Origin of the sequence: Ancylobacter koreensis (assembly GCF_023016525.1) — a bacterium.
Lineage (GTDB): Bacteria > Pseudomonadota > Alphaproteobacteria > Rhizobiales > Xanthobacteraceae > Ancylobacter > Ancylobacter koreensis.
Map to the genome: position 1 here is coordinate 190,001 of NZ_JALKCG010000002.1, position 56,362 is coordinate 246,362.

At 69.3% G+C, this 56,362-nt stretch carries 45 protein-coding genes and 1 other RNA gene (2 of these 46 cut by a window edge); 19 read left to right on the forward strand and 27 right to left on the reverse strand.

The features are described 5' to 3' along the window. On the reverse strand, positions 1 to 510 hold the 5' portion of the coding sequence (gene galE / locus MWN33_RS08045) for a UDP-glucose 4-epimerase GalE (protein WP_247199974.1). 468 nt of this gene lie to the left of the window's left edge; only the first 510 of its 978 coding nucleotides appear in the window; the start codon lies at positions 508 to 510; its stop codon lies off the left edge, out of view. 374 nt (positions 511 to 884) lie between these two features. Here galE and MWN33_RS08050 point away from each other — a divergent pair, with 374 nt between their 5' ends. Beyond that, positions 885 to 1,685: a DUF72 domain-containing protein gene (locus MWN33_RS08050; protein ID WP_247199975.1), complete on the forward strand. Its 801-nt coding sequence runs from the start codon at positions 885 to 887 to the stop codon at positions 1,683 to 1,685. On the opposite strand, the gene MWN33_RS08055 is transcribed toward MWN33_RS08050, so the two are convergent. The 6 genes from MWN33_RS08055 to MWN33_RS08080 form a co-directional block, all read right to left on the reverse strand. Then, complete coding sequence (locus tag MWN33_RS08055; RefSeq protein ID WP_247199976.1) at positions 1,669 to 3,051, reverse strand: sensor histidine kinase; 1,383 nt, start codon at positions 3,049 to 3,051, stop codon at positions 1,669 to 1,671. The two genes, MWN33_RS08050 and MWN33_RS08055, sit on opposite strands and share 17 nt — an antisense overlap. Continuing rightward, positions 3,048 to 3,737: a response regulator transcription factor gene (locus MWN33_RS08060; protein ID WP_247199977.1), complete on the reverse strand. Its 690-nt coding sequence runs from the start codon at positions 3,735 to 3,737 to the stop codon at positions 3,048 to 3,050. Before MWN33_RS08060 ends, MWN33_RS08055 begins: the two co-directional genes overlap by 4 nt. A gap of 7 nt (positions 3,738 to 3,744) precedes the next feature. Further along, the gene (locus tag MWN33_RS08065; RefSeq protein WP_247199978.1) at positions 3,745 to 4,323 is read right to left on the reverse strand and encodes a cytochrome b/b6 domain-containing protein; all 579 of its coding nucleotides are present in this window, start codon (positions 4,321 to 4,323) and stop codon (positions 3,745 to 3,747) included. Continuing rightward, entirely contained in the window at positions 4,323 to 4,595 is a 273-nt protein-coding gene (locus MWN33_RS08070; protein WP_247199979.1) for a PepSY domain-containing protein, read from the reverse strand. Before MWN33_RS08070 ends, MWN33_RS08065 begins: the two co-directional genes overlap by 1 nt. Positions 4,596 to 4,759: 164 nt before the next feature. Continuing rightward, positions 4,760 to 7,132 carry a phosphoketolase family protein gene (locus tag MWN33_RS08075; RefSeq protein ID WP_247199980.1) on the reverse strand — a complete coding sequence of 791 codons (2,373 nt, stop codon included), beginning with the start codon at positions 7,130 to 7,132 and terminating at the stop codon, positions 4,760 to 4,762. A gap of 55 nt (positions 7,133 to 7,187) precedes the next feature. Continuing rightward, positions 7,188 to 8,171 (reverse strand): zinc-dependent alcohol dehydrogenase family protein, encoded by a 984-nt coding sequence (locus tag MWN33_RS08080; protein WP_247199981.1) that lies wholly within the window; start codon positions 8,169 to 8,171, stop codon positions 7,188 to 7,190. Between the two features lie 173 nt (positions 8,172 to 8,344). On the opposite strand from MWN33_RS08080, the gene MWN33_RS08085 reads away from it, so the two are divergent. Genes MWN33_RS08085 through MWN33_RS08095 form a run of 3 tightly spaced genes read left to right on the forward strand, consistent with a single transcriptional unit; the run spans position 8,345 to position 13,274 of the window. Next, positions 8,345 to 9,403, forward strand: coding sequence for an HlyD family secretion protein (locus MWN33_RS08085; protein WP_425531974.1), 1,059 nt, complete (start codon positions 8,345 to 8,347; stop codon positions 9,401 to 9,403). Then, a complete protein-coding gene (rbbA, locus tag MWN33_RS08090; protein ID WP_247199983.1) occupies positions 9,400 to 12,108 on the forward strand; it encodes a ribosome-associated ATPase/putative transporter RbbA in 2,709 nt (902 codons plus the stop codon). The genes MWN33_RS08085 and rbbA overlap by 4 nt, the downstream gene beginning before the upstream one ends. A gap of 2 nt (positions 12,109 to 12,110) precedes the next feature. Beyond that, positions 12,111 to 13,274 (forward strand): ABC transporter permease, encoded by a 1,164-nt coding sequence (locus tag MWN33_RS08095; protein ID WP_247199984.1) that lies wholly within the window; start codon positions 12,111 to 12,113, stop codon positions 13,272 to 13,274. Here MWN33_RS08095 and MWN33_RS08100 read toward each other — a convergent pair whose 3' ends face one another. Beyond that, positions 13,275 to 13,820: a flavin reductase family protein gene (locus MWN33_RS08100; RefSeq protein ID WP_247199985.1), complete on the reverse strand. Its 546-nt coding sequence runs from the start codon at positions 13,818 to 13,820 to the stop codon at positions 13,275 to 13,277. A 219-nt stretch (positions 13,821 to 14,039) separates the two neighbouring features. On the opposite strand from MWN33_RS08100, the gene MWN33_RS08105 reads away from it, so the two are divergent. Together MWN33_RS08105 and MWN33_RS08110 are read left to right on the forward strand one after the other, a co-directional pair. Further along, complete coding sequence (locus MWN33_RS08105; RefSeq protein ID WP_247199986.1) at positions 14,040 to 14,852, forward strand: CbbQ/NirQ/NorQ/GpvN family protein; 813 nt, start codon at positions 14,040 to 14,042, stop codon at positions 14,850 to 14,852. After that, a complete protein-coding gene (locus tag MWN33_RS08110) occupies positions 14,849 to 17,140 on the forward strand; it encodes a nitric oxide reductase activation protein NorD (RefSeq protein WP_247199987.1) in 2,292 nt (763 codons plus the stop codon). Before MWN33_RS08105 ends, MWN33_RS08110 begins: the two co-directional genes overlap by 4 nt. Here the strand turns inward: MWN33_RS08110 and MWN33_RS08115 are convergent. Further along, positions 17,116 to 17,484 (reverse strand): winged helix-turn-helix transcriptional regulator, encoded by a 369-nt coding sequence (locus MWN33_RS08115; RefSeq protein WP_247200331.1) that lies wholly within the window; start codon positions 17,482 to 17,484, stop codon positions 17,116 to 17,118. The genes MWN33_RS08110 and MWN33_RS08115 overlap by 25 nt on opposite strands. A gap of 153 nt (positions 17,485 to 17,637) precedes the next feature. Between MWN33_RS08115 and MWN33_RS08120 the strand changes: the two genes are divergently transcribed. Beyond that, positions 17,638 to 18,372 carry an SDR family NAD(P)-dependent oxidoreductase gene (locus MWN33_RS08120; protein WP_247199988.1) on the forward strand — a complete coding sequence of 245 codons (735 nt, stop codon included), beginning with the start codon at positions 17,638 to 17,640 and terminating at the stop codon, positions 18,370 to 18,372. 274 nt (positions 18,373 to 18,646) lie between these two features. Here MWN33_RS08120 and MWN33_RS08125 read toward each other — a convergent pair whose 3' ends face one another. The 6 genes from MWN33_RS08125 to MWN33_RS08150 form a co-directional block, all read right to left on the reverse strand. Further along, positions 18,647 to 19,684 (reverse strand): aliphatic amidase, encoded by a 1,038-nt coding sequence (locus MWN33_RS08125; protein ID WP_247199989.1) that lies wholly within the window; start codon positions 19,682 to 19,684, stop codon positions 18,647 to 18,649. Positions 19,685 to 20,091: 407 nt separating this feature from the next. After that, a complete protein-coding gene (locus tag MWN33_RS08130) occupies positions 20,092 to 20,694 on the reverse strand; it encodes an ANTAR domain-containing response regulator (protein ID WP_247199990.1) in 603 nt (200 codons plus the stop codon). Positions 20,695 to 20,703: 9 nt separating this feature from the next. Then, entirely contained in the window at positions 20,704 to 21,882 is a 1,179-nt protein-coding gene (locus MWN33_RS08135) for a transporter substrate-binding domain-containing protein (RefSeq protein ID WP_247199991.1), read from the reverse strand. Between the two features lie 81 nt (positions 21,883 to 21,963). After that, positions 21,964 to 22,530: a TetR/AcrR family transcriptional regulator gene (locus MWN33_RS08140; protein ID WP_247199992.1), complete on the reverse strand. Its 567-nt coding sequence runs from the start codon at positions 22,528 to 22,530 to the stop codon at positions 21,964 to 21,966. A 119-nt stretch (positions 22,531 to 22,649) separates the two neighbouring features. Then, the gene (locus MWN33_RS08145; RefSeq protein WP_247199993.1) at positions 22,650 to 23,480 is read right to left on the reverse strand and encodes an aldo/keto reductase; all 831 of its coding nucleotides are present in this window, start codon (positions 23,478 to 23,480) and stop codon (positions 22,650 to 22,652) included. 30 nt (positions 23,481 to 23,510) lie between these two features. Beyond that, positions 23,511 to 24,692 (reverse strand): MFS transporter, encoded by a 1,182-nt coding sequence (locus MWN33_RS08150; protein ID WP_247200332.1) that lies wholly within the window; start codon positions 24,690 to 24,692, stop codon positions 23,511 to 23,513. A 194-nt stretch (positions 24,693 to 24,886) separates the two neighbouring features. On the opposite strand from MWN33_RS08150, the gene MWN33_RS08155 reads away from it, so the two are divergent. Beyond that, on the forward strand, positions 24,887 to 25,810 hold the full coding sequence (locus MWN33_RS08155; protein WP_247199994.1) for a LysR family transcriptional regulator: 924 nt from the start codon (positions 24,887 to 24,889) through the stop codon (positions 25,808 to 25,810). On the opposite strand, the gene MWN33_RS08160 is transcribed toward MWN33_RS08155, so the two are convergent. Genes MWN33_RS08160 through bcsA form a run of 4 tightly spaced genes read right to left on the reverse strand, consistent with a single transcriptional unit; the run spans position 25,807 to position 34,266 of the window. Next, entirely contained in the window at positions 25,807 to 28,101 is a 2,295-nt protein-coding gene (locus MWN33_RS08160) for a YML083C domain-containing protein (RefSeq protein ID WP_247199995.1), read from the reverse strand. The two genes, MWN33_RS08155 and MWN33_RS08160, sit on opposite strands and share 4 nt — an antisense overlap. Next, positions 28,092 to 29,144, reverse strand: coding sequence for a family 8 glycosyl hydrolase (locus tag MWN33_RS08165; protein WP_247199996.1), 1,053 nt, complete (start codon positions 29,142 to 29,144; stop codon positions 28,092 to 28,094). Before MWN33_RS08165 ends, MWN33_RS08160 begins: the two co-directional genes overlap by 10 nt. Further along, positions 29,141 to 32,053: a cellulose biosynthesis cyclic di-GMP-binding regulatory protein BcsB gene (locus MWN33_RS08170; protein WP_281493688.1), complete on the reverse strand. Its 2,913-nt coding sequence runs from the start codon at positions 32,051 to 32,053 to the stop codon at positions 29,141 to 29,143. Before MWN33_RS08170 ends, MWN33_RS08165 begins: the two co-directional genes overlap by 4 nt. Positions 32,054 to 32,058: 5 nt before the next feature. After that, positions 32,059 to 34,266: a UDP-forming cellulose synthase catalytic subunit gene (gene bcsA / locus MWN33_RS08175; protein ID WP_247199997.1), complete on the reverse strand. Its 2,208-nt coding sequence runs from the start codon at positions 34,264 to 34,266 to the stop codon at positions 32,059 to 32,061. A gap of 310 nt (positions 34,267 to 34,576) precedes the next feature. Between bcsA and bcsN the strand changes: the two genes are divergently transcribed. Beyond that, the gene (gene bcsN / locus MWN33_RS08180; protein WP_247199998.1) at positions 34,577 to 35,701 is read left to right on the forward strand and encodes a cellulose biosynthesis protein BcsN; all 1,125 of its coding nucleotides are present in this window, start codon (positions 34,577 to 34,579) and stop codon (positions 35,699 to 35,701) included. A 75-nt stretch (positions 35,702 to 35,776) separates the two neighbouring features. On the opposite strand, the gene MWN33_RS08185 is transcribed toward bcsN, so the two are convergent. From MWN33_RS08185 to MWN33_RS08195, 3 genes are all read right to left on the reverse strand, one after another. Continuing rightward, on the reverse strand, positions 35,777 to 36,928 hold the full coding sequence (locus MWN33_RS08185; protein ID WP_247199999.1) for an acyltransferase family protein: 1,152 nt from the start codon (positions 36,926 to 36,928) through the stop codon (positions 35,777 to 35,779). Positions 36,929 to 37,037: 109 nt separating this feature from the next. Further along, a complete protein-coding gene (locus MWN33_RS08190; RefSeq protein ID WP_281493689.1) occupies positions 37,038 to 37,775 on the reverse strand; it encodes a hypothetical protein in 738 nt (245 codons plus the stop codon). A gap of 104 nt (positions 37,776 to 37,879) precedes the next feature. Next, positions 37,880 to 38,047 (reverse strand): hypothetical protein, encoded by a 168-nt coding sequence (locus MWN33_RS08195; protein WP_247200001.1) that lies wholly within the window; start codon positions 38,045 to 38,047, stop codon positions 37,880 to 37,882. A gap of 264 nt (positions 38,048 to 38,311) precedes the next feature. Between MWN33_RS08195 and MWN33_RS08200 the strand changes: the two genes are divergently transcribed. Next, on the forward strand, positions 38,312 to 38,833 hold the full coding sequence (locus MWN33_RS08200; RefSeq protein ID WP_425531975.1) for a L,D-transpeptidase: 522 nt from the start codon (positions 38,312 to 38,314) through the stop codon (positions 38,831 to 38,833). 120 nt (positions 38,834 to 38,953) lie between these two features. On the opposite strand, the gene pyk is transcribed toward MWN33_RS08200, so the two are convergent. Continuing rightward, positions 38,954 to 40,501 (reverse strand): pyruvate kinase, encoded by a 1,548-nt coding sequence (gene pyk / locus MWN33_RS08205; protein ID WP_247200002.1) that lies wholly within the window; start codon positions 40,499 to 40,501, stop codon positions 38,954 to 38,956. Positions 40,502 to 40,929: 428 nt separating this feature from the next. On the opposite strand from pyk, the gene pyc reads away from it, so the two are divergent. The 5 genes from pyc to MWN33_RS19040 all read left to right on the forward strand — a co-directional run bounded on the left by pyc (position 40,930) and on the right by MWN33_RS19040 (position 49,212). Beyond that, positions 40,930 to 44,397 (forward strand): pyruvate carboxylase, encoded by a 3,468-nt coding sequence (gene pyc, locus MWN33_RS08210; protein WP_247200003.1) that lies wholly within the window; start codon positions 40,930 to 40,932, stop codon positions 44,395 to 44,397. Between the two features lie 87 nt (positions 44,398 to 44,484). Further along, the gene (locus MWN33_RS08215; protein WP_247200004.1) at positions 44,485 to 45,636 is read left to right on the forward strand and encodes a Re/Si-specific NAD(P)(+) transhydrogenase subunit alpha; all 1,152 of its coding nucleotides are present in this window, start codon (positions 44,485 to 44,487) and stop codon (positions 45,634 to 45,636) included. A 130-nt stretch (positions 45,637 to 45,766) separates the two neighbouring features. Then, a complete protein-coding gene (locus MWN33_RS08220) occupies positions 45,767 to 46,246 on the forward strand; it encodes a proton-translocating transhydrogenase family protein (protein WP_247200005.1) in 480 nt (159 codons plus the stop codon). Between the two features lie 10 nt (positions 46,247 to 46,256). After that, a complete protein-coding gene (locus MWN33_RS08225) occupies positions 46,257 to 47,660 on the forward strand; it encodes an NAD(P)(+) transhydrogenase (Re/Si-specific) subunit beta (protein ID WP_247200006.1) in 1,404 nt (467 codons plus the stop codon). A gap of 121 nt (positions 47,661 to 47,781) precedes the next feature. After that, positions 47,782 to 49,212, forward strand: a complete 1,431-nt coding sequence (locus MWN33_RS19040; RefSeq protein WP_281493690.1) for an extensin-like domain-containing protein — start codon at positions 47,782 to 47,784, stop codon at positions 49,210 to 49,212. Positions 49,213 to 49,222: 10 nt separating this feature from the next. Here the strand turns inward: MWN33_RS19040 and dapB are convergent, their stop codons facing one another. The 4 genes from dapB to MWN33_RS08250 all read right to left on the reverse strand — a co-directional run bounded on the left by dapB (position 49,223) and on the right by MWN33_RS08250 (position 52,167). Beyond that, complete coding sequence (gene dapB / locus MWN33_RS08235; protein ID WP_247200007.1) at positions 49,223 to 50,032, reverse strand: 4-hydroxy-tetrahydrodipicolinate reductase; 810 nt, start codon at positions 50,030 to 50,032, stop codon at positions 49,223 to 49,225. 94 nt (positions 50,033 to 50,126) lie between these two features. Next, positions 50,127 to 50,520: RNase P RNA component class A (gene rnpB, locus MWN33_RS08240), an RNA gene on the reverse strand. A gap of 111 nt (positions 50,521 to 50,631) precedes the next feature. Continuing rightward, positions 50,632 to 51,147 carry a lytic transglycosylase domain-containing protein gene (locus MWN33_RS08245; protein ID WP_247200008.1) on the reverse strand — a complete coding sequence of 172 codons (516 nt, stop codon included), beginning with the start codon at positions 51,145 to 51,147 and terminating at the stop codon, positions 50,632 to 50,634. 240 nt (positions 51,148 to 51,387) lie between these two features. After that, positions 51,388 to 52,167 carry an N-acetylmuramoyl-L-alanine amidase gene (locus tag MWN33_RS08250; protein WP_247200009.1) on the reverse strand — a complete coding sequence of 260 codons (780 nt, stop codon included), beginning with the start codon at positions 52,165 to 52,167 and terminating at the stop codon, positions 51,388 to 51,390. Between the two features lie 293 nt (positions 52,168 to 52,460). Between MWN33_RS08250 and MWN33_RS08255 the strand changes: the two genes are divergently transcribed. The 4 genes in view from MWN33_RS08255 to MWN33_RS08270 are tightly spaced (at most 15 nt apart) and all read left to right on the forward strand, a layout consistent with a single transcriptional unit that may run on beyond the window. Next, the gene (locus MWN33_RS08255; protein WP_247200010.1) at positions 52,461 to 52,940 is read left to right on the forward strand and encodes a division/cell wall cluster transcriptional repressor MraZ; all 480 of its coding nucleotides are present in this window, start codon (positions 52,461 to 52,463) and stop codon (positions 52,938 to 52,940) included. Further along, on the forward strand, positions 52,937 to 53,974 hold the full coding sequence (gene rsmH, locus MWN33_RS08260; protein ID WP_247200011.1) for a 16S rRNA (cytosine(1402)-N(4))-methyltransferase RsmH: 1,038 nt from the start codon (positions 52,937 to 52,939) through the stop codon (positions 53,972 to 53,974). The genes MWN33_RS08255 and rsmH overlap by 4 nt, the downstream gene beginning before the upstream one ends. Positions 53,975 to 53,983: 9 nt before the next feature. Further along, positions 53,984 to 54,586: a cell division protein FtsL gene (gene ftsL, locus MWN33_RS08265; RefSeq protein WP_247200012.1), complete on the forward strand. Its 603-nt coding sequence runs from the start codon at positions 53,984 to 53,986 to the stop codon at positions 54,584 to 54,586. A 15-nt stretch (positions 54,587 to 54,601) separates the two neighbouring features. Then, positions 54,602 to 56,362 carry the 5' portion of a peptidoglycan D,D-transpeptidase FtsI family protein gene (locus MWN33_RS08270; RefSeq protein WP_247200013.1) on the forward strand. Its footprint extends 102 nt past the window's final position, so the window shows 1,761 of its 1,863 coding nt (coding positions 1-1,761); its start codon is at positions 54,602 to 54,604; the stop codon falls past the right edge of the window.

Below are 56,362 nucleotides of genomic sequence, written 5' to 3' on the forward strand. Positions count from 1 at the left end.
GAAATAGCGGAAGATCACGCTGGAAAGCCCATGGGAGCGCTCGAACTGCTCCAGCATCTCCTCGATGGTGCGCTTGGAGGCGCCATAGGCATTGGTCGGGCTGGTCGGGGTGTCCTCGTCGAGGCTCACGCCGTCGCGGTCCCCATAGACCGAGCAGGTGGATGAGAAGATGAAGCGCCGACAGCCGGAATCGAGCGCAGCCTCGATGAGGTTGAGCGCGCCGACCACATTGGCGCGCCAGTATTTTCCGGGATCGCGCACCGATTCGCCGACTTCGCTGAAGGCGGCGAAGTGCATCACCGCCTGCGGCTGCCAGCGGGCGAAGACCTCGTCGAGCCGCGCGCGGTCGGCGAGGTCGCCAAACTCGAACGGGCCGTAGAGCACCGCATCCTGCCGGCCGGTGACGAGATTGTCGAGGGTGACGGGGACATAGCCGGCGCGCATGAGCGCCTTGCAGGCATGCGAGCCCACATAGCCCGCACCCCCCGTCACAAGTATATGCCCGCTCACTGTCCGTTCCCGCCTTCTCTCGCGACCGACATTCGTCCGTCGGTGCGCCCGTCTGCCAGCGCTTCGATAGCGAAAGTCCGGGGGGCAACGCCAGAGGCTTGCCTCTGCCTTCCCGCAGATGCGGGTAAATGAGACGCCTTCGCCAGTCAAATTCGTGCGGCCGTCGGCGCGTGCAGCGTTCCATATGCCGGCAGCGGGGTGAGGGGGCTTGACGAGGGGCTCTGGGCGAGGGGCTTTGGGCGAGGTCTGCACGCGCGTGCCGTTTCGTGCCATCAATGCCTCCCGCACGCGGACCGGATCGGGGCCGCGCACGAGCCCGTACCGCCAAGCGACCGGCAACGGCCCAACCGCGCCAACCGGGCCAGGAGAGCGCCATGACGAAAAGCGGACCCATCCGGATAGGCGTCGGCGGCTGGACCTTCGAGCCGTGGCGCGGGACCTTCTACCCGCAAGGCCTCGCCCAGAAGCGCGAGCTGGAACATGCCAGCCGCCAGCTCACCGCCATCGAGATCAACGGCACCTATTACGGCTCGCAGAAGCCCGAGAGCTTCGCGAAATGGCATGCGGAGACGCCGGAGGGCTTTGTCTTCACGCTGAAGGGGCCGCGCTTCACCACCAACCGCCGTATCCTCAGGGAGGCGGGCGAATCCATCGAGCGCTTCTTCACTTCGGGCGTCACCGAGCTGAAGGAGAAGCTCGGGCCGGTGAACTGGCAGTTCATGGCGACCAAGAAGTTCGACCCGGACGATTTCGAGGGCTTCCTCAAGCTGCTGCCGAAGCGCGTCGACGGACGTGACATTCGCCACGCCGTGGAAGTGCGCCATGACAGCTTCAAGGCGAAGGCGTTCGTCGAGCTGGCGCGCGCGCATGGCGTCGCCATCGTCTTCGCCGGCGACAGCGAGTTTCCCTCCATCGCCGATGTGACGGCGCCCTTCGTCTATGCCCGCATCATGGGCACGCGGGAGGACGAGCCGCTCGGCTATTCCGGCCAGGCGCTGGACGGATGGGCGGAGGCCGCGAAGGCGTGGGCGCAGGGCAGGACGCCGCCGGCGCTGGAGAAGCTGCTCGTCGCGCCGCCGGCGGAGGTCGCGCCGCGTGAGGTGTTCCTCTTCGTCATCAGCGGCCACAAGGTCCGCAACCCCGCCGCCGCCACGGCGCTCATCGAGCGGGTGTGACGGGCGCGCGGACGACCGTGCCCGTGAAGACCAGCCGCGCCTGCGTGCCCCTCGGCACGGCGCGGGCGATCTCGAAGCTGGCGCCGTGCAGCGCGGCGATGCGGCGGACGATCTCCAGCCCGATGCCGAGCCCGCCGGCGCGCTTGTAGTGCCCGGGAGCATCGGGGCTGTGGGTCGGATCGAAGCCGATGCCGTCGTCGCGCACGCCCAGTGCCGCCCCGGCACCGGGCGCCGTCTGCGTCTCCACCACGATGGCGACGCCCGGCCCGCCATGGCGCACGGCATTTTCGATCAGGTTGCGCACCGCGTCGCGGAGCAGCGCGGCATTGCCGGCGACGACCGGGTCGCCGGAGCCCTCGAAGGCGATGCTGGCGCCCTGCGCATAGACGAAGGGCGCCATGGCGGCCACGATCTCGCGCCCCAGCTCGTTGAGCGACAGGCGCGCGAAGCCGCTGCGGTCGACAGCCTCCAGCCGCGCCAGCGCTATGAGCTGCTCGACGAAATGGGTCAGCTCGTCGATCTCGGCGATGGTGCGCCGCGCGGCGGGATGCTCGATGCGCTCCAGCTCCAGCCGGATCACCGCCAGCGGCGTGCGAATTTCGTGCGCAATGGCGGAGGTGAACAGCTTCTGCGCGTTCATCAGTTCGCGGGTGCGGGCATAGGAGCGGTTCACTGCGCCGGCGAGCTGGGCGATCTCGCGCGGCATGCCGGCCTCCTCCAGCCGCGCGTCGGGGCTGAGCGAGTCGAGCCGCTCCGCCGCCTGCGCCGCCGCCGCCACCGGGCGCAGCGCTGCGCGGATCGAGAACAGCGTGGCGCCGAGCACGAAGACCAGCGTGAGGCTCATCGGCCACAGCATGTGGTCGAGCACCTCATGACCGAGCACGGTCCAGACCGCGTGCTGGCTGTCGCGCGTGATGACGATCTCGAAGAAGACCAGCCGCTCGCCGCGTTCCACCGCGCGCCCGCCCGCGAAGGCGAGGGGATAGCCGGGCGAGAGGATGCGCAGCCAGAAGGAGGGCGGGTCGACTTCCAGCGGCAGGAACTGGCGGGCGCAGGCCTCGTCGCACTGCCCGAACAGCACAGCGCCTCCGGCGGTGCGCACCCGCGCCATATAGCCGGTGCCGGGCGTGGCGTAGCGCGCGGCGAGTTCGGGCGGCAGCTGGTAGGTGAGGCGGCCATTCGCCAGCGACAGTCCGCCGGCCAGCACGTTCGTCTCGCTCTCCAGCACCAGCTGGGCGAGATAGTCCGGATCGCTGCCATATTCGACCAGAACGGCGATCAACTGGCCGAGCATCGCCAGCAGCGCGAACAGCATGACGCGGAGGGCGACGATGCGGCCGAGCGGGCGGGTGGCGCGCGCCGTCATGGGCCCGGTTCCGTCCCGGTCTCGCGCAGCAGGTAGCCGACCCCGCGCACCGTCTCGATGGCGGTGCGCGTGTCGAAAGGCGCCAGCCGGCGGCGCAGGCGCGAGAGAACCACCTCGATGGCGTTGGGCGTCATCTCGCCGTCGAATTCGGACAGCTTCTCCTCCAGCCCGCGCTTGGGCACGACCCGCCCGGCATGGCGCAGCAGGATTTCCAGCGCCGCCCGTTCGCGCGGGGCGAGGGCGATGGCCTCGTCGCCGCAGCGCGCTTCCTGCGTCGCCGGATCGAAGCACAGCAGACCGGCTTCCAGCACCGGATCGGCGCAGAGCGGGGCGCGGCGCAGCAGGGCGCGGGCGCGGGCGAGCAGTTCGCCATTGTTGAACGGCTTGGCGAGGTAGTCGTCGGCGCCGGCATCGAGCCCGGCGATGCGCTCGTCCACCGCGCCGCGCGCGGTCAGCACCAGCACCGGGGTGCTGTCGCGGGCACGGCGCAGCCCGCGCAGCAGCTCCAGCCCGTCACCGTCGGGAAGGCCGAGATCGAGCAGCACGAGGTCGTAGCGCGTGGCGGCCAGCGCGTCCTGCGCCTCGGCGAGGCTCGACACCGCGTCGAGCCGCCAGCCGGCGGCGCGCACGGTGTCGCCCGTCAGTTCGCGCAGCCGCGCGCTGTCCTCGACCAGAAGCAGCCTCACCACGCCCTCACGACCGGCTCCCCAGCGGCCTTTTGCGGCCGGTCACCATCGCCCAGACCAGATTCTCGCGGTGGCGCCAGCTCTCGAAGAGGGCGGCGGCCGCATGCAGCAGGGCGAGCACGAGTATGCCATTGGCGAGCGCGCCGTGAAGCTCCTCCAGCCAGTCTTCGCCCCAGAAGGCGTCGAGCGTCGACATCCAGCCGGTGAGGCAGGTCAGCGCCATCAGAGCCATGAGAGACAGCATCATCGCCGCGCCGGCCGGGTTGTGGCCGAGCATGCGCGGCTCGCGCCCGCGTGCGAGCGCCCTGACATAGGAGGCCAGGCCCGCCGGTGTCGGCACGAAATCGGAAAAGCGGGCGTGCCGCGTGCCGACGAAGCCCCAGATGAGCCGGATGACGAGGACGGCGGCGACGGTGTAGCCGACATAGCGATGCGCGCGCTTGCCTTCCTCCAGTATGAACAGGTTCAGGACGCAGCCGGCGACGACGGTCCAGTGGAACAGGCGCACGACCGGATCCCACACCCGGACGCTGGCGCCGGCGGCCGGAGAGCGGTGCTCCCCGGTCTGAAGGGCGCGCGGCGCCATCAGTCGATCTCGGCCTTCACGACCGCGCCGGTGACCGGGTTGAAATAGACCTCGGCCTTCTTGTTGTCCTTGGTGTAGCCGTAGATCTCGTAGCAGGAGCCGGTGACCTTGAAGGTCTTGATCTTCTGGTAGCCCATCTCGGCGACCTTGGCCTGCATGGCCTGCTCGCTCATCCACTTGTCCTTCGGCTCGCTGGTGCAGGCCGGGCTGGCGAAGGCCGCGACCGGGGCAAGCACGGAGGCGGCGACGAGGCCGGCGACGAACGTCTTCATCTCGATGTCCTTGTTGTACGATCCGCCGTCAGCGGGGATCGACAGGGACATTAGGGAGCGAAGCTGTCCGTCGCCTTTCAGTCATCGAAGGTCGCGGCTCCCTTGCGCGGGAGGTCGCAGGATTACTTACGAGAGCGCTTCTTCTCGGCCATATTCCCGCAACGTTACTTGCTGCCCGACCATTTCCATTCCCGCACTTCCGGCAGGTCGACGCCGTGCGCGCGGATGTAGCGGGAATGTTCGTTCAGCTTGTCGCGCAGAGCCTGCCGGGCGTGCACCTTGCTGGCGAGCGCCGGAACGCGGTCGAGCACGTCGATGACGAGGTGGAAACGGTCCAGCCGGTTGCGCACCACCATGTCGAAGGGCGTAGTGGTCGAGCCTTCCTCGACATAGCCGCGCACATGCATGTTGTCGTGGTTGGTTCGGCGATAGGCGAGGCGATGGATGAGCCAGGGATAGCCGTGATAGGCGAAGATCACCGGCTTGTCCCTGGTGAACAGCGCGTCGAAATCCGTGTCGGACAGGCCGTGCGGGTGCTCGGAATGCGGCTGCAGCGTCATCAGGTCGACGACGTTGATCACCCGCACCTTCAATTCGGGGAAGAAGTCGCGCAGCAGGTCGGCGGCGGCCAGCGTCTCCAGCGTCGGAACGTCGCCGGCACAGGCCAGCACCACGTCGGGCTCGCCGTCTCCATCGGTGCTCGCCCATTCCCAGATGCCGATGCCCTGCGCGCAGTGGCGGATGGCGGCGTCGATGTCGAGCCATTGCGGGGCCGGCTGCTTGCCGGCAACGATCACGTTCACCCGGTTCCATGAGCGCAGGCAATGGTCCGTGACACAGAGCAGCGTGTTGGCGTCCGGCGGCAGGTAGACCCGCACGATGTCCGCCTTCTTGTTCACCACATGGTCGATGAAGCCGGGGTCCTGATGGCTGAAGCCGTTATGGTCCTGCCGCCAGACATGCGAGGTGAGCAGGTAGTTGAGCGAGGAGATCGGCCGGCGCCATTCCACCTCCCTGGAGGACTTCAGCCATTTGGCGTGCTGGTTGAACATCGAATCGACGATGTGGATGAACGCCTCGTAGCAGGAGAACAGCCCGTGCCGGCCGGTGAGCAGATAGCCCTCCAGCCAGCCCTGGCACATGTGCTCGGACAGCATCTCCATCACCCGCCCGTCGCGGGCGAGATGGTCGTCATAGGAGAACCTCTCGGCGTCCCACGCCCGGTCCGTTACCTCGAACAGCGCCTGCAGGCGGTTCGAGGCGGTCTCGTCGGGGCCGAAGACGCGGAAATTGCGGCTGGCGTCGTTCTCCTTCATCACGTCGCGCAGGAAGGTGCCCATGACGAAGGTGGATTCCAGCTCCACCCCGCCGGGCTGAGGAACCGCGACGGCGTAATCGGCGAAGTCGGGCAGGCGCAGCGGGCGGCGCAGCACGCCGCCATTGGCGTGCGGGTTCGCGCTCATGCGTCGGTCGCCCTCGGGCGACAGGGCGAGCAGGTCCGCGCGCAGCCGGCCGGCTTCGTCGAACAGCTCCTCGGGACGGTAGCTCTTCAGCCAGTCTTCCAGCAGCGTCAGGTGCTCGGGCTTCGACATGTCGGAGAACGGCACCTGATGCGAGCGCCAGAAGCCCTCCGCCTTCTTGCCGTCCACCGTCTTCGGCCCGGTCCAGCCCTTCGGGCTGCGCAGGATGATCATCGGCCAGCGCGGGCGCTCCTCCATGCCCTCGCGCGCGGCCTTCTGGTTGGCGCGGATCGCCGCATAGGCCTCGTCGAGCGCCGCCGCCATGGCCTGGTGCATCGGCTCGGGCTCCTCGCCCTCGACGAAGATCGGCGCGTAGCCATAGCCCTCGAACAGGGCTTTCAACTCCTCGTGCGGGATGCGCGCCAGAACGGTCGGGTTGGCGATCTTGTAGCCGTTGAGGTGGAGGATCGGCAGCACCGCGCCGTCGTTGGCGGGGTTGAGGAACTTGTTGCCGTGCCAGGAGGTGGCGAGCGGCCCGGTCTCGGCCTCCCCGTCGCCGACCACGCAGGCGACGATCAGCTCGGGATTGTCGAGCACGGCGCCATAGGCGTGGCTAAGCGAATAGCCGAGTTCGCCGCCCTCATGGATCGAGCCCGGCGTCTCGGGCGCCGCGTGGCTGGGAATGCCGCCGGGAAAGGAGAACTGCCGGAACAGCTTGGCGAGGCCCTCCTCGTCCTGCGAGACGTCGGGATAGAGTTCGCTATAGGTGCCTTCCAGATAGGTCGAAGCCACCACGCCCGGCGCGCCATGGCCGGGACCGGCGATGAACAGCACGCTGGCGTCGGTCTGGCGGATCAGCCGGTTGAGATGGACATAGATGAAGTTCAGCCCCGGCGTGGTGCCCCAGTGGCCGAGCAGGCGCGGCTTGACATGCGCGAGGGTCAGCTTCTCGCGCAGCAGCGGGTTGTCGAGCAGGTAGATCTGGCCCACCGAGAGGAAGTTGGCCGCCCGCCACCACGCATTCATGCGCTCGGCCAGATCGGGGGCCAGCTTTTCCGTCGCCTGCTGCGTGGTCATGCACCGTTCTCCCGGTCTCGTGTCCTAGGGTCAGTTAGGGCGGTTGCGCGCCGTGTCACGGCACAAGCACCGCGGCGCCCTGGAACCGGCCGGCGCGCAGATCGGCGAGCGCCTCGTTGGCCTGTTCCAGCCTGTAGGTCGTGGTGGTGGCCTCGATGCCCGCGCGCGGCGCGATGTCGAGGAATTCCAGCGCATCGGCGCGGGTGAGGTTGGCAACCGAGAGCACCTGCCGCTCCTCCCACAGGATGGAATAGGGGAATTGCGGGATGTCGCTCATGTGAATGCCGCCGCACACCACGCGCCCGCCTTTGCGCACCGCCCGCAGCGCCGTCGGCACCAGGTCGCCGACTGGGGCGAAGATCAGCGCCGCGTCGAGGGCCTCGGGCGGCGTCTCGCCGGAGGCGCCGGCCCAGCGGGCGCCGAGCGAGAGGGCAAGGCGCTGCGCGCCGGCGTCGCCTTCGCGGGTGAAGGCGTAGAATTCGCGGCCCTGCCAGCGGCAGATCTGGGCGATGAGATGGGCGGCGGCGCCGAAGCCGTAAATGCCCACGCGCCCGGCCTCGCCCGCCAGCTTGAGGGTTCGCCAGCCGATTAGCCCGGCGCACATCATCGGCGCGGCGGCGACCGGATCGGGAAAGGCGTCCAGCGGGAAGCAGTAGGCGGCGTCGGCCACCACATGGCTGGCGAAGCCGCCGTCGCGCGAATAGCCGGTGAATTGCGGCGCGTCGCACAGGTTCTCCCGGTGCATGGCGCAGTAGGGGCACACGCCGCAGGTATGGCCGAGCCAGGGAATGCCGACCCGCGCGCCGACGGCGGGGGCGACGACGCCCGCCCCGCGCCCGTCGACGATGCCGACGATCTCGTGGCCGGGCACGATGGGCAGCGGGCCCGGCGGCAATTCGCCGTCGACCACGTGCAGGTCGGTGCGGCAGACCGCGCAGGCCTCGACCCGAACGCGGATCTCGCCGGGGCCCGGCACGGGCAGCGGGCGCTCCTCGAGCCGGAGCGCCTCGCCATAGGCATGCAGGACCATGGCCTTCATCGAAAACCTCGCGGCGTCGGGACGGCGCCATCCAACACGTCATTTGCCGCCCGGGTGTTGATCATGGTCAAGACAGGCGCCTTCGATGGGGCTAACGTCCGCCGGCTTGGCGATAGCGGCCTCTCGCGCGATGCTGCGCACGGCGCGGTCCAGTCTATGGAGGTCAGATGGCAATGCGGCGACGCAGGCCGATCGGTCTTTTCGTGGGAGCGCTGCTGTGCTTCGGCCTTGCCAGCGCGCCCGCTTCCGGCCCGGTGCGGGCGCAGGAAAGCGCCCCGGCGGCCTCGTCCGGCTTCGGCGCGCGCCTGCAGGCGCTGATCGCCCGGCTGACCGGGCGCGGCCTGCCGGCGGGCCTGTTTTCCACCAACGGGCGGATCGAGGCCGAGCAGGTGCTGGTCGCCGCCAAGCTGGCGGGCCGCGTGCTCGCCGTGCTCGTCGTGGAGGGCCAGACGGTCGAGACCGGGCAGGTGGTCGCCCGCATGGATACCTCCGAGCTGGAGGCCCAGCTCGCCGGCGCGCAGGCGCAGGTGCGCCGCGCCGAGAAGGCCATCGCCGAGGCCGAGGCCGCCATCGCCCAGCGCGAGAGCGAGCATACCCTTGCCGAGCAGGAACACGAACGCGCCTCCAAGCTGAAGGAGAGCGGCTACGGCACCGCGCAGGCGCTCGACCTGCGCCAGAGCCAGCTCAATGTCGCGGTAGCCGCGCTCAAGGCCGCCAACGCCTCGCTGGACGAGGCCCATGCGGCCGCCGACGCCGCCCGCGCCGAGGTGGCGCGCGTGCAGTCGCAGATCGACGATTCCACCCTCAAGGCGCCGCGTCGCGGACGGGTCGAGTACAAGCTCGTGCAGTCCGGCGAGGTGGTGGCGGCGGGCGCGCCCATCGTCACCCTGCTGGACCTCTCCGACGTCTACATGACCGTCTTCGTGCCCGCGCGCGTCGCCGGCCGTCTCGCCATGGGCGACGAGGCGCGCATCATCCTCGATCCGGCGCCCGACTATGTGGTGCCGGCGACGGTGAGCTTCGTCGCCACCGGCGCGCAGTTCACCCCGAAATCGGTGGAGACCGCCGACGAGCGCGAGAAACTGATGTTCCGCGTCAAGCTGCGCATCGCGCCCGAGCTGCTGCGCCAATACGAGGACCGGGTGAAGACGGGCGTGCGCGGCGTCGCCTATGTGCGCACCGATCCCGCCGCCGCCTGGCCGGAGGCGCTCACCGCCAAGCTGCCGCAATGAGCGGGCCCGCCATCGCGCTTTCCGGCCTCGTCCACCGCTACGGCAAGACGCTCGCGCTCGACGGCGTGGAGCTATCGGTGCCGGCGGGCTGCATGGCGGGGCTTATCGGGCCGGACGGGGTGGGCAAGTCGACCCTGCTCGCGCTCGCCGCCGGCGTCACCCGCATCCAGCAGGGCAAGGTCGTCGTGCTCGGCGGCGACATGGCGGACCGGCACTGGCGCCGGCAGGCGGGCGGGCGAATCGCCTACATGCCGCAGGGGCTGGGGCGCAACCTTTACCCCACGCTCTCCATCGCCGAGAATCTCGACTTCTTCGCCCGCCTGTTCGGGCAGGGCGCGGGCGAGCGGGCCGAGCGCATCGAGGAACTGCTGGCCGCCACCGGACTGTCGCCCTTCGCGGCGCGCCCGGCCGGCAAGCTGTCGGGCGGCATGAAGCAGAAGCTCGGCATCTGCGCCGCGCTGATCCACGACCCCGATCTTGTCATCCTCGACGAGCCGACCACCGGCATCGACCCGCTCTCGCGCCGGCAGTTCTGGGAGCTGATGGAGCGCCTGCGTGCCCGCCGCCCCGCGATGAGCGTCATCGTCGCCACCGCCTATATGGAAGAGGCCGAGCGCTTCGACTGGCTGGCGGCGATGAGCGGGGGCCGCGTGCTCGCTACCGGCAGCCCGTCCGACATATTGCGGCAGGCCGGGGAGCCGACGCTGGAGCGCGCCTTCGTCGCCCTGCTGCCCGAGGCCGAGCGCGGGAAAAGCGCGCCGCTGCCGGAACTCACCCCGGTGGTGCATGAAGGCGAGCCGGCCATAGAGGCGACCGGGCTCACCCGCCGCTTCGGCGATTTCGTCGCCGTCGACCATGTGAATTTCCGCATCGCGCGCGGCGAGATCTTCGGCTTCCTCGGCTCCAACGGCTCGGGCAAGTCGACGACCATGAAGATGCTCACCGGCCTCCTGCCGGCGAGCGAGGGCGAGGCGAAGCTCTTCGGCGCGGCGCTGGCCGGCAACGACATGCAGACGCGCAAGCGCGTCGGCTACATGTCGCAGTCCTTCTCTCTCTATGCCGAACTCACCGTCCGCCAGAACCTCGTGCTGCACGCGCGCCTGTTCGACATCGCCGATGTGGACGGCCGGGTGGCCGAGATGGAGGCGCGCTTCGACCTCGCCGAGGTCGCCGATGTGCGCCCCGAAAGCCTGCCGCTCGGCATCCGCCAGCGCCTCCAGCTTGCGGTGGCGGTGATCCACAGGCCGGAAATTCTGATCCTTGATGAGCCGACCTCCGGCGTCGACCCGGTGGCGCGCGACGGCTTCTGGCGTACGCTGATCGAACTCTCGCGGCAGGACGGGGTGACGATCTTCCTCTCCACCCATTTCATGAACGAGGCGGAGCGCTGCGACCGTATCTCGCTCATGCATGCGGGGCGCGTGCTCGCCATCGGCACCCCGGCCGAGCTGAAGCGCGCGCGCGGCATGGACACGCTGGAGGACGTGTTCATCGCGGTGCTGGAAGAAGCAGGTATGGGCCGCGAGGCGGGCGAGGTCGAACTGAAGGAGCGCCCGGCCGTGAGCGCCGCCATCCGCCGCTTCGACGCCGGCCGGCTCTGGGCCACGGCGCGGCGCGAGGCGCTCGAGATCATGCGCGATCCCGCCCGCCTCGCCTTTGCGCTGATCGGGCCGATCCTGCTGCTGTTCACCTTCGGCTACGGCATTTCCTTCGATGTCGAGAAGTTGCCCTACGCCGCCTTCGACCAGGACCAGAGCGCGCAGAGCCGCCAGCTTCTGGAGAGCTTCGAGGGCTCGCGCTATTTCGAGACCCACGCGCCGATCACCTCGCCGGATGAGCTCGACACGCGGCTGAAGAACGGCGAGCTGAAGCTTGCCATCGAGATTCCCCCGAATTTCGGGCGCGACCTGATGCGGGACCTGACCCCGGAGGTCGGCGTGTGGCTGGACGGCTCCATGCCGTTCCGCGCCGAGACCACGCGCGGCTATGTGCAAGGCATCGCCCAGAGCTATCTCGCCGACGCCGAGCTACGCACCACCGGCCGGGCGAGCCCGCTCTACCCGTTCACCGTCGAGACCCGCTACCGCTACAATCAGGCGTTCAAGAGCGTGAACGCCATGGTGCCGAGCGTCATCATGCTGATGCTGGTGCTGATCCCGGCGATCATGACCGCGCTCGGCGTGGTGAAGGAGAAGGAGACCGGCTCCATCACCAATTTCCAGTCGACGCCGGTGACGAAGCTGGAATTCCTGCTCGGCAAGCAGCTTCCCTATATCGCCATCGCCTTCGTCAGCTTCCTCACCATGGTGGTGGCCGCGCGCCTCGTCTTCGACGTGCCGGTGAAGGGCTCCTTCGCCACGCTCGCCTTCGGCTCGCTGGTCTATGTGACGGCCACCACCGCCTTCGGCCTGCTGGTGTCGAGCTTCGTGCAGAGCCAGGTCGCCGCCATCTTCGCCACCGCCATCATCGCCATCATCCCGGCGGTGAACTTCTCCGGGCTGCTGGTGCCGGTGTCCTCGCTGTCGGGCGGGGCGCGGCTGATGGGGCTGGCCTTCCCGGCGGCGTGGTACGAGCAGGTCAGCGTCGGCGCCTTCACCAAGGGGCTGGGCCTTGCCGAGCTGTGGACCGACATCGCCATGGTGTTCGTCCTCGCGCTGGTCTTCATCGGCCTCGCCATGCTGGCGCTGCGCAAGCAGGGGAGGTGAGCATGCCCGCGCGCCTCTTTCCCGGCCTTCTGCCCCGCCTTGCCCGCGTCTTCCGCCTCGGCATCAAGGAGCTCTACAGCCTCAAGGCCGACCCGGTGCTGGCGGGGCTGATCCTCTATACCTTCACCATCGCGGTCTACACGGTGTCGGTCGGCGCCAAGTTCGAGGTGGAGAACGCCGCCGTGGCCGTGGTCGACGAGGACCACAGCGCCCTGTCGCGCCGGCTGCGCGACGCGCTGCTCAAGCCCTTCTTCAAGGAACCGATGCTGATCGGCGCCGACGAGATCGACGAGGCCATGGATGCCGGCCGCTACGTGTTCGTGGTCGAGATTCCCCCGAAATTCGAGCACGACCTCATTGCCGGGCGCACCCCTGCGCTTCAGCTCGACATCGACGCCACCGCCATGTCGCAGGCGGGCAACGGCGCCTCCTACATACTGGCGATCGTGCAGCAGGAGGTGATGGCGGGGCTTTCCGAGAGTTCCGCCGCCAGCACATCGGCGGGTTCGGCGCCGGTGAACGTCGTGGTGCGCCCGCGCTTCAACCCGAACCTGTCCTCCGCCTGGTTCACCTCGGTGATGCAGGTGATCAACAACGTCACCATGCTCTCCGTCATCCTCGCCGGCGCCGCGCTGATCCGCGAGCGCGAGCACGGCACCATCGAGCATCTGCTCGTCATGCCGGTCACGCCCAACGAGATCATGCTGGCGAAGATCTGGGCCAATGGCCTCGTCATCGTGGTGGCGGCGACGCTCTCGCTGCTCGTCGTGGTGGAGCGAGTGCTGAACGTGCCGGTGCAGGGCTCGGTGGCGCTCTTCGTCGCCTCCATGCTGGTCTACCAGTTCTCGGTGACGGCGCTCGGCATTCTGGTGGCCACCGTCTCCACCTCGATGGCGCAGTTCGGTCTCATCGTGATGCCGGTGCTGATCGTGATGAACCTGCTCTCGGGCTCGACCACGCCGATGGAGAGCATGCCGGTCTGGCTGCAGAACGTCATGCAGGTCTCGCCCTCCACGCATTTCGTGGCGCTGTCGCAGGCGGTGCTTTATCGCGGCGCCGGGCTCTCGGTGATCTGGCCCAATCTTCTGGCGCTGGCCGGCATCGGCGCCGCCTTCTTCGCGCTGGCGGCGCTGCGCTTCCGCAAGGCCCTGCAGGCCTCGCAATGACTACGGCATGCGCGATTCCAGCGTGACGATCTCGCCGTCCACCGCGAAGCGGCCGTAGCCGCGGTGGTGGATGGTCTTCGGGGCGTCCTGCGCCGGGTCCGTCCATTTCCTGTCCGTCCACGCCGCGACCACCTCGAGGACGAACAGGTTGTAGGCCGGCACCAGCGCGGTATCGACGACGCGGCATTCGAGATTGGCGAAGCACTCCTTCACCAGCGGCGCGGCGACCGTGCCGGCAGGCGCCGGCGTCAGCCCGACGCAGGCGAACTTGTCGCCGTCGCGGCCCGAGCAGTTGCCGACGGCGACCACCTTCTCCGCCAGCTCTGCCGCCGGGACGGCGATGACGCATTCGCCCGTCGCCCTCAGGGCCCGGAAGCTGAAGTCGTTCTCGCTGACGATGCAGGCGATCCGCGGCGGCGTGAACTCCATCATCATGTGCCACGACATGGTCATCACGTTCGCCCGCCCGTCCTGCGCGGTGGTCAGCAGCACGACGGGCCCCGGCTCGATGAGCCGGTAGACGTCTTCGAGAGGGAGCTTGTGCATGGCGGGCTCTCCGGTTGCGGGGCCCATGCTAGCGCCGCCCGCGCGCGCCGCCTTCCGCAAACATCCTCTTGTGCGGCGCAGCGAAAGCCTCTCTAATGTACCCGCCGGGCGACAGAGCCGTCGCGCGGCGATGCGGCAGGGAGTGCCGACAGCCCTTCACGGGCCGTCCTTTCCTGCCCGTTGGGGAGGCGGCCCGCGTGACCTTTCGCGGAGACCCCCATGCCGAGCGCCCCCGATCTTTCCGCCTACCGTATCGCGGTCGAGCCCTATTACCGGCCGGTCGGCGACGAGATCGCCGTGTTCGAGGCGGCGTGGCGGCACCGCCTGCCGGTGATGCTCAAGGGCCCGACCGGCTGCGGCAAGACGCGCTTCGTCGAATACATGGCCTGGCGGCTCGGCCGACCGCTGATCACCGTCGCCGCGCATGAGGACATGACCGCCGCCGATCTCGCCGGGCGCTTCCTGCTCACCCCGGAGGGCACGGTGTGGCACGACGGGCCGCTGACACAGGCGGTGCGCCATGGTGCCATCTGCTATCTCGACGAAATCGTCGAGGCGCGGCAGGACACCACCGTGGTTATCCATCCGCTGACCGATGCGCGGCGCATGCTGCCGCTGGAGAAGCGCAACGAGCTGATCCCCGCGCATGCCGATTTCCAGCTCGTCATCTCCTACAACCCCGGCTACCAGAGCGCGGTGAAGGACCTGAAGGAGTCCACCAAGCAGCGCTTCGTCGCCATCGACTTCGACTATCCCGCCCCGGCGCTGGAAGCCGAGATCGTGATGCGCGAGGCGGGCGCCGACCTCGCGCTGGCCCGCACGTTGGTGGCGATTGCGGCGTGTTCGCGCAACCTGCGCGGACAGGGACTGGACGAGGGCGCCTCCACCCGCATGCTGATCCATACCGGGCGGCTGGCGGCGGGCGGCGTCTCGCTGGAGGCCGCCGTTCACGCCGGCATCGTGCTGCCGATCACCGACGATGCCGATGTGCGCCAGGCGCTCGGTTCCGCCATCTCCGCCTGCCTCGTATGAGCGAACTGCTCGACCGGGCCACCCCCGCGCTGGACCGGCTCGGCCGGCTGATGGAAGCGCGCGCGACGCTGGCCGCACGCTTCGAGGAGACGCGCGCGTCTCTCGCTCGCCGCCACGGGGCTCCCGCGCTGGAGCCGTGGGCCGCCGGCACGCTGGCGCTGGTCGACGTCAATGCCGGGGCCGGCGTGCTGCTCGCCTTCTGGCGCGCGAGCCTCGAACTGGCGCCGCGCCTCGATCCGGACGATCTGGCGGCTATGGCCCACGGCGCTGCCGCCCTGTGCCGGGAGGCGGGATCGGCCGCCACCGTCGCCGCGCTCGACGCTTTCGCCGGCCTCGAGCCGCGCCTCACGGGCGCGGAGGGGCGGGCGATGTGGTGGCGCGCCCTGGCGCGGCTCGGGCAAGTGACGCCTGATTGCGTGGAGCTGGTCGCGGCGCAGGCGCACCGGCTCGTCGTGCCCGGCCACGCCATGGAATTCGAGGGTTTCATCGAGGCCGGGCTACGCGCCACGGGCCGCGACCGCGCTCGCCGGCGCGCCTTCTTCGCGCTGGAGGACCCGCTGGCGCTCACTCTGCTCGCGCGCATCGGCGCCGGGCCGGGCTTCGACGAGATGGAAGCCGAGCTGCGCATGGTGCTTGCCGCGCTCTGGGACACGCGGCCGGAGCTTCAGCCGCTGCCGCCCGCCGGACCGGACATGCCACGCCGCGTCAACATCGCCGGGCCGGTGCTGCGGCTGCCCGCGGTGTTTCCCGGCATGGAGGGCGAGGGCGCACGCCGGCTCTACCTTGCAGCCACGCTCCATGCCGGCGCCCATCTCCATTTCGGCAATCCGCGCTTTCCGGTCCGCAAATTCCGGCCGGTCCAGATCGCGCTCGCCACGCTGGTGGAGGATGCGCGGATCGAGGCGCTGGCGATGCGCCGCTTTCCCGGTCTGCGCCGGCTGTGGGGCGCCTACCATGTGGCGACGCCGGAAGACGGGCCGACGGTCGCCGCCCTGCTGCGCCGGGTGGCGCGCGGCCTGTTCGACCCCGCCTATGCCGATCCCGACGCGCTGGTCGGCAAGGCGCAGACGTTGTTCCGCGCCGCACGGGACCGGATCGAGGATCCCGCCATGAGCCTCGATATCGGCACAAGGCTCGCCAACGATGTCGGCCAGCGGCGCATCCGCTTCGACGCGCTCGGCCACGTCGCCGAGCCCGCCTATCGCGACGACGGGCTGGGAATCTGGGACTTCTCGGAGATCGATCCGGAGGTCTCGGATGACGTGCAAATGATGGTCGAGGCGGCGCGCCCGACGCCGCAGGAGGCCGATGACGCCGCGCCGCAGGACGGCCCGCCGGGCGAGGCGCCGGAACCTGTCGGCCGCGCCCGCCCCGCGCGCGGCCCGGATGAGGGCGTCATCGTCGCGGCCTACCCGGAATGGGACGCGGGCGCCGGCATCGAGCGGGCGGACTGGACCAGCGTGCGCGAGATGCCGGCGGCGGCGGGCGAGGTTCGCCCGCTGCTGCGCGCGCTGGAGCGGGCGGCGGCGCTGCGCGGGCGCGTCGCGCGGCTGGTCAAGGCGGCGAAGGTCGGCCGCGCCGCGCGGCTGAAGCGGCAGGCCGAGGGCCACGATCTCGACATCGACGCCGTCATCGAGGCCGCAATCGCCACAAGGGCCGGCGAGATGCCGGACCTCAGGGTGTTCCGCTCCTCGGCGCGGCTCCAGAGGGACCTCGCCGTTCTGGTGCTGGTCGACGTCTCGCACTCGACCCGCGAGAGGCTGGCGGATGGGGCGAGCGTGCTCGACGTGGAGAGGCTCGCCGTGGCCATGCTGGCTGAGGCGCTGGAAAAGCTGGGCGACGATTTCGCGCTCCTCGCCTTCGCCTCCAGCGGGCGCGGCGACGTGCGGGTGACGCCGGTGAAGAGCTTCGCCGAGCCCTATGACGCCGCCGCGCTGGCGCGGCTCGCGGGGCTGCAAGCGGGCCTGTCGACCCGGCTGGGGGCGGCGCTGCGCCATGCCGGCGCGCAGATCGCCCGCGTGCGCGCCTTCCGCAAGCTGGTGCTGGTGCTGACCGACGGCGAGCCCTCCGACATCGACGTCGCGGCGGGTGACCTCGTGCAGGATGCGCGGCGCGTGGTGCTGCAACTGAGGGCGCAGGGCATCGACACCTTCGGCGTCACGCTGGACCCCGCCGGCGTCGGCTCGGCGCCGGCGATCTTCGGCAAGACCAATGCGATGCCGGTTCGGCGGGTGGAGGACCTGCCGGAGCGGCTCTCCGAGCTCTACTTCCGGCTGGCGCGGCGCTGATCCTCGGCTGCGCGCTGCGCGAAGACGCGTGTCACCTCGACGAGGTTCGCCTCCCCCCAGTTGCAGAGCGGCACCAGGGCCTGCGCGAGGCTCCGGCCCAGCGGGGTGAGGCTGTAGTCGACCCGCGGCGGGACTTCCTTGTAGTCGGTGCGTTTCACGAGGCCGTCGGCTTCGAGCTCCTTGAGCTGCTGGATCAGCATCTTGTCGCTCACGTCGCGTACCGCGCGGCGCAGTTCGCCATAGCGGGTGGGCCCGCCCTGAGCGAGGAAATACAGGATCAGCGGCTTCCATTTGCCGGCGACGACGCGCAGCGTCGCATCGAGCCCGCAGGTGAAGCCGGGCAGGACCGGCGTGCAGGTTCGGGCCGGGAGGTCGGTGTCGGCAGTTGGCGGCAGGTTCGGACGATCTGACATTTTCTGATACTTACCAAAAGGTGCATACTTGTCCATAGGTGTGTGCACCGCCAGCTCTGTGCAACCTCAACGAAGGAGCACATCATGAGCAGGCTACAGGGCAAGACGGCGGTGGTGACAGGCGGCGGCAGCGGCATCGGTCTCGGCGCCGCCCGGCGGTTCGTCGAAGAAGGCGCGTTTGTCTATCTCTTCGGGCGGCGGCAGGAGGCGCTCGACGCCGCGGTCGCGGAGCTGGGATCCTCGGCGCGGGCGATACGCGGCTCGGTCACCGATCTCGCCGACCTCGACCGGCTGTACGCGACGGTGAAGGCCGAGCGGGGCGGCATCGACATCGTCTTCGCCAACGCCGGGACCGGGTCTTTCGCGCCGCTCGGCGAGATCACTTTGGAGCACTACGAGCAGACCTTCGACGTCAATGTGAAGGGTGTGATCTTCACAGTGCAGAAGGCGCTGCCGCTGCTGAAGGACGGGGCGTCGATCATCCTCACCGGCTCGACCACGGGCGTGATGGGGACGCCGGCATTCAGCATCTACAGCGCGACCAAGGCGGCGGTACGCAATCTGGCGCGCAGCTGGGCGCTCGACCTGCGCAACACCGGCATCCGCGTCAACGTGCTCTCCCCGGGCCCGATCAAGACCGACCTCGCGATGGAGGTTGTGGGCGAGGAGGCGTTCGTTGCGTTGGGGGCGACGACGCCGGCCGGCCGCATCGGCGAACCGGCGGAGACGGGTGCGGTGGCCGCCTTCCTCGCCTCGTCGGACAGCAGCTTCATGACCGGAGGCGAGGTGTTCGTGGACGGCGGTTTCGCGCAGGTCTGACGCGATGATGCGGTAGGGCCTGGCGAGAAGGCTTTGCGAGAAGGCTTGGCGCGAAGGCTTGGCGCGAGGACTTCGGCAGTCGCCGAAGTCCTCGACGCGCAACGCCGGGTCTCGTCGTCGCGCGCCCACGCGGCCGAATACGCCGGCCGACGATCGGCCGATCGGAAACGCGCAGCCGGATCCATCGCTGGACCCGGCTGTGCATTCGGGGCGCGCTCCCGGCGCTTCGCTTCGCTGCGCTCCGGCCGGGAGGACGACGGAAGGTCGATGCCGCTCACCGATGCGTGGTCTCGGGGTTGGGGATGCCCTCGATGGGGCATTCCTCGGTGCCGACGGTCGAGCGGGTGAAGGATTCCACCATCTCGCGCGTGCCCTCCGGGTCGGCGATCCACTTGGCGTAGAAGTCGTAGGGGCAGGCGGCGACGCCCTTGTCACCCTCGCCGGAATTGATCAGGCCGGTATAGCCGCGGTGCACCAGCTTGAAGAGGTGGTTCTCCGACTGCATGTTCTTGCGGGCGTCGCGGATGAGCGAGGTGGAGAGCGCGGCGTACTGGATGCCGTACTCCTCCTCGCCGCATTCGCCGAGCGTGCGGCCGTCGAAGCCGATGATCGCCGAATGGCCGAAATAGGAATAGACGCCGTCGAAGCCGGCGGCGTTGGCGACCGCCACATAGGAGTTGTTGGCGAAGGCCATGGCCTTCGACATCAGGATCTGCTGCTCCTTGGCCGGGTACATGTAGCCCTGGCAGCGCACGATCAGCTCGGCGCCCTTCATCGCGCAGTCGCGCCAGATTTCGGGATAATTGCCGTCGTCGCAGATGATGAGCGAGATTTTCAGGCCCTTGGGGCCTTCCGAGACATAGGTGCAGTTGCCGGGATACCAGCCCTCGATCGGCACCCAGGGCATGATCTTGCGGTACTTCTGGACGATCTCGCCCTTGTCGTTCATCAGGATGAGCGTGTTGTAGGGCGCCTTGTTCGGGTGCTCCTCATGGCGCTCGCCGGTGAGCGAGAACACGCCCCACACCTTCGCCTTGCGGCAGGCCTCGGCGAAGATTTCCGTCTCGTCGCCCGGCACGGTCGAGGCCGTCTCGTACATCTCCTTGGAATCGTACATGATTCCGTGGGTCGAATATTCCGGGAAGATCACCAGGTCCATGCCCGGCAGGCCGGTCTTCATGCCGACGATCATGTCGGCGATCTTGCGGGCATTGTCGAGAACCTCGGCCTTGCTGTGCAGCCGGGGCATCTTGTAGTTCACGACGGCTACGCCGACCGTGTCCTTGCTGCTGGAAACGTCGCCGTGATGCATGGGTGAGTTCTCCTTGGGTGGGCGCGACGGTGCTTTCGCAAGCGGCCGCGCCATTGCGTTTCTGGGGAATGGGTCATGTCGGCGGCGGACAGGCTCGCCGGCCGGGGCTGCGCACGGAGCGGGCGGAACCGCGCTGTCCCGCCGGAGCGAAGGCACAAAAAAAGCCCGACAGGCTCTCGCGAGCCTTCCGGGCTACACCGCCGCACCCGATCAACGGCCTTGGTGACCGGGCAAATGACGCCTCGCGCGGCGATGTGCCCGCAAAGCGTCCATGCCCGGCATCTAATCATCGCGCCGGGACCAGTTCAAGCGCGGAGCGCCTCCGACATGGCCTGTGCACCCCCGGCAAATACCGGTGTTGCCGATGCGGCACGCCCCGTGACGCGCGGCCGCCGGCCGCCGCGCATCTAGCTGCGCGGGCGGAAATTCAGCAGCTCTGCCGCGTTGATGATGGAAACCGCCATGTCCTCCATCGGCACGCGCTTGGCCATCGCCTGCCGGCGGATGCTCTGATAGGCCTCCTCCTCGCTCAGCCCCTGGTTCTCCATCAGGATCGACTTGGCCTTCTGGATCTTCTGGATGCCGGAGAGCTTGCGCTCCAGCTTGGCGAAGCGCTTTCTCGCTTCCTCGCGCTCCAGCCATAGGCTGCGGGCGATGGTGAGGTTGGTGAGCAGGCCGAAGGGGCGGATCGGCCGCTCCACCACGGCGACCGCGCCCGATTCCAGCACGAGCTGCAGCGTCGAGGGATTCTCGTAGCCGACCACGGCGATCAGGGTCGGACGGCTGTGCGGGTCGCTTTTCAGCAGCCGGACGATCTCGGCCCGCGCGTCCTGCTCGATGGCGAGCAGCACGATGTCGGCGGCGGGCCAGTCGGCCGGCACCGGCCACGTGGTCTCGACGCTGCAGCCGATGCGGCGCAGATGTTCCGTGAGGCTGGTGCGCTCCTCGTCCGGCGGGTGGATGACGTGGACCCGCAGGCCGCGCAAATCCTTGAGGATCTGGATCGCCATCGCGCCGCCTCACCCCGCTCCGCCGGGCAGGCCGTCCGCCGACCAGTCGTCGAGGCTCTGCACCACGCAATAAGGATCGGGCTTCACCCGCGTGCCGGGGTTCCAGACGATCTGGAACTGCCCCTTGGCGTCGAGGCGCGCGACGCGCGGCCACAGGAAGGTGTGGTTGTTCTGGGCGTCGATGCGCACGCGGCCCTGCGGCGCGTCGAACTCGCTGTCGTGAAGCTGGCTCAGAAGCTGGTCGGGCGCGTCCGTGCCCGCCCTGGCCAGCGCGCGCATGGCGAGGTGCACCTGGAAATAGGCCGCCTCGGCGGCGGCGGTGACGGGCGCGGCCTCGCCGTTGCGGCGCCGGAAGGCGGCGACGAAGCGGCGGGCCGCGGGCGTCGCCAGCGTCTCGAAGAAGGGGGCGGCGGTGATGTGGCCGGCCGCCGCTTCGGGCGACATCAGCGCCACCTCGGCCTCGCCGGTGGTGAGGCTGGCGATGGGAAGCGTCGCGGCATCGAGCCCGGCGGCGCGGTGCGCCTCATAGAGGGTGGCGGTGTCCGAGCCGACGACGGTGGAAAAGATCACGTCGGGCGCCGCCTTGCGCACCCGCGCCATCACGCGCGCGAACTCCTCCGGGCCGGCGCCGAGCGGGACATACACCTCGTCGAGCACCTTGCCCCGCGACTGGATGACGAAATCGCTCATGATGCGGTTCGACTCGTAGGGGAACACGTAGTTCGAGCCGATCATGAAGAAGCGGTTGCCATAGGTGCCCAGCAGGTACTTGGCGAGCTGGATCGAATTCTGGTTCGGCGCCGCCCCGGTGTAGATGCAGTGGCGGGAATATTCGAAGCCCTCATAGAGGGTCGGGTAGAACAGCAGCCCCCGCCCGGCCTCGACCACCGGCAGAATTGCCTTGCGGGTGGAGGACATGTAGCAGCCGAAAATGAGCCGCACGCCGTCCTCGGCGAGCAGCTTCTCGGCGTAGCGGCGGAAGGATTTCGGATCGGAGGCGGGATCGTAGACCACCGCTTCGACCGGGCGGCCGAGCACGCCGCCGGCCTCGTTGATCTCGTCGATGGCGAGCAGCGTGCCGCCGAGCTGCGAGGTCTCGACCGCCGCCGTCACCCCGGTGGCGGAGAACAGCACCCCGATGCGCCAGGGCCGCGCGGACGAACTGCCCACCGAAGAATCGAACGTCATGCCCGCAACGCACTCCGGCACCCGAACCACATGCGGACCATGTGGACGGGCGGGCGCAAGGCGCGCAATACGGCGTTTGCCTCAGACGCCGGAGGAGCGGGAGAGTTGGCGGCACACGATATCGAGGATATCGGCCGACATCTCGGGATCGCCGGCGGCGACGCCGCGCGCCATGGTGAGGGCGCCGATCATTGAGGCCATGGTCGCCACCGCCTGACGGTGCCGCTCTTCCGGCGTTTCGCCTTTCATGTGCCGCTCCAGCGCGGCGATGAAGCTTTTCAGCCCCTGCGCATAGCCCTTCTGCAGGTCCGCAGACTGGCGCGCCACCTCAGGGCCGAGCGCGGAGAGGGCGCAGCCGCCGGCCGGGTCGTCGCGATGGGCGGTGGTGAGATAGCGGTCGAGAATCTCGGTGAGGTCGGCGGATTTCAGCCAGCGCTCCAGCCCCTCGGCGCAGGCGTCGCGGCAGGCCTCGTCCGCAAGGTCCGCCTTGGAGCGGAAATGGCCGTAGAAGGCGCCGTGGGTGAGGCCGCTCGCCTGCATGATCTCGGCGACGCCGACATCCCTGAAGCCGCGCTCGCGGAACAGCCGCGAGGCGGAGGACAGGATGGAGCGGCGGTGCTCGGCGACCTTGGTTTTCGTGACCCGCAATGAAGTGTCTCCTTCGTGGCCGCGCCGTTCCCGCGCGGCCGCGAAGTATACCTGATGATGATCAGAAATGAACCGGAGCGCCGGCGGGATGGCGCTCCGGCCGTGCACATCGTCGTGCGTCAGGCGGCGTCCCATTCCGGGGCGAGGCGGGCCGGGCTGACGATGCGCCCGTCGGGCCGCGCCAGCCCATGGATCGCCGCCATCTCCTGCGGCGACAGTTCGAAGTCGAAGATGGCGAGGTTCTCGGCGGCACGCTCCTCGCCGGCGGTCTTGGACAGCGCCACCAGCCCGTCCTGCTGGATCACCCAGCGCAGCACGGTCTGGGCGACGCTCTTCCCATGGGCGGCGGCGATGTCCTTCAGCACGGGATCGGTGAACACCTTGCCGTCCGCCATGGCGTAATAGGCCGTCACCGACAGGCCGGCGGCGCGGGCGGCGCCGATCACCGGGCTCTGGTCGAGATAGGGGTGGTACTCGACCTGATTGGTGACGAGCGGGGCTTCGCTCAGCGCGATGGCCTCCTTCATCTGCGCGACGTTGAAGTTCGACACGCCGATATGGCGCACCTTGCCGGCCTTCACGACCTCGTTGAGCGCGGCCACCGGTTCGGGCAGAGGCTGGCCGGCCGGCCAGTGCAGCAGCAGCAGGTCGACATAGTCGGTCTTAAGCTTGCTGAGGCTCTCGTCGACCGAGGCGATCAGGGCGTCGCGGCCATATTTGTCGACCCACACCTTGGTGGTGAGGAAGATGTCGGCGCGCTTGACGCCCGAGCGGGCGATGCCCTCGCCGACCTCGGCCTCGTTGCCGTAGATCTGCGCGGTGTCGATGTGGCGGAAGCCGAGCTTGAGCACATGGGGCACCATGCGCAGCGTGTCGGGGCCGGGCAGGCGGAAGGTGCCGTAGCCCAGCGCGGGAATTTTCGCGCCATTGGCGCTGACGAGGTTCTGCATGGAAATCTCCTGAAGAATGAGGCCGGCGGCTCAGGCGGTGCGCAGCGCCAGAGTCTCGCGGCGATCGAGCATCCCGCTCCAGATAGTCAGTCCGAGCGCGCCGGCAACGAGGAGGGCGCCGACCCAGGGCGTCGCGCCGAGCCCCAGCGGGGAGGCGACGACCAGCCCGCCGACCCAGGCGCCGATGGCGATGCCGAGGTTGAAGGCGGCGATGTTGAGCGCCGAGGCGACGTCGACCGCGCCGGGGCGCACCTTCTTCGCCAGCTCGACGACATAGATCTGCAGGCCCGGCACATTGGCGAAGGACAGGAAGCCGAGCGCGGCCAGCGTCGGCAGGGTGAGCCAGGGCGAAACGGCGGTGAAGGTGAACAGCGCCAGCACCAGCGCCTGCGCCAGGAAGATGAGGGTGAGCGCGCGCACCGGGTCGCGGTCGGCGACCTTGCCGCCGGCGATATTGCCGGCCGCGATGGCGAGCCCGTAGACCACGAGCAGCAGGCTGACGCTCGACGCGGCGAAGCCGGTGATGTGTTCGAGGATCGAGGCGAGATAGGTGAAGGCGACGAAGGTGCCGCCATAGCCGAGCGCGGTCATGCCATAGACGATGAGCAGGCGGCCCGAGCCGAGCACGCGAAGCTGGTCGAGAAGCCGGGCCGGGGCGGGGCGCGACAGGCTGGCGGGCAGCAGCGCGGCGATGGCGAGGAAGGCGACGACGCCAAGGCCCGACACCGCCCAGAAGGTCGCGCGCCAGCCGAAGCTCTGGCCGATGAAGGTGCCGAGCGGCACGCCGGTGACGATGGCGACCGTCAGCCCCATGAACATCAGCGCGATGGCCGAGGCCCGCCGGTCGGCCGGCACGAGGTCGGCGGCGATGGTTGCGCCGACCGAGAAGAACACGCCATGGGCGAAGGCGGAGAGCACCCGGGCGACGAGCAGCGTCTCGTAACTCGGGCTGAGCGCGGCGGCGGCATTGCCGGCGACGAACAGCGCCATCAGGCCCATCAGGAGAGGCTTGCGCGGGACCCGCCCGGTGAGCGCGGTGAGCACCGGCGCGCCGAAGGTGACGCCAAGCGCATAGACGCTGACGATGAGGCCGGCGAGCGGCAGGTCGATGTGAAGATCGGCCGCCACGGTCGGCAGCAGCCCGACGATGACGAACTCCGTGGTGCCGATGGCATAGGCGGCGATGGTGAGCGCGAAAAGCGCGAGCGGCATTCTGGCGAAGGACATGACGGGACTCCGCGCCTGCGGCCCGTACAGGGCGCGGCGACGAGGGTGTGACGGGTGCCGGCAGCCGGCAGGTTACGCCGAATATGAGGGGAGCCGGCTTGCGCGGGAAGCGCATATGTCGGACCAATAGATGTGAAGTCAGTTCACAGATGCGCCGGTGTGCGGGTGCGGAGGAGCGCATGGACAATCGCGCGGGCGAGATGCAGGTGCTGGTCGAGGCGGTGGATCGCGGCAGCTTTTCCGCCGCCGGGCGCCGGCTCGGCCTGTCGCCCTCGGCGGTCAGCAAGCTGGTGACGCGGCTGGAGGAGCGGCTCGGCGCGCGGCTTCTGGTGCGTTCCACCCGCGCCATCGTACTGACGCCGGAGGGCGAGGCTTATGCGGCGCGGGCCCGGCGCATCCTTGCCGAGATCGAGGAGGCGGAACGGCAGATCGCCGCCGGTGCGGCCGCCGTGCCGCGCGGCCGGCTGCGGGTGAGCGCCACGGTCGGTTTCGGCGAACTGTGCCTCGTGCCGCTGGTGCCGGAATTCCTCGCCCTCTATCCCGAGGTGCAGCTTGACCTGTCGCTTACCGACGAGGTGATCGATCTCGTGGCGGAACGGGCCGATATCGCGCTGCGCGCCGGGCCGCTGCGCGATTCGACGCTGAAGGCGCGCAAGGTGCTGGAGAGCCGGCGCGTCGTGGTGGCCTCGCCCGCCTATCTCGCCCGCCACGGTACGCCGCAGACGCCGCAGGAACTCACCGGCCACAACTGCCTGCGCTTCAACTTCCGCCGTTCCATGGACGACTGGCCCTTCGTCGACCCGGCGACGGGCGAGGCCTATGCGGTGGCGGTGTCGGGAAATCTGGAGGGGAACAGCGGCTCCATGGTGCGGCGCCTTGCGCTCGACGGGCTGGGCCTCGCCCGTATTGCCCGCTATGTCGCCGAGCCGGAGATCCGCGCCGGCCGTCTGGTGCCGGTGCTGGAGACGTATAACGGGCGCGACATCGAGATGCTGCACGCGGTCTTTCTCGGGCACGATCATCTCGTCGCCCGCATACGCGCCTTCGTCGACTTCCTGGTGGCGCGCATCGGCCACCGCCAGGAGCCGGCAGCGGCAGGCTAGCCGCTGCGCACCTTGCGGGTTTCCTGGTCGATGGCGTTGATGCCGTTGCGGCCTTCTGTGTTGCCCTGCAGTTCCAGCGCCCGGAAGATGCGCTCGGCCGAGCGCAGGTCGCGGATCTTGAAGTAGCACCAGGCGCGCATGACCATCAGGTCCTGCTGTTCGGGCGCGATGCGCGAGCGCTCGTCGAGGGCGATGAGCGCTTCGACGTAGCGCTTGTCCTTGTAGGCGGCGAGCGCGCGCTGGGCGAGCAGGTCACCGCTGAGCTGGACGGCACGGCGCGGATTCTGCGGCGCTTCCAGCGCGGCGGCCTGGGCGCGGTTGGTCATGCCCATGCGCAGATAGGCGAGCGACTTGCCGTAGGCGGCGTCCTCGGAGACGCGGCCGGTGCCGCGCGCCAGCCCCTCGTCGAAGGCCTTCACCGCTTCCATCGGACGGTCGAGGTCCATCAGGCGCCAGCCGCGCGCCACGGCGGCACTGGCCGCGCTGCTGGTGGTTTCGGGCTGCGTGTTGCCGGTGCGGGCGACGGAGCGGGCGGTCGGACGCCGGCGCGGGGTGGGCACCGCGTCGAGGTCGCCGGCCTGCGCATACTGGCCGGAATAGGAGGGCTGGGCCGGCAGGCCCGAGCCCGCAGGGAAGATGGTGGTGCCGGGCAGCCCGCCCGCCTGCTGCTGGTAGGCGAGGGCGGAGGAGGGCACGCCGCCGGCCTGCGGGACGGGCTGGAACTGCGTCTGGCCGTACTGGCTGGCACCCGGCAGCGGCACGAAGCCGGTGGCGGCGCCCTGCTGGTAGGCGCGGGCATTACCGGCCATCGGCGCGCCGAGCGGGGGCGGCTGCAGGCTCGGGGTCGGCGTGAGGCGGGCGGCGGCGGCGACCAGCGGGTCAATGCGCAGCCCGGCGAGACTGGTTTGGGCGTTGCGCGCCTCCAGCCGGGCCCGGACGGCCGGGTCGACCAGGGCGACGATGCGCTCGGAGCGCGGACCCCAGCTCTGCACCATCGCGTTGACGCGGGCGATGTCACGCAGGCGCCAGTAGGTGAGGGCGAGGCCGTAGGCGGAGGGCTCGTCATTCGGGTCCCAGTTCAGCGCGGTCTCGAACCAGGACTGGGCGGTGACGATCTGCCCGGTATTGTAGGCGTACCAGCCCAGCGCCTGCGCGCCCGGCACGTATTTGTCGCGCATCACCACCGGGCTGAAGCGCGAGAGCACGATCTCGTCGAGCACCGGGGGCGGATCGGCGGTCAGCAGAGCGATGACGACGTCGAGATAGGCCTTGTTGTTCTCGGGCGCCGCGTTGCGCCACTCATAGGCGATCGGCTCGGCTTCCAGCGAACGGCCGAGGAAGTTCAGCGCCAGCACATAGCCTTCCGCCGACTTCGGGCCGCCCTTGCGGTCGAGCGCCAGCTTGAACCATTCGAGCGCGCGCGAGGCCTCGTCATGGCGGAACAGGTACCAGCCGAGCAACAGCGGGTCGCCCGGCGTGGTCTCCTTGCGCGCCAGTTCCTCCATCCGCTTGATGTCGGAATCGGGCACCGAATATTCCGGGTTCTCGGCCGCGTGGCCCATGCGGCGGCGGATCAGGTCGTCGCGCAGCGCGGCGAATTCCGGGTTGCCGGCGTCGTCCTTGCGCTCCAGCTTGAGCAGCGTCTGGATCTGGTCGTCGGTCAGCAGCGGCATCGCCTTCTGCACGGTGGCGAGGCGCTCGCCGGCGTCGTTGCAGTTGTTCAGCACATAGGTGTAGGCGTCGACCGCGCGGGCGGTCTGGTCGGTCTTGGCGAACGCCTCGGCGACGCGCCAGAGAATGTCGATGTTCATGCAGGTGAGCATGCCGGGCGCATCGGTGGCGAGGCGCAGCACGGTGTTCCACTGCTCGGCGTCGGAGGCGTTGATCAGGCGGCGGCGGTTCTCGGCCTCGGTGAGGCGGGCGACCAGGTCCGGCGGCGGCTGCCACGACGGATCGGAGGCCTGGCGCATGGAGATGGCGCTGCGCACGTCGCCATACTTGCCCTCGGCATAGAGCTTCCACATGCGCTGGAGCTCGACGTCGGTCTGCGGGCCGAACAGGTCGTCCGGCGGGGTCCAGTCCGGGTAGAGGGCGCGCAGGCGGGCGATTTCGGCTTCGAGGCGGCGCGTGTCGCCCTGGGAGGCGAAGTAGCGCAGCGCGGTCTCGTCGACCTTGGGGCGGGAAGCGTTTCCGGCGTCGGTGCCACGGCCGGGGAGCTCGATCTGCTGGCCGATCGCGGGGACGACGGCGCCCCCGAGCATGACCAGCAGAATGGCTCTCTTCAAAGACATCTCGGGTATCGCTCCGCGACCAGCGCCCAGCCCAGTAGATACAGTGTCGACGGGTAATAGAGCGTTGGCTCAAACCGCCGTAGGTCTTCCGGGATCGGGGTGGCATTCAGAGCACATGCCAGAACCGCGCCGAGCATCCGATAGCCCGGTTCGGTCAGTCGCGTGAGCACGCGTCCGGTGGGTATGTCGACGATCGCCGGGGTTCCCCCGTTCTCGATCAGCCAGTTCCGCCGGAATGGTTCCTGTAATGCCGTGTTGTCGATCCCTGCACGCAAAAGGTAAAGAGATATCCTTAACGAATTGTAACCAAAGACCGGGGGGAACCCCTCCGCCAGCGTTACCGGCTTGCCCGGCGGCGCCGAGATCCAGTCCGGCGGTAGCCGCGCGGGGCCGAGCTGGGCGATGCCCAGAAGTTCCAGTCCGGTATTGGTGACGCCCGCCCAGTCGAATTCCGGCGCCAGACGCGCCATGACTGGAAACGTCTCGAATATCCAGTAGGAGAGATTCAGCACCGGCCCGTCGGGCCGGTCGCTTTCCGAGAAACCATTGACGCCGGGCAGCAGAATCTTGCGGTTGCCGGAAATGACGATCAGCTTCTGACCGATGGAGCGGGCGATTTTCCGCGCGGATTCGATATAGGGCGGAATATTCCACGCGGCTCCGGCCCTCGCCAGCGCATAGGCGATCAACAGATCCCCATCGCTCGCCGCATTTACGTCGGTGACGTGAGGTGTGGAGTTCGGGTCCCAACGCCATGCCGCGAGTCCATCGTCGCGAATCAGTAATTCCGTCCGTGTAAAACTCCATATGCGTTCGAAGTTGCTTCTGTCACCTGCTAAAAGGGCCAGAAGCATTCCGTAACCTTGACTCTCGCTGTGGCTGATGCCGCCATTGGCGCCGTCGACGACCCGCCCGCTGTCCTCGACGAATCGCTCCATATAGGCGGCCCAGGCAGGCGCCGGTATCTGGATGGCGGACTGGGCGCGGACCGGTAGGCTGGCGCAGGCGAGGAGCAGCAGGGCGGCCAGCAGCGCCCGCATCATGTCGGGCGCCCCAGCCGGCGCAGCAGGAGGGCGGTCGCGATGCCCAGAAGCGTGCCGGCGCACAGCAGCATCAGCGCATAGGGCACGATGTTGATGGACAGCCAGTTGGCCGCGATCATGCGGAAATTGCCGATGGTCAGCGGCTGGGTGATGATGAACTGGAAGCTGCGTATGTCGCGCCGGTCGATGTCGCCGGACGCCACCTGATAGGCGACGGCCTGCCCGCCCACCCGGTTCCACACGCCATCGGAGGTGAAGCGGGGCATGGCGGCGGCGAGCGATTCGGGCGTGCGGCCGGCGACCATGGTCCAGGCGGAGTTGCCCGACGGGTTCATCGCCTGCGCCATCAGCACCGAGGTGCGCGGCGGCGGTTCGAAATAGCTGCGCCGGCCTTCCTGAATGCGCAGCGAATCGAAGCTGATCGAGAAGGTGCTCTGCAGCCAGCGCTCGAAGCCCTCCAGCAGGCCGTAGACATTGTTGCGGCCGTGCACGTTGTCGCGCCAGCGCTGGTAGATCTCGGGCGTGTTCTCGCTCTCTCGCGTTGCAGCGGCGGCGGACGGCGTCTCCTCGCCGACCTGCCGCTGGCGGAAGCGCTGGAGCACGTTGTCATACTCGTCGCGGTTCGCATTCCCCTCCGGCTCGTCGGCCGAGACGACCCATTTCGAGCGCACATTCTCGGCGACGCCGACCTGGTCGAGAATCCCCGGCGAAATGTAGTCGATGCCGCCGACGAAGATGGTGTTGCGGTCGCCGAGCGTCGCCGAGGCAGGCGAGGCGTCGATCGCCAGCGGCGTGCCGTTGGCGAGGGCGAGGCGCGAGATCAGCGTGGCGGCGGCGGCGAGGGTCGCCGAATCCTGCCGCGCCAGCACCACCGCCAGCGGGTTGTCGTCGAGATTGTAGGGGAAGGCGGCCGCGGCGAAGGCGGCGAGGTCCGGCAGCCGGCCGATGCGCGCGAAATCGTCCATCGCGAACTCGGTGGAATCGAACAGCACGAAGCGGTCCTCGGCCGGCAGCGTGGCGCCGGGCAGGCAGCGGGCGTCGGATTCGGTGTCGAGCACCACTTCCAGCCAGATGTGGTTCACGCCGGGGCGGAAATTGCGCAGCGGGATCTGCATCGGCTCGTTCTGCAGAAGGCCGCCGCCGCTGGTGGTGATCGGCAGGTTCGAGGCGATCTGCTCGTTCACATAGACGTCGAGATGGCTGCCGGGCCGCACGGCGGCGGTGAAGGCGGCGTCCACCAGCAGCCTCGCCCGGCCATAGGCCTGCGCGTAGAAATCGTCGGGAAGCGCGATCTGGAACTCGATGCGGAAGCGCCGGCCGGAGAACTCCTGCGTCGACACGCCGAGATCGGCCAGCCGGATCGAACGCGCGCCGGTGAACATCGGCGCGTCGGGGGCGAACACGGTCGAGGTGCTGACCGCATTGTTCTGCGGGATGGAGATGGCGTTCAGCCGGTCGATGGCGCGGTCGACATCGGCGGGCGTCGGGCCGGAGATCACCAGCGTCGGCGCGCCGAAGCGGTCGTCCTCGATCAGCGTGGTGATGGGGCGCTGGCGCGCTTCGTTCGGCACCGAGGCCATCAGCCGGGGCAGTTCGGAGGCGGTGCCGACCACCACCGTCAGACCGCCCTTCGGCGTCGGGCCGGGCTGGCTGTCGCCGACCGAGACGGTGGGATTGGGGAACTGGCCGCGCACCGCCAGCCCCTGCACCGCGCGCAGCACGCGCGTGCTGCCGCCGCCTTCGATCGGGCCGGGGGTGACGAGGCGGATCGGGGTCACGCCGAAGCGGTCGACGCCGACCGAGGCGATGTCGTCGAGGCCGCCGGAGAGCGGTGGCTGTCCGCCGGTGAAGGAGATGCCGGTGCCCTCATTGTTGATTTCGGTCCACAGCTCGTAGGTGGCCGTCACCGCGCAGTCGGTGCGGTGGCGCTGCACGACGTCGATGCGCACGATATTGGCGCCGGGACGCAGCGTGCCGCGCTGGATCGGGGCCTCGAAATGCGCCGGCTCCTGCGAGGCGGCGATGGCCCGCTCGATGACCGGCTGGCCGTTGATGCTCACGCGGATGCGCGAGGTCTCCGGCATCACCACGACCGAGGAGAGGTAGCTGAGCAGGAAGCTGGAGGCGCGGTTGGCCTCCTCCTGCGTCGCGTAGATCACCCAGGCGCGCGAGGCGACCTCGCCGGCGAAGATCATGCGCCGCTGGGGAATGATGAAGCGGTCCGGCTGCCGGGGGCCGGCCGGCCGTGCTGCCGTGGCGACGGGTGCGGGAGCCGGGGCGGGCTGGCCGGGCACCATCTGGAACGGCGCGGCGGTGGAGGGCGGCGCGCTGGGCGCGGCGGGCAGCGCGAAGTTGGGTGCGGGCAGCGGTGCAGCGGGTGCCGAAGGCGAGGCTGCGGGCGGGGCGGCCGGCTCGGGCGGGAGCTGCGCGGTGGAAGCCGGGGGAGCGGGAATCCAGTCCGGCGCGGCCGCCGGGGCGGCCGGCCGGGCCGGAGCGGGCGTGCCCCCGCCCGGCATCCCCCCACCCGGCATGGCGAAGGGCGTGGAGGAGGTGCTCGGCTGCAGCGGCGGCAGCGATGGCACGGCGAAGGTGCGCTCGGGCGGAGCGGCGGCCGGTTCGTCGGCGTAGCCCGGCGCCGTCGCGGGCGCATTGTCGGGCTGGGCGCCCGGAGGGCTGGCCGGGGCGCCGCCCGACGCATTGCCCGAAGGCAGCGTCATGGGGATGGAGACCGGCGGCGGGCCGCCCTGCTTGCTCCCCTTGTCGCCCTCGGCCGGCATCGGTGGCGTCATCGAGAAGCCGGTGCCCTGGCCCGCCGAAATCTGGGCGAAGGCGGGGGCCGGGAGAAGATCGGTAAAGAAGGCGAGCGCGAGCAGCAGGCCGGCGGCGGTGAGGCGAATGAATGCACCCATCGTCGTCATCCGCGTTTCGCCGGCGCCAGCACCGGGCGGCGGCGCCTTTCGCGCCAGAGCTTCTGCAGGTGGATCAGATAGGACAGGCCGCGTCCCGTCTGGAAGATCGCCGTGCGCACGAATCGTATCGTCCCAAGCAGTACACCGGGATTGGTGCGGCGCGAATCCTGGAATTTCTTCCACTCGTTGGAATTGGCGAAGATGAGGTCGGCGATCAGCCGGTAGTGCAGCGGCTGGTCGGGCTGGAACTGGCAGCCGATCAGCAGTCCGTCGGCCGTGCGCTCGACATTGCGGATGGTCACGGGCAGCGTGTCGATGGGGATGTTCTCGGCGAGCGGGCGGAAGCGCAGGCTGACCACGCGCCCGCGCTCCAGCTCCGGCAGCACGACATTGGCGGCGGGGCGCACCCGCGCGCCGCCCAGCGAACCGTCGTCGATGGTTGCCGCGTAGGCCTCGCCGTCGACGAGGATATCGCAGCGGCGCAGCAGGTCGACGCGATGCGAGCGGCGGCGGTTGCGGCGCTCCGACACCACGCCGAGCGCGCAGCCGGCCAGCAGCAGGTTGAGCAGGTTCCAGCCGCCCACCACCACGATGATGTCGTGGTTGAACGGCTCGGTGACCAGCCGCCAGCCGGTCACCCCGACGCCGATCAGCAGGATGCCGAAGATGATGAAGAAGGGCCGGCCGATCTCGGAGACATGGCCCTCGTCCATCGTCTCGCCCTTGGCGGTCACATTGAAGGTCGGCTTGTTCGGGTTGGCGAGCACCGAGATGATGGCCGGCATCAGATAGACGGCCTGGATGTACTCGTAGATCTCCGACACCCACGGCCATCGGTAATGGCCGTAGAGGTAGTTCTGCATCAGCAGGTTCACCATCATGTAGGTGGTGGTGTAGGCGAGGAACTCGGCGCCCGAGGCGTTGAAGATCTCAAGCGAGAAGAACAGGTAGAACAGCGGCGAGATGAGGAACATCAGCCGCGGGTAGGAAAACAGCCAGAAGAAGGTGCTGGAGCAGTAGCACAGGCGCTGCGGCAGGGTGAGCCCGCGCTTTCCCGGCGGGAAGTGGAACAGCAGGATCTGCATCATGCCCTGCGCCCAGCGCGAGCGCTGGCCGATGAAGCTGGCGAAGGTCTCCGGTTGCAGGCCGGCGATCATCGGCTTGTCGACATAGATCGAGTGCCAGCCGCGCGAGTGGAGTTCGAGCGCGGTCTCCGCGTCCTCGGTGATGGTGATGCCCGAGAAGCCGTTGGTCTCGCCGAGCGCGCGGCGGCTGAGCACCGCTGCCGAGCCGCAGAAGAAGGCGGCGTCCCATTTGTCGAGGCCGCGCTGGATGATGCCGTAGAACATCTCGTTCTCGGACGGCATGAAGTCGAACGTGCCGAGATTACGCTCCAGCGGATCGGGATTGATGAAGAAGTGCGGCGTCTGCACGAGAAACAGGTTCTCGTCCTGCAGGAAATAGCCGACCGTATTGGTCAGGAAGTCGCGCGTCGGGGCGTGGTCGGCGTCGAACACGACCACGAGGTCGCCGCTGGAGAATTTCAGCCCGTTATTGAGGTTGCCCGCCTTGGCGTGCTCGTTGCGGGCGCGGGTGAGATAGTTGACCCCGAGGCCCTCGCACAGCTTCTGGAGATCGGCGCGGCGCTGCATGGCCGCCGCCGCCTTCTCGGGGTCGTCCTGCTGGCACTTCTGGTCCGAGCCGCCGTCGTCGAGCAGCCAGATGGTCAGCTTGTCGGCGGGATAGTCCATCGAGAGCGCCGCCGACACGGTGGAGGCGAGCAGCTCCGGCTCCTCGTTATAGGTTGGGATGAACACATCGACCGTGGGGTGCTCGCCGGGCGGAATGGGCGGCGCCTTGCGCGGCGCCATCGGCGCCGACACCACGAAGAGGCTGAGGAAGAGCATGAAGACGCTGTACATCTCGGCGAGGTACAGCATGAAGCCGGGGATGAAGTCTTCGAGCTGGCTGATCGGCGGCAGCGTGCTGGTGGTGCGCCAATACACGTAACGCAGCACGATGGCGGTGCCGAGCGCGAGCGCGATCTTGCGCAGCACGCTCGTCGCGGGCCCGAACGTCTTCAGTATGGCCATCGCGACGACGACGATGCAGCCGGCGATGAGATGCGCCTGAAGGCTGATCGGCAGCGTGATCAGAAATACAACCACCACGGACGCAATGGCCCAGAGTGTGGCGATCCATGCTTTCCGCATCGATTTCCCTGCTTCTTCAGCCCCCGCCGAAACCAGCACCTCAGTGTGTCTTAAAGCTCAGAAGTTGAAGAAACCTATCCATTTTCGAAACTTGCGTCTTGCGCACGATTCCACCCCGGGAGTCGGCAAGCTAAAGTCAGCCTGCACAAGTGATTCGGTCCGGGCTGGGCCGTGATCCATGGGTTGCCGCAGCGTGGGGGCGCCATCCGCAAGCGCGAGCGTCGAAGGGGCTATGACGGGACGGAACACGCGCAAATTTCTGTCCGGATGCCTGGTCGCATCGGTTGCGCTCGTCGCGTCGGGCTGTGCCATGTATCCGTTGCAGATGCCGTGGTCGGGCGGGCAGGACCCCAAGGTCGCCAGCCTCAGCTCCGAGGTCGAGGTCTCCGATGCCCTCGTGCTGCCGGAGCCGGGTTCGACCCCTCCCGTCATCGCCGTGGTGCAGACCAATTTCCTCAACGCCATCGAGCAGGAGATCGTGCTGGGCACGAACTCGCACTCGCGCGGCCAGAACGCCCTCTACGTCGTCTTCTTTGGCCCGGTGCCGGGCCGCACCGGCTGGGAGAACACCCGCGCCGATGATTTCCTCAATACGGAAGTCATCGACCAGGAGATGCTCGACCGCATGCCGGGCGTGACGATGTACACGTCGAACTACTTCGTCCAGAACCGCTACGGGCCGTTCAACTATGCGATTGGCAATGCCGGCGGCGGCGAGCTCTGCATCTATGGCTGGCAGCGCATCCAGTCGCAGGTGCCGATGTTCCTCACCTTCCGCGACCGCGGCTCGATGTCGATCCGGCTGCGCCTGTGCCAGATCGGCGCCACCGAGCAGGATCTGCTGAGGGTGATGTACCGCTATTCCATCAACGCCTATTTCCTTCCCCATGTCTGGCAGCCCTATGGGCGCCCGCTCGGGGAGCCGGAGGGCATCGGGCGCATCGGCGGCCCGCTCGCCTATCCCTCGGGCCTGCAGGGCGACGGCACGGTGCTCGACGGCTGGATGGGCAGCGACGTCACCGGCTCGGTGCCGCCGGCGGCGGAGGCCGCGCCGGTTGCCGCGCCGCGCCGCGCCCGGCCGCGCTATGGCAGCCAGGTCCCGCAGGCCGAAACCGTCTATCAGGGCGGCGGCTACGGCGCGCCGCGCGGCAATCTGGTCGACCCCTATGAGGGCTATCCGCAGGTGCCCGGTCCGGCCGGTTCGGCCCAGCTTGCCCCGAGCACGCAGCCAAGCGTCGTGCAGGGTCGCCCGCCCGCCGGCGCGGTGGTCGATCAGGCCCCGGCCCGTCCGGTGAACTCGCCGGCGCAGAACTCGCCCTTCTCGGCGCCGCCGACCCTGCCCGGCGTGACGCCCATGGGCGGGTCGCGCTCGTCGGTCGGCGATCCGGTCCGGCTGGTGCCCGGCGCGAGCAGCTATCCCGCCCCGGCGCAGTGAACGGCGCGTCGCTTTTGTTTCTTCGGGATTGAAACCGGGCGTTTCCCGGACGACGGCTGCCTTGCCGCGCGCCGTTCAGGAGGCGGCCAGCCACGCCCTCGCCCGGCGGCGGATTGCCTTGAGCCCGGCCAGCACGGGCCGTTCCACCGCGATGAGGAAGAGCTGCCCGAGCGCCAGCGTGGCGAGGCAGGTGCCGAGGAACAGCATCGCCAGTCCCGAGGCCGAGACGGGCGCGTAGCTCACGAAGATCGCCGAGGCCGGCGCCACGATCAGCGGCACGTGCACGAGATAGATCGGGAAGGACAGCTCGCCCAGCCGCTGCAGCGGCGCGGTTTCCAGCACGCGCCGCAGCGGCGGCGTGATCAGCACCGCCACCAGCAGCAGCAGCGCGCCGGCCTGCCGCGGCCCGTCCCGGCCGAGGGAGGCGACGAACTGGCTCGCGAGGTCCTCGCCCGCCGCGCGGCCGGGATAGGTGGCGCCCAGCACCAGCCCGGCGAGGCCGAGGGCGGCGCCGAGCCACAGATGGTCGCGCAGCCGTCCGCGCAGCTCATAGACCAGCGCGCCGCCGCAGAAGGCGGCGAGGTAGAACAGGCCGAGCGCGGGAAAGACGACGAGGCCGAGCGCCATGGCAAGCGGCCGCGCGCCTCCGCGCAGCAGCGCGTAGCCGCCATAGATGAGCAGCGAGCCGAAGAACTCTGCCTGCATGGTCCAGAGCGGGTTGTTGAAGCGGGTGGTGCCCTCGACGAAAACGCCGATGGCGCCCTCCCAGATCGCCTGGCTCAGCGGGGGGATGGGCGGCTGGTAGGTCCAGCGGAACCACGGGCTGCCGGTGAGCGCCTGCACTTCGCGCGCGGCGTCGGGAAAGCTGACCAGCCAGGCCCAGGCGAGGATGGAGGAGGCGAGCGCCGGCACGCCGAGGCGCAGATAGCGCAGGCCGATCATCAGCGGCGCCTCGCGCGTGCTTTTCGGCGCGGAGGCGGCGAGCACGAAGCCGGACAGCACGAAGAACACCGCGACGGCGAAATGGCCGTTCCAGAAAAAGGCGAGCGGCGTGTCGAACAGGGAGAAGCCGGTGCGCGCCTTGTCGGCGAAGGGGCCGGGCGTGAAGGCGTAGAAGAAGTGGAAGACCACCACTGCGCAGGCGGCGACGCCGCGCAGCCCGTCGAGGCAGACCACCCGCGCCGTGCCCGCCGGCGCCTGGGGTGTTTCGGCGGCAAGCAGCGGCATTCGCGGCCCGGTTCGGCAATAAGGCGGGAGGGACGGGAGGGAGAAGACGGAGAGGCCGGAGAACAGGAGGCGGGGCGCCGCATGGCGCCCCGACAGCACAGCCCGGCGGCTACTGGCCCGAGGTGAGCGTGGCGACGTCGCGGCCGCCGTTGATCTTCTTGAGCTCGTTCACATAGTCTTCCGGGTACATCATGTGCCACGGGGTCTTCAGGCCCATGAAGGACGCCACCTGCCCGATGAACCAGGTGCAGTTGGTGGTCGTCGCGTTCCAGAACGGCGTCGTCTTCTGCAGCTTCTGGATATAGGCGAAGACCTTCGGCGCATCCTGATCGCTCAGATAGACGCGGTAATTGGCGAGCAGATATTCCTCGTCGAGATCGCCATAGGAAGCGCCGGTCTCCGAGGGCACCGGCATGACATGGCCGAGCACGTAGGGAACCGGGCTGTCGGTGGCCGGATGCAGGCCGGCGACCTCGACCTCGCGCTCGCTCGACTTGCCGTACCACAGGAAGGCATGGCCGTAGCTGGCGGCGGTGCGGGCGCGGAAATCGACGTAATAGGGGCCGCGCGGCTGGGCGGCGCCGGGCTTGGAGGGGCCGGCGGCGGCGAGCGAGCTCGCGTCGGTCTTCTTGCGCGGCGTGGCCTGCGCGGCGGCGGCGGGCGGGGCGGTCGCGGCCTGTGCGGCCGTGGTCTGGGCGCCCTCCGCCTGCGCGTCACCGGTGGTGGCTGCCGGGGTCGTGCTGTCGGTCACGGCGGCGGCCGGCGAGATGCCGACGGCCAGGGCCGAAAAAGCGCAAAGCGCCACTGCGAGACAGCGGCGCTTTGCCTGGAGCGTAAATGTCATCATGCCAGCACCTCGTCGCTTCTCGTTCTGGATCGCATGCAGGATCGGGCCCGCCGCGGTCATGTCAAACAAGACGCGACAACCGGGAGCGGGCCCGATGCCGAAAATCAGCCCTTGGTGACGACCGGCGACTTGCCGACCGGGGTCTTGCCGATCGGGGCCTTGCCGATCGGGGCGGCTTCAGCCTTGACCGGCTGCGGCTGCGGGAGGTCGGCGGCCAGGGCGCCACCCACCATGAGAACCGACACGGACGCGACGAGCAGAGTCTTGATCATAGGTGAATACCTTCTATTGGTAAGGTTAACGGCCGGCCTACGGGGCAACCGAGGTCTCGTCGGGACCAAGAAATAATCCGTCCCGGCAACGCGTGCAATTGAACCGGCGGCGCCACGCCGGGATGCACCGGTGGTTTTGTCCGACTGTTGCAAAAATGGCGCGAAACCCTGTCGTTACGCCATGTCTAGCGATACGGGGGCGGTCGTGCGGGGCTGTTTCTGGTATCAACCGGCCATCGCCCTTCGATGAGCCCGGACATGACCATGCGTAAGTTTTCCATGCTTGCCGCGCTCGCGGCATCGCTTTTCCTCGCCGCTTCCGGCGCGGCCCCCGAGGCGCTGGCGCGCGAGACGGTCGCCTTCGAGAAGCCGGGCTATGCCCCCGGCACCATCGTCGTCAGCACGCGCGAGCGCCGGCTCTATCTCGTGCTCGGCGAGGGCAAGGCGCTGCGCTATCCGGTGGCGGTGGGCCGCCAGGGCAAGCAGTGGCAGGGCACGGTGCGCATCGACGGCAAATATGTCCGCCCCGCCTGGTCGCCCCCGGAGGAAATCCGCCGCGACAATCCCAAGCTTCCGGACGTCATCCCCGGCGGCACGCCGGAAAATCCGATGGGCGAGCGCGCCATGACGCTTTCCGGCGGCGGGCAATACGCGATCCACGGCACCAACCGGCCGAAGTCGATCGGCACCTATGCGTCCTATGGCTGCGTGCGCATGCATAATGACGACATCATCGACCTGTTCGGCCGCGTCGGCGTCGGCACGCCGGTGGTGATGCTGCCCTGAAGCGAGGCCGGCGGCTAGGTTCGGTTCATCTTCCGAGCCGGGCCCCCACTGGACCCGCCGAACGAAAAAGGCCCGCGCGAGCGGGCCTTTCTGTTTGGAGAGCGTGGCGCCGACGCCGGCTCAGTCCGCCTTGGCGCGGACCGGCGCCGAGCGAACGGCATCGCCGCCGGCGCTCTTGGCGGCGGCGCGCGGGCGAACCGTGTCGGTGCTGTCCTCGCCCTGCGGCTTGCGGGCGGTCATGGTCTTGTCGACGGTGACGAGGCGCAGCACGTTGGTGGTGCCGGGGGTAGCGAAGGGCACGCCGGCGGTGATGGCGATCTTGTCGCCCTCCTTGGCGAAGCCGTGGTCTACCGTCACCTGCGTCGCCTTGGCGGCCATCTCGCCGAAGGTGTGGATCTCCTCCGGAGCGTGCACCACGTGGACGCCATAGGACATCACGAGGCGGCGGGCGGTGGAGAGCTGGCTGGCGATGCCGATGATCGGGATGCGCGGGCGCTCGCGCGCCGCGTGCAGCGTGGTGGTGCCCGACAGCGTGTAGGTGACGATGGCGGCGGCATCGATCGACAGCGCGGCCTGGTAGGCGGCCTGCGTCACCGCGTCGGCCACCGAGTGGCCGGCATCGGGACGCTGCGATTCGATGATGGCGCGGTAGCCTTCGTCGCGCTCCACCTGCTTGATGATCTGGTCCATCATCGCCACGGCCTCGACCGGATACTGGCCGGCCGCGCTTTCGGCGGAGAGCATCACCGCGTCGGCGCCGTCATAGACGGCGGTGGCGACGTCGGAGACCTCGGCGCGGGTCGGCACCGGGGCGCTGATCATCGATTCGAGCATCTGCGTCGCCACGATCACCGGCTTGCCGAGGCGGCGGGATTCGCGGATGACGCGCTTCTGCAGCGCCGGGATTTCGGGCAGCGAGAGCTCCACGCCGAGATCGCCGCGCGCCACCATGATGCTGTCGGACAGCTCGGTGAGGCGGGTGAGGTGCTCGACCGCCAGCGGCTTCTCCAGCTTCAGGTTCACCTGGGCGCGGCCCTGGATGAGTTCCTTGGCCTCGATCACGTCCTCGGGGCGCTGCACGAAGGAGAGGGCGATCCATTCGACGCCGAGGTCGAGCGCGAAGAACAGGTCCGAGCGGTCCTTGTCGGTGAGCGCCGAGACCGGCAGCAGCACGTCGGGGACGTTGAAGCCCTTGTTGTTGGAGAGCTTGGTGCCGGCGACCACCTCGGCCTCGATGAAGCCGGCGCCCTTCTTGACGACGCGCACGCGCACCTTGCCGTCGTCGAGCAGGACGGTGGAGCCCTCATGCAGGGCTTCGAGGATTTCCGGGTGCGGGATCGGCACGCGCTTCTCGTCGCCGGGCGTCGTGTCGGTGTCGAAGCGCAGCGTGGTGCCGGGGGTCAGGTTGATGAAGCCGTCGACGAAGCGGCCGAGGCGCAGCTTCGGGCCCTGAAGGTCGGCCAGCACGCCGATGGGGCGGCCGACGTCCTTTTCCAGCGCGCGGACGGCGCCGAGCACGCGGCCATGGTTCTCCTGAGTGCCGTGGCTGAAGTTCAGCCGGAACACGTCGACCCCGGCCTCGTAAAGGGCCTTGATCTTGTCCGGGCTTGAAGAAGCCGGACCCAGCGTCGCCACGATCTTGGTCGCGCGTCCACGCTTGCTCACCATGATATCCTCCGTCGTGCCTGCGCCGATGCGCGGCACCGGCTCGTCCTCATATGGACCAAAAGTAGGGTCCTGTCTCCCGGATGTTATCTTGCACCGCAGCGTGTCCGTTTCGCGACGCGGCGGGGACCGTCGGGGCTCTGCGCACCGCTCTTTACGCCTCGCGAGGCCAGCAGCGGCGCCGTTTTGCGGCAGACGGACGGCAGCGGCGCGAGCGCCGGATTCTCCTTGCTGGTATTCGGAATTCTGTATACCAATAGAAGGGTCACGCGTGGGTCTTCGGCCTCCGCCCCGCGGTATTCCGGCATGGCTGATGCATCGGCCACGGGGATTCCGGCGGCGGCGGGCACAGCGCCCCATAGTCCGCAGCCAGATGCAGGTTTCGACGTTTCCGCCAACTCGCAGACCGCAACCTAAAGGCATCGGCAGCCATGACGCGCAAGATCAGGAAACTCCTCGTCGCCAACCGATCCGAGATCGCGATCCGCGTATTTCGCGCCGCGACCGAGCTCGGGATCTCGACGGTCGCCATCTATGCGGAGGAGGACAAGCTCTCGCTCCACCGCTTCAAGGCGGACGAGGCCTATCTCGTCGGCCGCGGCCCGTGGCTCGCCAAGCCGCTCGGCCCCATCGACGCCTATCTCTCCATCGACGAGGTGATCCGCGTCGCCAAAGAGGCGAAGGTCGACGCTATCCATCCCGGCTACGGCTTCCTCTCCGAAAGCCCGGAATTCGCCGAGGCCTGCGAAGAGGCCGGCATCATCTTCATCGGCCCGACGCCGCAGACCATGCGCACGCTCGGCAACAAGGTGGCCGCGCGCAACCTCGCCATCTCGGTCGGCGTGCCTGTCATGCCGGCGACCGAGCCGCTGCCCGACGATTCCACCGCCGTGCTGGAGGCGGCGCGGCAGGTCGGCTACCCCGTCATGCTCAAGGCGAGCTGGGGCGGCGGCGGACGCGGCATGCGCCCCATCGAGAGCGAGGACAAGCTGCTCGACGCCGTGATGACGGCCAAGCGCGAGGCCAAGGCGGCCTTCGGCAAGGACGAGGTGTATCTCGAAAAGCTGGTGCGCCGCGCCCGGCACGTCGAGGTGCAGATCCTCGGCGATACCCATGGCAACCTCGTCCATGTCTATGAGCGCGACTGCTCGATCCAGCGCCGCAACCAGAAGGTCATCGAGCGCGCGCCCGCTCCTTACGTCGACGAGGCGACCCGCAAGGGCCTGACCGACGCCGCGCTCGCCATCTGCCGGGCGACCGACTACATCGGCGCCGGCACGGTCGAGTTCCTGATGGATGCCGACACCGGCGCTTTTTACTTCATCGAGGTCAACCCGCGCATCCAGGTCGAGCACACGGTGACGGAAGTCGTCACCGGCCTCGACCTCATCAAGGCGCAGATCAAGATCCTCGAAGGCGGCCATATCGGCGACGTCGCCGAGACCGGCATTCCCCCGCAGCAGGACATTCGCCTCAACGGCCACGCCATGCAGTGCCGGATCACCACCGAAGATCCGGAGAACAACTTCATTCCGGACTATGGCCGCATCACCGCCTATCGCGGCGCCATGGGCTTCGGCATCCGCGTCGATGGCGGCACCGCCTATTCCGGCGCCGTGGTGACGCGCTTCTACGACCCGATGCTGGAGAAGGTCACGGCCTGGGCGCCCTCCAGTGAGGAGGTCATCTCCCGCATGTACCGCGCGCTGCGCGAGTACCGCATCCGCGGCGTGGCGACCAACCTGCCGTTCCTCGAAAACGTGCTGACCCACGACGACTTCACCAACTGCCGCTACACCACCCGCTTCATCGACACGACGCCGGAGCTGTTCGACTTCGGCGGGCGGCGCGACCGCGCCACCAAGCTGCTCGCCTGGATCGCCGATGTGACGGTGAACGGGCACCCCGAGGTGAAGGGCCGCGCGAAGCCCTCCGCTACCGCGCGCATTCCCGAGCCGCCCGCCTTCCTGAACGAGCCTGCCCCCGGCACGCGCCAGCTTCTCGACCAGCTCGGCCCGAAGGGCTTCGCCGACTGGATGCTGGCGCAGAAGCGCGTGCTCGTCACCGACACCACGATGCGCGACGCCCACCAGTCGCTGCTCGCCACCCGCATGCGCGGCCATGACATCGCCCGCGTCGCCGATTCCTATGCGCGCGGCCTGCCCGGGCTCCTCTCGCTGGAATGCTGGGGCGGCGCCGCCTTCGACGTCTCCATGCGCTTCCTCTCGGAAGACCCGTGGGAGCTGCTGGCGAAGATCCGCGAGAGCGTGCCGAACATCCTCACCCAGACCCTGGTGCGCGGGGCGAACGGCGTCGGCTACGCCAACTACCCCGACAACGTGGTGCGCTTCTTCATCCGCCAGGCGGCGGATGCGGGCATGGACATCTTCCGCGTCTTCGACTGCCTCAACTGGATCGAGAACATGCGCGTCTCGATCGACGAGGCGCTGAAGACCGGCAAGCTGGTCGAGGGCGCCATCTGCTATGCCGGCGACCTGCTGGACCCGGACCGCTCCAAGTACAATCTGAAGTACTACGTCTCGATGGCGAAGGAGCTGGAGAAGACCGGCGTCCACGTCCTCGGGCTCAAGGATATGGGCGGGCTCGTCAAGCCGGCCGCCGCCAAGGTGCTGTTCAAGGCGCTGAAGGAGGAGGTCGGCCTGCCGATCCACTTCCACACCCACGACACGTCGGGCGTCGCGGGGGCTTCCGTTCTGGCGGCGGTGGAGGCGGGCGTCGACGCGGTCGATCTCGCCATGGACGCCATGAGCGGCATGACCTCGCAGCCGTGCCTCGGCTCCATCGTCGAGGCGCTGCGCGGCTCCGAGCGCGACACCGGGCTCGACCCGGAGGCGATCCGGCGCATCTCCTTCTACTGGGAAGGCGTGCGCGCCCAGTACGCTGCCTTCGAGAGCGACCTCAAGGGGCCGGCCTCCGAGGTCTATCTGCACGAGATGCCCGGCGGCCAGTTCACCAACCTCAAGGAGCAGGCGCGCTCCATGGGGCTGGAGGCCCGCTGGCACGAGGTGGCAAAGGCCTATCGCGACGCTAACGATCTGTTCGGCGACATCATCAAGGTCACGCCCTCCTCGAAGGTGGTGGGCGACCTCGCGCTCATGATGGTGAGCCAGGGCCTGTCCGCCGCCGATGTGCTGGACCCCAAGCGCGACGTCGCCTTCCCGGCCTCGGCGGTGGCGATGCTGCACGGCGAATACGGGCAGCCGCTGGGCGGTTGGCCCGAAGCGCTGCAGAAGAAGGCGCTGAAGGGCGAAGCGCCGATCACCGTGCGCTACGGCTCGCTGCTCGACGATGCCGATCTCGACGCCGAGCGTGACGAGGTGTCGAAGCTCATCGGCCGGCCTGCGACCGACCGCGAGCTCGCCTCCTATCTGATGTACCCGAAGGTGTTCTCGGACTTCGCGCCTGTGGTGGCGAAGTTCGGCCCGGTCTCCGCGCTGCCGACTCCGGTGTTCTTCTACGGCATGAAGCCCGGCGACGAGACCACCATCGAAATCGAGCGCGGCAAGACGCTGATGGTGCGCCTCACCGCGCTTGGCGACACGCGCGACGACGGGCTGGTCGAAGTGTTCTTCGAGCTCAACGGCCAGCCGCGCATGATCCTCGCGGTCGACCGCGACGCGGTGCCGAAGGTCGCCGGCCGGCGCAAGGCGGAGGAGGGCAACGACCTCCATGTCGCCGCGCCCATGCCCGGCACCATTTCCTCGCTCGGCGTGGTCAGCGGGCAGCAGGTCCAGGCCGGCGACGTGTTGCTGACCATCGAGGCGATGAAGATGGAGACCGCCATTCACGCCCCGCGCCCCGGTACGGTGCAGGAAATCCTGGTGTCGCCGGGCAATGCCATCGACGCGAAGGATCTTCTCGTCGTGCTGGAGGCGTGAGGCGGCGACGACATGACGTGCCTCCGGACCGGCAAGGCCCGCAGGCAAGAAACATAATCGGCTAACGACCTTCTTGGGAGGAAGGCAATGCGTCTGGCAGTACTGAAGGAAGACCTGACCGTCGAACCGCGCGTGGCGGGCTCGCCGGATACGGTCCGGCGCTATCTTGGTCTTGGAGCGGAGGTTTTTGTCGCGTCGGGTGCGGGATTGGCGTCTGGGATCGGCGACGGGGAGTATGAGGGGGCGGGGGCGAAGGTGGTGGCGGACAACGCTGCGGCGGTCGCCGGGGCGGATATCGTGCTCGGTGTGCGGCGTCCGGCGGCGGCGGCGCTTGCCGGGGCGAACCGGGGCGCGCTGGTGATCGCCATCGCCGACCCGCACGGGCAGGAGGCGGCGCTGGGCGAGATCGCCGGCACGGGCGTCTCGCTGTTCGCGATGGAGCTGATGCCGCGCATCACCCGCGCGCAGGTGATGGACGTGCTGTCCAGCCAGGCGAACCTCGCCGGCTACCGGGCGGTGGTGGACGCGGCGGCCGAGTTCGGCCGGGCCTTCCCGATGATGATGACGGCGGCGGGCACGGTGCCGGCGGCGCGGGTGTTCGTGATGGGCGCGGGCGTGGCCGGCCTTCAGGCGATCGCCACGGCGCGGCGCCTTGGCGCGGTGGTCTCGGCCACCGACGTGCGCCCGGCCTCGAAGGAGCAGGTGGAGAGCCTCGGGGCCAAGTTCATCGCGGTCGAGGACGAGGAGTTCAAGCAGGCCGAGACGGCCGGCGGCTACGCCAAGGCGATGTCGGCGGAGTACCAGGCCAAGCAGGCGGCGCTGACGGCGAGCCATATCGCCAAGCAGGACATCGTCATCACCACGGCGCTGATCCCCGGCCGGGCGGCGCCGAAGCTGGTGTCGGCCGACATGGTGGCGTCGATGAAGCCGGGCTCGGTGCTGATCGACCTGGCGGTGGAGCGCGGCGGCAATGTCGAGGGCGCGGTCGCGGGGGACGTCGTCACCACGGCGAACGGCGTGAAGATCGTCGGGCATCTCAACGTGCCGGGGCGGCTCGCGGCGACGGCCTCGCAGCTCTACGCCAAGAACCTGTACGCCTTCGTGGAGACGCTGGTGGACAAGGGCACGAAGAGCCTGGCGGTGAAGTGGGACGACGAGCTGGTGAAGGCGACGCTGCTGACGCGGGACGGCGCGGTGGTGCACCCGTCCTTCGCGCCGGCGGCAGTGACGGCGGCCTAGGCCGCGCCGGAGCGAGCTGAACCTGCGGGCGCGCGCGGCGCGCGCCCGGCGCAGAGCGATGATGAAGAGGCGGGCGGCGCGGGCAGGCGCGGCACGCGCCTCGTGAACAGACGTCAGGGGATTGAGGGAAATGGCCAATCCGGCAACGGGCGACGCGGTCGCCCAGAACGCGGTCGAGGGAGCGCGCATGGCGGCCGAGGTGGCGCGCCAGGCGGCCCAGGCGGCGCAGGCCTATGCGGAAGCGGCGGCGCAGAACTATGCGGAGATCGCGGGACAGGCGGCGGGCGCGGCGGCGCACGCGCTCACCGGCGGGGCGATCGACCCGTTCGTGTTCCGGCTCGCCATCTTCGTGCTGGCGGTGTGCGTCGGCTATTACGTGGTGTGGTCGGTGACGCCGGCGCTGCACACGCCGCTGATGAGCGTGACCAACGCGATCTCCTCGGTGATCGTGGTGGGCGCGCTCCTCGCGGTGGGCGTCGACACGGTAGCCGAGGGCACGGAATGGGCGCGCGGCTTCGGCTTTGTCGGGCTCGTGCTGGCGGCGGTGAACATCTTCGGCGGGTTCCTGGTGACCAGCCGGATGCTCGCCATGTACTCGAAGAAGAAGTGAGGGCGCCCCGATGAACGCCAATCTGGTCGCGCTTCTGTACCTCGTCTCGGGGGTGCTGTTCATCCTGGCGCTGCGCGGGCTGTCGAGCCCGGTGACGTCCCGCCAGGGCAATCTGTTCGGCATGGTCGGCATGACCATCGCCATCGTGACGACGCTGGCGGCCTCGCCGCCGGCGGGTCTGGGCGGCTGGGCGCTGGTGCTCGGCGGCCTCGCCATCGGCGGCGGGCTAGGGGCGGTGATCGCGCGCAAGATCGCGATGACGCAGATGCCCCAGCTTGTGGCGGCCTTCCACTCGCTGGTGGGCCTCGCGGCGGTGATGGTGGCGGCGGCGGCGCTCTACGCGCCGGGCGCCTTCGGCATCGGCGCGCCGGGCGAGATCCACGCGCAGGCGCTGATCGAGATGAGCCTGGGCGTCGCCATCGGCGCCATCACCTTTACAGGTTCCGTGATCGCGTTTGCCAAGCTGAACGGCAATATGAGCGGCAAGCCGATCCTGCTGCCGGGCCGGCACGTCATCAATGCGGGCCTCGCCCTGCTGATCGTGGTGCTGATCGGCGTGCTCACCATGACCGAGAGCCACACGGTGTTCTGGCTGATCGTGATCGCCAGCCTGGTGTTCGGCGGCCTGCTGATCATCCCGATCGGCGGCGCCGACATGCCGGTGGTGGTGTCGATGCTGAACTCCTACTCGGGCTGGGCGGCGGCGGGCATCGGCTTCACGCTGGGCAACACGGCGCTGATCATCACCGGCGCGCTGGTGGGCTCCTCGGGCGCGATCCTGTCCTACATCATGTGCAAGGGCATGAACCGCTCCTTCGTCTCGGTGATCCTGGGCGGGTTCGGCGGCGACAGCGCCTCCGGCCCGGCGGGGGCGGCGGAGACGCGGCCCGTCAAGCAGGGCTCGGCCGAGGACGCGGCCTTCATCATGAAGAACGCGGCGAAGGTGATCATCGTGCCGGGCTACGGCATGGCGGTGGCGCAGGCGCAGCACGCGCTGCGCGAGATGGCGGACAAGCTGAAGGAGGAGGGCGTCGAGGTGAAATACGCCATCCATCCGGTGGCGGGCCGCATGCCCGGGCACATGAACGTGCTGCTGGCGGAAGCCAACGTTCCCTATGACGAGGTGTTCGAGCTGGAGGACATCAACTCGGAGTTCGCGCAGGCGGATGTGGCCTTCGTCATCGGCGCCAACGACGTGACCAACCCGGCGGCGAAGACCGACCCAACCTCGGCGATCTACGGCATGCCGATCCTGGACGTGGAGAAGGCCAAGACCGTGCTGTTCATCAAGCGCGGCATGGCGGCCGGCTATGCCGGCGTCGAGAACGAGCTGTTCTTCCGCGACAACACCATGATGCTCTTCGCCGACGCCAAGAAAATGGTCGAGGACGTCGTCAAGAACCTCAATCACTGACACGGGCCGGGACTCAAGGACAAGGGCGGCCGGGAGCCATTCCGGCCGCCCTTTTCTTTTATGTGGCGCTGCGGCAGGCCGCTTAACCCGCTGTCAACCAAACCCCGCGTAGCGTCCGCTCATGACGCGCGGCGTTTCCTGGTTTCTCGTAGCCCCGCTCGTCCTTCTGGGGCTTTCCGGTTGCAAGTTCGGGCTCGAGCAGCGCGAACCCTGGCGCTCGGAAGCTGAGGAACGGTGCCTGGCGGAGGGCCGCGTGAAGCCCTCCGCCTTCATCGTCCAGGACAGGGCGCTCGACGGTCCCGGCACCTGCGGCATGGACCATGCCTTCCGCATCACCGCCTTTGCCGAAGGCTCCGTGGAAGTCGCGCCCCGCGCCACGCTCGCCTGCCCGATGACCTCCGCCGTCGACCAGTGGCTCTCGCACGACGTGCAGGGTGCCGCCATGGCCTGGTTCGGCCAGCCGGTGGTGAAGGTGAAGCAGATGTCCTCCTATTCCTGCCGGCGCATGAACGGGGCGGCCACCGGCAAGACCTCCGAGCACGCCTATGGGAACGGGCTGGATATCGGCGCCTTCATTCTCGCCGACGGGCGCGAGATCTCGGTGAAGAAGGACTGGAAGGGCGCCGCCGATGCGCGCGGCTTCCTGCGCACCGTGCAGGCGGATGCCTGCGAGCGCTTTACCGTGGTGCTGGCGCCGGGCTCCAACATCTACCATTACGACCACATCCATATCGACCTGATGCGCCGCGCCTCCGGCAGCACGACCTGCAAGCCGCGCGCGGAGCGGCCGGTGCCGCCGCGCCTGCCGGTCTACAAGGCGCCGCCCTACAAGGCGCCCTATGGCGGGGGCTGGCAGGCGGGCCCAATGTCCGCGTCTCCCGAGAGCGAGACCGGCGGCGACGCGGCGGAGGGCTTCGACGGCGATTACGGCGCGGGCCCGGAAGCGTCGGCGCAGGTTTATGGCGCGCCCCCCGGTCGCGGTGCTCCGGTTTACGGAACGCCGCCGGCCGCGCCGGCACGGCCTGTCGAGGCGCGGATGGCGCCGGCAAATCCCTATCCCGCGCCCAGCCGCGCGCCCGCACCGGCCTATCCTGCCGGCGGCGCGCCGATGGTGCTTTCGCCGCCGCCGGACACGTATGGCGTGACGGCGCCCGGCTATCCCGCGCAGTCCTATCCCGCCCAGTCCTATCCGGCGCCCGGCTACCCCGCACAGGGCTACCCGGCCCAGGGCTACCCCGCTCAGGCGGCGCCCTCGACCTATCCCGCGCCCGGTGCCTATCCCGCCGCGTCGGACTATCCCGCGCCGGCGAGCCCATACCCCGCCAATCGCTACCCGGCGGCGCCCTACCCTGCGGCCGCCCCGGCCCCGGTGCCGCCGGCGGGCCGCAAGAATCCGCCGGGCCTGCTGCCGCCGGCCAGCGTGCCGCTTGCGAAGTGGCTGGGGCTCGACCCGACGCCGACCGGCTCGACGGGGAATGTGCGCTCCTTCACCACGGAGCGCGAATTCGCCAGCCCGATCCCTGCGCCGGGCGAAAGGCTGCGCCGCGACTGAGCCGGCGGGCTCAGTCGAGCAGCGTGTCGAGGCCGCGCTTCACGCCCACCCAGCCCTGCACCCTGCGTGCCGCCAGCAGCGTGCCGGCGACATAGGGCGCGGCCGAGGAGCCGGCATCGTGGCGCAGGGTGAGGCGCTCGTCCGGCGCACCGAAGATGGCTTCCACCCCGAGCACGAAGGAAGGCAGGCGCAGCGCGTGCACGCGCACCTCGCGCGCGCCCTCGCCGAAGGCGCCGCCGCGCGTCGCCGCCACGCCGACCACCTCGGAGACCGGGCGGCTGGTGGCCGGCTGGCGGATGCCGGCCAGCGTCTCGGCGAGCTCGCGGCCGGTGCCCGAGGGCGCGTCGATCTTGCCCGGCGAGGCGTAGTCGATCAGCTCGACATCGGCGACGTATTTCGCCGCCTCCAGCGTGAAGCGCTTGAGCAGCGTCGCGGTGATGGAGAAATTGCCGGCCGCGAGCAGGCCGACGCCCTTCGTGCGCGCCACTTCGTCGAGCTCGGCATAGTCCTCGGCGCCGAGGCCGGAGGTGCCGATGACGACGGCGAGCCGGGCCTCCAGCGCGGCGCGCGCATTGGCCTTCACGACGCCCGGCTTGGTGTAGTCGATCAGCACGTCGGCGGGCACGTCCAGCGCCTCGGCGACGCTGGCGAAGACCGGCACGCCGCTCGCCGCGCCGCCCTGCGCGATCCCGAGATCGGCGCCGGCATGGCTGCGGGCGATGCCGGCGACCAGTTCGAGGTCGGGTGCGGCGGCGATGGCGGGGGCGAGCGCGCGGCCGACCCAGCCGGTGGCGCCGGCGAGGATGATGCGGATGGCCATGGCGGTTCGCTCCTTGCGCGGAAGAGGGGAGCGCAGCAGTAGCAAAGCGCCCGCGCCTGCGCCATGCACGGCGAGCGCGGGACAGCGCGGGGAAGGTGCCAGCCGGCCTGTAAGCCGGGTTCTGTATGGCGGGATTTCTCCCACGTGACGGCCATTCCTCTGGGACGCCGGTTGCCCGGCGCCTCGAGCAGTCAACCCGGGCGGCTGTCCGAAGACGGGACCTGAAGCAGAGCCATCTCTGGCCGCCTCGCGCCACCCCTATACGACTTTGCTCCCGGTGGGGTTTGCCGTGCCGCTTCCGTTGCCGGACGCGCGGTGCGCTCTTACCGCACCGTTTCACCCTTGCCGCGGGCGAACCCGAGGCGGTCTGATTTCTGTGGCACTTTCCCTGGGGTCGCCCCCGCCGGACGTTATCCGGCACCGTGTCTCCGTGGAGCCCGGACTTTCCTCGGCGTCCTTGCGGACGACGCGGCCGTCCGGCCGGCTGGCGGGGGAGCAATGGGGGAGGCGGGGCGCCGCGTCAACCCCGCGGCCGGGACGGCGTGAGGGACGCGCGGGCGGGGCGACGCGAAACAGGAATGCCCCGCCGCGCGGATCAATCAGTTCGAGGCCATGATGGTGCGGGCCTTGGAGCAGTAGCTGCGCGCCGCCGAGGACATGCGCGTGGCGCCATGGCCGCCCTGATAGCGCATCACGGTGCCGCAGGTGTCGCCGCCGGCGAGGCGATAGGCGCCGGCGAGGTAGCGCATGCCGTAGCGGATGTTGTTGGCGGGTTCGTAAAGCGCGGCGCGGCTGCCGATGTAGCCGACCCCGCGCGCGGTCTGGTGCTTGATCTGCATGAGGCCAACCTCGCCGGCGCGGCCGGTGAGGCGCGTGTTCCAGTTGCTTTCGATGCGCACCACCGCGCGGGCCAGCGCCACCGGCACGCCATTGGCGCGGGCCTCGCGGTCGACAAGGGCGGCGAGGCTGTTGGCTGACGATGTGTTGCGGGAGGAAGAAGAGGCCTCGACTTCGGAAGATTTCTCGAAGATCGACCTGGCACTGGCGATGTCCGCGCCGGAGAAGACGATGAGGGCGACGGTGAGCGAAGCACCGAGGAGGCGATAAACATTCATTACGCAGCGGTGGCCTTTTCATCCGGTTACGATGGCCGGAGAAAATCATTTCAAATCTGTCTCGAATGAGGCTGGATTTCAGCGAGAATTGCCACAGACGATAATCCTGCGACGGATCTACGCAGGGTGTACCGGCCGGTTGTGGCGCAACTGCAACGATCATGAACGATCGTTGCGCATATCGCAGGTCGCGCGACCTATCCTGTCGCGGCCTGCTCAAATTATCCGCGTGCGACTATTTCAGGCGTCGGCCGGACGCGCGGCGCTCAGCGCGTAGAGCGTCGCCAGCGTCGAGACGTCGGCGATGCCGTCGACCCGCGAGCGGCGGAAATGGCGCTGGAAGGCGCGCACCGCCGCCTCGGTCTGCCCGCAATAGGTGCCGCTGACCGGCACGCCGTAGCCATAGAGCGCCAGCATGGCCTGCAGCGCCTCGATGGGCTGGCCATGCTCGCCGCGCATGAAGAAGCGTCCGTCGCTGGGCGGCACCTCCGCGACGAAATGGCCGACGCCGAAGCGGTGCAGCACCTCCCAGGGGAATTTCTCGCCGGGGTCGTTCTTGCGCGCGGGGGCGACGTCGGAATGGGCGAGCACGCGGTCGGGCGGGATGGGGTGCCGCGAAAGAATGTCCCTGGCAAGCGCGGTCACGGCCTCGATCTGGATCGCCGGAAAGGGCGGATAGCCGAAATCGTGCCCCGGATTGGCGATCTCGATGCCGATGGAGTGCGAGTTGATGTCGGTGGCGCCGGCCCAGAAGGAGGCGCCGGCATGCCAGGCGCGCCGTGCCTCCGGCACGAGCTGGGCGATGCGGCCGTCCTCGAACACCACGTAATGGGCGGAGACCTGCCGCTCCGGCGCGCGCAGCCACGCCACCGCCTCGGGCGTCGATTCCATGCCGGTATAGTGCAGCAGCAGCATGTCCGGGCCGGCGACGCCGAGGCGCTCGCCATGGTTGGGCGAGGGCAGGATCTGCGCCACGAGGGGCGAGTCGGGCGGGAAGGGGGCGTCGGGCAAGTCGCTCATATCCCCTGCGGTAAGACCGGCGGCAGGCCGATTCAACAGATTCTTAAGGTTCATGGGGCGTTAATCGCCAATCGCCGGCCGCGGCGGAATCAGCGCGTCGAGACCGCTCGGCGCTGGGGTTCCGCGACGGCTGTTCCATTGACGCCCAGTATATCCCATGGTATCCCAAATCATCCCGTTGCAGTACCGAGTGAGCGAAGCCGAGGGCGCCGTTGCCGCGTCCCTCGCGGGGCTTCGTTCGTCCGGTGCAAGTCCTGCGGCGGGGCGTGTTTGCGTAGGGGCGTACCGGGCCGATGGAACGTTTCGTATCGACCTATGCGATGCGGCTCGATTCCAAGGGCCGGATGTCGATCCCGGCGCCGTATCGCGCGCTCATCGCGCGGGACGGGCTGGAGCATGTCTACTGCCATCCCGCGCTCGAACGGCCGGCCTTGCAGGCGGGCGGGGCGCGGCTGATGACGGGGATCGACGCCCTGATCGAGCGCTATCCGCCCTATTCGGAAGCGCGCGAGCAACTGGCGGGCGCGCTCTATGGGGCGATCGAGATCCTCAAGCTCGACCCGGAGGGCCGCGTGATGCTGAGCGAGGGGCTGAAGAGCCACGCGCATATCGGGAACGAGGCCGTGCTTGTCGGCCTCGGAGACAGTTTTCGGATCTGGGAGCCCGGCCGCTTCCGGGCGCATCTCGCGGAGGCCACTGCGAAGCTGCGCGCGCTGAAGGCGGAGATCGGCTCCCGGGGGGCGACGGGCAATACCCGCGCCGACGGGGCATGATGGCGGGTCGCGGTGGTCCGGAGACGGACGCTGCCGGCGGACCGGCCCGCCATCTGCCTGTCCTGCTCAGCGAAGTTCTCCATTATCTCGCGCCGAAGGATGGCGGCGTCTATGTCGACGGCACCTTCGGCGCCGGCGGCTATACTCGCGCCATCCTCGCCCGCGCCGACTGCCGGGTGATCGCCATCGACCGCGACCCCAACGCCATCCGCGACGGGCAGGCGCTGGTGGCCGAAAGCGCCGGCCGGCTCGCGCTGATGCATGAGCGCTTCGGCGCGCTGGACGAGGCCGCCGCCGGGGCGGGCGCGCCGCAGGTGGACGGGGTGGTGCTCGACATCGGCGTCTCCTCCATGCAGATCGACGAGGGCGAGCGCGGCTTCTCCTTCCGCCGCGACGGGCCGCTCGACATGCGCATGTCGCAGGACGGCCCCTCGGCCGCCGACCTCGTGGCCAAGCTCTCCGAGACCGACCTCGCCAACCTCATCTACCGCTTCGGCGAGGAGCGCCGCTCGCGCGCGGTGGCGCGGGCCATCGTCGAGGCGCGGGCGACGGCCCCCATCGAGCGCACGCTCCAGCTCGCCGACATTGTCGCCAAGGTGGTGTGGGCGAAGCCCCATGAGCCGCATCCGGCGACGCGCACCTTCCAGGCGCTGCGCATCGCGGTGAATGACGAGCTGGGCGAACTGGCGCGGGCGCTGTCCGCCGCCGAGCGCATCCTCAGGCCCGGCGGGCGGCTGGTGATCGTCACCTTCCATTCGCTGGAGGACCGCATCGTGAAGAACTTCCTCGCCAACCGCGCCAAGGCGTCCGGCGGCTCGCGCCACATGCCGGCGGTCGCCGGTGCCGCGCCCAGCTTCACGCTGGTGGCGCGCGGCGCCGTCGAGCCGGGGGAGGGCGAGCTTGCCGCCAATCCCCGCGCCCGCTCGGCCAAGCTGCGGGCCGGCGAGCGCACCTCGGCACCCGCCCATCCTGCCGGCGATCTTTCCTCGCTGCTGCCGCCCCTTCCGGTCCTGGACGCCCACCGCCGCCGCTGAGGTCGAGACATGTTCCGCGTACTCAATGCCGTCTCGGTCATCGCCCTGCTCGCCGCGGCCGGCGCCGTCTATCACGTGAAATACTCCTCGGCCTTCGAGGCGCAGGAGATCGCCAGGCTGCGCACCGAGATCCGCCAGGAGCGCGACCGTATCGCGCTGATGCATGCCGAATGGGCGCGCCGCACCGCGCCGGACCGCATACAGGCGCTGGCCGAGAAGCATCTCGACATGCAGCCCCTCGACGTCGACCACATGGACCGGCTCGCCAGCCTGCCCGCCAAGCCCGAGCGGAATGACGACGTGCTCGGCGGCATGATCGAGGCCCTCGTCGACGGGCCCTCGACCAACCCGGAGGCCAAGGCGGCGCCCGGCCCCGCTGCGGCCAAGCCCGCCGCGAAACCCAAGCCCGCCGCCGCGGCGCGGCTGCCCGACGACGCGCCGCTGCGCGAGGAGACCTATTCCGGCGAGCCGCTGCCGCTCTCGGCCATGCCGTCCGCCGGGGCGATGGTGCCGCAGCGTCCGCCGCTCGCCGGCCCGCAGGGCGTGCTCGGCGCGCCGCTCGATCCCGTGGCCGGCGACCCGCTGCTGCCGCCCGGCACCGTCGGCCAGTAGTCAGGGAGGAGCGACATGAACGAGACCCCCGCGCCCCACCTCACCCATTCCCTCGCGCAGGAGGCCGACGGGCGCACGGCGCCGCCGCCGCCAGCGCCGTCCCGCCTCGGTCGCTTCTGGCGGCGCCTGCCGCGCCATCTGCTGAGCCTCGTCCTGCTGCCGCCGCGCATCGTCATCGGCGTGGTGCGCGCCGCCTTCGGGCGCGGCCGGCCGGAGGCGCATGCGGTGGCGCGCGCGCGCATCCTGCTGTGCATGATGGTGTTCGCCGGAGCCTATCTCGCCATTGCCGGACGGCTCGCCCTGTTCGCCTCGGCGCCGGAAGGCGCGGCGGCGCGGCGCACCGTCGCCTCCGACGCGGTCGCCTCGGCACGGCCGGACATTCTCGACCGCAACGGGCTGGTGCTCGCCACAGACGTGCGCTCCGCCTCGCTCTACGGCGAGCCGCGCCGGCTGATCGACGTCGACGAGGCCGTCGAGGCGCTGACCGCCGTGCTGCCGGACCTCGACGCCAATGAGCTGCGCCAGCGCCTCTCCACCAATCGCGGCTTCGTCTGGCTCAAGCGCGACATCACCCCCCAGCAGCAGCGCGAGATCCACAATCTCGGCCTGCCGGGCATCGGCTTCATGACCGAGAACCGCCGCATCTATCCCGGCGGCACGCTCGGCGCGCATGTGCTCGGCTCGACCAACATCGACAACCAGGGCATCGCCGGCGTCGAGAAGTGGGTGGATACGCGCGGCCTCGCCGAGCTGCACCTCGCCGGTTTCGCTTCCGACCGCCAGCAGGAGCCGGTGGAGCTGGCGCTGGACCTGCGCGTGCAGCATGTGCTGCGCGACGAACTTTTCACCGCCAAGGAGAAGTTCAAGGCGATCGCCGCCGCCGGCACGGTGGTGGACGTGCGCACCGGCGAGATCATCGCCATGGTGTCGCTGCCCGACTTCGACGCCAACGACCCGGCCCGCTCGCTCGATGCCAAGAACCTCAACCGCCTGACCACCGGCGTGTTCGAGATGGGCTCCACCTTCAAGGCGCTGACCTTCGCCATGGCGCTGGACAGCGGGCGCTTCAACATAAACTCGACGCTGGACGCGCGCGCCGCGCTGCAGTTCGGGCGTTTCAAGATCCATGATTACCACGCCGAGAACCGCGTGCTGACGCTGCCCGAGGTGTTCCTCTATTCCTCGAACATCGGCACCGCGAAGATGGCGCTGGCGCTGGGCGTCGACGCGCACAAGGCGTTCCTCGCCAAGGCCGGCCAGCTCGACCGGCTGCGCACCGAGCTGCCGGAAAGCGCGGCCCCCATCGTGCCCAAGCGCTGGGGCGAGCTGAACACCGCCACCATCGCCTTCGGCCATGGTCTGGCGGTGGCGCCGCTGCAGGCGGTGATGGCGGTCAATGCGCTGGTGAATGGCGGCTACCTCATTCCGCCGACCTTCCTGAAGCGCACGCCGCAGGAGGCGCAGGCGCTCGCCACCCGCATCATCAAGCCCGAGACCAGCGCCAAGATGCGCTACCTGCTGCGGCTCAACGCCGAGAAGGGCTCGGCCAAGAAGGTCAACGTCCCCGGCTTCTACGCCGGCGGCAAGACCGGCACGGCCGAGAAGGTGATCGGCGGGCGCTATTCCAAGACCAAGCTGCTGACCACCTTCACCGGCGTGTTCCCGATGGACAACCCGCATTATCTCGTGCTGGTCATCCTCGACGAGCCGCAGGCGGTAGAAGGCACATATGGCTTCGCCACCTCCGGCTGGAACGCCGCCCCGACCACCGGCAAG

What these genes read in the sequence shown, in the direction of transcription:
- MWN33_RS08050 (WP_247199975.1), top strand. Translation starts at nt 885, where the DNA reads ATGACGAAAAGCGGACCCATCCGGATAGGCGTCGGCGGCTGGACCTTC.
- MWN33_RS08055 (WP_247199976.1), bottom strand. Translation starts at nt 3,051, where the DNA reads ATGACGGCGCGCGCCACCCGCCCGCTCGGCCGCATCGTCGCCCTCCGC.
- MWN33_RS08065 (WP_247199978.1), bottom strand. Translation starts at nt 4,323, where the DNA reads ATGGCGCCGCGCGCCCTTCAGACCGGGGAGCACCGCTCTCCGGCCGCC.
- MWN33_RS08070 (WP_247199979.1), bottom strand. Translation starts at nt 4,595, where the DNA reads ATGAAGACGTTCGTCGCCGGCCTCGTCGCCGCCTCCGTGCTTGCCCCG.
- MWN33_RS08075 (WP_247199980.1), bottom strand. Translation starts at nt 7,132, where the DNA reads ATGACCACGCAGCAGGCGACGGAAAAGCTGGCCCCCGATCTGGCCGAG.
- MWN33_RS08080 (WP_247199981.1), bottom strand. Translation starts at nt 8,171, where the DNA reads ATGAAGGCCATGGTCCTGCATGCCTATGGCGAGGCGCTCCGGCTCGAG.
- MWN33_RS08085 (WP_425531974.1), top strand. Translation starts at nt 8,345, where the DNA reads ATGCGGCGACGCAGGCCGATCGGTCTTTTCGTGGGAGCGCTGCTGTGC.
- rbbA (WP_247199983.1), top strand. Translation starts at nt 9,400, where the DNA reads ATGAGCGGGCCCGCCATCGCGCTTTCCGGCCTCGTCCACCGCTACGGC.
- MWN33_RS08095 (WP_247199984.1), top strand. Translation starts at nt 12,111, where the DNA reads ATGCCCGCGCGCCTCTTTCCCGGCCTTCTGCCCCGCCTTGCCCGCGTC.
- MWN33_RS08100 (WP_247199985.1), bottom strand. Translation starts at nt 13,820, where the DNA reads ATGCACAAGCTCCCTCTCGAAGACGTCTACCGGCTCATCGAGCCGGGG.
- MWN33_RS08105 (WP_247199986.1), top strand. Translation starts at nt 14,040, where the DNA reads ATGCCGAGCGCCCCCGATCTTTCCGCCTACCGTATCGCGGTCGAGCCC.
- MWN33_RS08110 (WP_247199987.1), top strand. Translation starts at nt 14,849, where the DNA reads ATGAGCGAACTGCTCGACCGGGCCACCCCCGCGCTGGACCGGCTCGGC.
- MWN33_RS08120 (WP_247199988.1), top strand. Translation starts at nt 17,638, where the DNA reads ATGAGCAGGCTACAGGGCAAGACGGCGGTGGTGACAGGCGGCGGCAGC.
- MWN33_RS08125 (WP_247199989.1), bottom strand. Translation starts at nt 19,684, where the DNA reads ATGCATCACGGCGACGTTTCCAGCAGCAAGGACACGGTCGGCGTAGCC.
- MWN33_RS08130 (WP_247199990.1), bottom strand. Translation starts at nt 20,694, where the DNA reads ATGGCGATCCAGATCCTCAAGGATTTGCGCGGCCTGCGGGTCCACGTC.
- MWN33_RS08135 (WP_247199991.1), bottom strand. Translation starts at nt 21,882, where the DNA reads ATGACGTTCGATTCTTCGGTGGGCAGTTCGTCCGCGCGGCCCTGGCGC.
- MWN33_RS08145 (WP_247199993.1), bottom strand. Translation starts at nt 23,480, where the DNA reads ATGCAGAACCTCGTCAGCGCCAATGGCGCGAAAATTCCCGCGCTGGGC.
- MWN33_RS08150 (WP_247200332.1), bottom strand. Translation starts at nt 24,692, where the DNA reads ATGCCGCTCGCGCTTTTCGCGCTCACCATCGCCGCCTATGCCATCGGC.
- MWN33_RS08155 (WP_247199994.1), top strand. Translation starts at nt 24,887, where the DNA reads ATGGACAATCGCGCGGGCGAGATGCAGGTGCTGGTCGAGGCGGTGGAT.
- MWN33_RS08160 (WP_247199995.1), bottom strand. Translation starts at nt 28,101, where the DNA reads ATGTCTTTGAAGAGAGCCATTCTGCTGGTCATGCTCGGGGGCGCCGTC.
- MWN33_RS08165 (WP_247199996.1), bottom strand. Translation starts at nt 29,144, where the DNA reads ATGATGCGGGCGCTGCTGGCCGCCCTGCTGCTCCTCGCCTGCGCCAGC.
- MWN33_RS08170 (WP_281493688.1), bottom strand. Translation starts at nt 32,053, where the DNA reads ATGGGTGCATTCATTCGCCTCACCGCCGCCGGCCTGCTGCTCGCGCTC.
- bcsA (WP_247199997.1), bottom strand. Translation starts at nt 34,266, where the DNA reads ATGCGGAAAGCATGGATCGCCACACTCTGGGCCATTGCGTCCGTGGTG.
- bcsN (WP_247199998.1), top strand. Translation starts at nt 34,577, where the DNA reads ATGTATCCGTTGCAGATGCCGTGGTCGGGCGGGCAGGACCCCAAGGTC.
- MWN33_RS08185 (WP_247199999.1), bottom strand. Translation starts at nt 36,928, where the DNA reads ATGCCGCTGCTTGCCGCCGAAACACCCCAGGCGCCGGCGGGCACGGCG.
- MWN33_RS08190 (WP_281493689.1), bottom strand. Translation starts at nt 37,775, where the DNA reads ATGATGACATTTACGCTCCAGGCAAAGCGCCGCTGTCTCGCAGTGGCG.
- MWN33_RS08195 (WP_247200001.1), bottom strand. Translation starts at nt 38,047, where the DNA reads ATGATCAAGACTCTGCTCGTCGCGTCCGTGTCGGTTCTCATGGTGGGT.
- MWN33_RS08200 (WP_425531975.1), top strand. Translation starts at nt 38,312, where the DNA reads ATGCGTAAGTTTTCCATGCTTGCCGCGCTCGCGGCATCGCTTTTCCTC.
- pyk (WP_247200002.1), bottom strand. Translation starts at nt 40,501, where the DNA reads ATGGTGAGCAAGCGTGGACGCGCGACCAAGATCGTGGCGACGCTGGGT.
- pyc (WP_247200003.1), top strand. Translation starts at nt 40,930, where the DNA reads ATGACGCGCAAGATCAGGAAACTCCTCGTCGCCAACCGATCCGAGATC.
- MWN33_RS08215 (WP_247200004.1), top strand. Translation starts at nt 44,485, where the DNA reads ATGCGTCTGGCAGTACTGAAGGAAGACCTGACCGTCGAACCGCGCGTG.
- MWN33_RS08220 (WP_247200005.1), top strand. Translation starts at nt 45,767, where the DNA reads ATGGCCAATCCGGCAACGGGCGACGCGGTCGCCCAGAACGCGGTCGAG.
- MWN33_RS08225 (WP_247200006.1), top strand. Translation starts at nt 46,257, where the DNA reads ATGAACGCCAATCTGGTCGCGCTTCTGTACCTCGTCTCGGGGGTGCTG.
- MWN33_RS19040 (WP_281493690.1), top strand. Translation starts at nt 47,782, where the DNA reads ATGACGCGCGGCGTTTCCTGGTTTCTCGTAGCCCCGCTCGTCCTTCTG.
- dapB (WP_247200007.1), bottom strand. Translation starts at nt 50,032, where the DNA reads ATGGCCATCCGCATCATCCTCGCCGGCGCCACCGGCTGGGTCGGCCGC.
- MWN33_RS08245 (WP_247200008.1), bottom strand. Translation starts at nt 51,147, where the DNA reads ATGAATGTTTATCGCCTCCTCGGTGCTTCGCTCACCGTCGCCCTCATC.
- MWN33_RS08250 (WP_247200009.1), bottom strand. Translation starts at nt 52,167, where the DNA reads ATGAGCGACTTGCCCGACGCCCCCTTCCCGCCCGACTCGCCCCTCGTG.
- MWN33_RS08255 (WP_247200010.1), top strand. Translation starts at nt 52,461, where the DNA reads ATGGAACGTTTCGTATCGACCTATGCGATGCGGCTCGATTCCAAGGGC.
- rsmH (WP_247200011.1), top strand. Translation starts at nt 52,937, where the DNA reads ATGATGGCGGGTCGCGGTGGTCCGGAGACGGACGCTGCCGGCGGACCG.
- ftsL (WP_247200012.1), top strand. Translation starts at nt 53,984, where the DNA reads ATGTTCCGCGTACTCAATGCCGTCTCGGTCATCGCCCTGCTCGCCGCG.